This window comes from Streptomyces sp. NPDC033180, from assembly GCF_055577645.1.
Genome location: NZ_JBVIPU010000007.1, coordinates 171,803 through 229,473 on the forward strand (window position 1 = coordinate 171,803; position 57,671 = coordinate 229,473).

Sequence of the window (57,671 nt, forward strand, 5' to 3'; positions counted from 1 at the left end):
GTGAGCACGACATCACCGCCACCTTCGTGGACCTGGCCGAGCAGCCCGCCATCGAGGCCTGGGCGCCGATTCTGGGAGCCTCGGCATGAGGCTCACCGCTGCCCAGTCGGGCATGTGGTTCGCGCAGGCGCTCGACCCCGGCAGCCCGGCCCAGAACACGGCCGAGTGCCTGGAGATCCACGGTCCCATCGATCCGTCCGTCTTCGCGCGGACACTGCGTCAGGTGGTGTCCGAGGCCGACGCGTTGCGCGTGAGGATCATCGAAGGAGCCGAAGGACCCGCTCAGTTGGAGGTCGCCGACCCGGCGCTACCGCTGAAGGTGCGCGATCTGCGCGCCGCGTCCGACCCGGACGCCGAGGCACAGGCGTGGATGCGCGAGGACCTGGCCACGCCGTTCGACCTGGCGGCGGGTCCGCTGTTCGCGCACGCGCTGTTCCGCGTCGGCGACGAGCGCTGGCTGTGGTACCAGCGGGTGCACCACATCGTGATGGACGGCTTCGGGTACTCGCTGCTCGCCCGTCGCACCGCCGAGATCTACACCGCGCTCGCCGCGGGCGAGGAGCCGGGCGAGAGCCCCTTCGGTCGCCTTGAGGACCTGGTCGCCGAGGACACCGCGTACCGCTCCTCGGAGACGTTCGAGGCGGACCGCCGCTACTGGGACGGGGCCTTCGCCGACCGCCCCGACGCCCCCAACCTGGCCGGGCGCACCGCGCTGCCGTCCCGCACCTTCCACCGCCGCAGCGCCCGCCTCTCCCCCGAGGCCACGGCCCGGCTGCGTGAGTCGGCTTCCTCGATGCGGGCGACCTGGCCGGAGGTGCTCGTCGCCGCGCAGGCCCTGTACGTGTCCCGGGCGACCGGCTCCGCCGAGGTGGTGCTCGGCCTGCCGATGATGGGCCGTATGGGGTCGGTGGCCCTTCGCGTGCCCGGCATGGTGATGAACGTGCTGCCGCTGCGGCTCACCGTCACCCCGCAGGCCACCTTCGCCGAGCTGACCCGGCAGGTGGTGCTCGGCATCCGCGCCGCCCGCCGCCACCAGCGCTACCGCTACGAGGACATCCGCCGCGACCTGGGTCTGCTCGGCGATGGCCGATCCCTGGTCGGACCGCTGGTCAACGTCATGCCGTTCGACTACGGACTGACCTTCGCGGGCGCCCGCACGGACGCCCACAACCTGTCGGCGGGCCCGGTCGACGATCTCACGGTCAACGTCTACGACCGCACCGACGGCAGCGGCCTGCGCATCGACTACGACGGCAATCCCGCCCTGTACGAGCCGGACGAACTCGGCGTCCACCAGGCGCGCTTCATGGAGCTCCTGGAGCGCATCGCCGACGCGGGCCCGCACACGCCGCTGGCCGAGCACACGATCGCCCGCCGGGTGGAACTCTCCCTGGTGACCGACGAGTTCAACACCACCGCGCACCCGGTGCCGCCCACCACGCTGATCGGCCCGATCGAGGGCCAGGCCGTCCGCACCCCGCACGCCACCGCACTGGTCTTCGGCGACCAGGAGCTCACCTACGCCGAGCTGAACGCCCGCGCCAACCGGCTCGCCCACCATCTCATCGAGGTCGGGGTACGTCCGGGCGCGCTCGCGGCGGTCGCCGTGCCCCGCTCGCTCGACCTGGTGATCACACTCCTGGCCGTGCTCAAGGCGGGCGGCGCCTATCTCCCGCTGGACCCGGACTACCCGGCGGACCGTCTCGCGTACATGCTGGAGGACGCCGGACCTGCCTGCGTGATCGCCGACCGTGCCGACCGGGTGCCCGCAGCTTCGGGTGTGCCGATCGTCGCCCTGGACCGGCTGGACACGGCGCCGTACGGCACGTACGACCCACCGCGCGCGCTCACCCCGCACCACCCCGCCTACGTCATCTACACGTCCGGGTCGACCGGCCGCCCCAAGGGCGTGGTCGTGCCGCACTCGGCGATCGACAACCGGCTGCGCTGGATGCAGGCGACATACGAACTCGTTGCCGGTGACCGTGTGTTGCAGAAGACGCCGTCCGGCTTCGACGTGTCGGTCTGGGAGTTCTTCTGGGCGCTGCGGGTGGGCGCGACCCTCGTCGTCGCCGAGCCCGGCGGCCACAAGGACCCGGCGTATCTGGCGCGCGTCATCCGCGAACAGGGCGTCACCGTCTGCCACTTCGTGCCGTCGATGCTGCAGGTGTTCCTGTCCGAGCCGGCCGCGGCCGACTGCACGGGCCTGCGGCACGTCTTCTGCAGCGGCGAGGCGTTGGCGCGCGAGACGGTGCGGGAGTTCGGGCGCGTGCTGGACGGCGCACCGCTGCACAATCTGTACGGTCCGACCGAGGCGGCCGTCGACGTGACGTACCACCCGTGCGCCACCGACGCGACGGGCCCGGTGCCGATCGGAAGGCCCGTCTGGAACACCCGTCTGTACGTCCTGGACGCCGCGCTCCAGCCGTGCCCGCCCGGCATCCAGGGTGAGTTGTACCTCGCGGGTACTCAGCTGGCAACCGAGTACCTGGGGCGGCCCGAACTGACCGCGTCGCGTTTCGTCGCCGATCCCTACGGCCCGCCCGGCACCCGTATGTACCGCACGGGTGACCTGGCGCGCTGGAGCGAGCACGGCGAGATCGAGTACCTGGGCCGCACCGACCACCAGGTGAAGCTGCGGGGGCTGCGCATCGAACTGGGCGAGATCGAGGCCGAGTTGGCCGCCGACCCGGCGGTGGGCGCGGCCAGCGTCCTGGTCCGCGAGGACCGGCCCGGCGATCAGCGGCTCGTGGGGTACGTGACGCCCTCCGACGCCGGAGCCGTCGCCGACCCCGAGGAGCTGCGTACCCGTCTCGCGCGCACGCTGCCCGACTACATGGTGCCGGGCGCGATCCTCGTCCTGGACGGCTTCCCGCTCAGCCCGAACGGCAAGCTGGACCGGCGTGCCCTGCCCGCCCCCTCCTTCGAGGGCTCCGCCGACGGCGGCCGGGTGCCGAGCGGCCACCGCGAGGAGACGCTCACCCGGCTCTTCGCCGAGGTCCTCGGAGTGCCCCAACTCGGCGTGGACGACGCCTTCTTCGACCTGGGCGGCACCTCGCTCCTGGCGGCCCGCCTGGTCGCCAGGGTCCGCGACGCGCTGGGCGCCGAGCTCACCATCGGCACGCTCTTCCAGGCGCAGACCCCGGCGGCGCTCGCCGCCCACCTGGACGCGGACCACAGCGAGGCCGACCACGCCCTGGACGTACTGCTTCCGCTGCGCGCGGGCGGCGACCGCACCCCGCTGTTCGCCTTCCACCCGGCGGGCGGCATGAGCTGGTGCTACTCGGGGCTGCTCTCGCGGCTCGACCCGGGGCAGCCGGTGTACGGACTCCAGGCGCGCGGACTGCACGGCGAGGGTGGACTCCCGGCCACGATGGAGGAGATGGCGTCGGAGTACGTGGAAGCGCTGCGGGCGGTGCGCCCGCACGGCCCCTACCGACTGGTCGGCTGGTCGGTGGGCGGTGTGCTCGCCCACACGGTCGCGGTGCTGCTCCAAGAGGCGGGCGAGGAGGTCGAGTTGCTCGCACTGCTCGACGCCTACCCTTCCGACCAGTGGCGTGACGCGGCGGTCCCGGCGGAGGCGGACGCCCTGAAGGCGCTTTTGCGGATGGCCGGTTATGACCTGACGGACGAGCTGACCCGCGAGGACGTCCTGGCCACACTCCAGCGTGAGGGCAGCGCCCTGGCCGGCCTGCCGGACAGGACACTGTCAGCGGTCCTCGACATCGTCATCAACAACGCCCGTCTGATGCGCGAGCACGACCACCGCCCCTTCGACGGCGACGCCCTGTTCTTCACGGCCGCCGCGCCGCGCGCCGAGGACTGGCTGACGAGGGACGCCTGGGCGCCGTACATCAGCGGCTCGATCAGCAACCACGACGTGGACTGCCTGCACCCGGAGCTGACGCAGCCGCGCCGCCTCGACGAGGTCTGCGCCGCACTCGCCGCCCGCCTCAAGGAGCTGGACCACGCATGACGACGACACCCGACCCCTTCGACCCGGTCGACACCGGGGCCGAGGCCGAGCCGACCCACCTGATCCTGGAGAACGCGCTCGGGGAGTACTCCCTGTGGCCCCTCTTCCGCGCCGCGCCCGAGGGATGGACCACGGTGTACGGACCGGAGACGTACGGCCGTTGTCTGGCCCGCCTCCAGGACGCGCCCGCGTGACGGAGATCCACTTCGTCCGCCCGGCCCCGCTCGACGTGTCGCTCCTCGACGCGCAGGAGCGGCGCCGGGCGGCGGCGTTGCGGCGTCCGGCGGACCGGGAGATGTACGCGGCGGCGCACACCGCGCTGCGCCTGCGGCTCGGCGCTTGTCTCTCCGTCGATCCGGCGGCGGTGGAGCTGGTGCGGCTGCCGTGCCCGCTGTGCGGTGAGCCGCACGGCCGCCCCGCCGTCGCCGGAGGGGCGGGCCCGCACTTCTCGCTCTCCCACACGAACGGCCTGGCCCTGCTCGCCTTCGCGGACCGGCCGGTCGGCGCCGATGTCGAGAGGCTGCCGTCCGCGAGCGTGGTGGCGGACGCGGCAGCTTCCCTGCATCCCCAGGAGCAGGCCGAACTGATCGAACTCCCCGCAGCGGAACGCCCCTTGGCGTTCGCCCGCTGCTGGACCCGCAAGGAGGCATGCCTCAAGGCGACGGGGGAGGGCCTCGCCGGAGGCAGGATGACGTCACTGCTGGTGGGCACGGGCACAGCGCCGCGCACGGTCCAGGGCTGGACGGTGCAGGACGTGCCGACCCCCGAGGGCTACGCGGCAGCGGTCTCCATCGCGGACTCCTCCGCCGACTCCGCCCGGAGCAACTGGAGGAGCCCATCCACGATCCCGACGCTCCGGCACAGGTAATCGCACAGGCGCGTCAACGCACCCCACTCCCACTCACTGGAACACCCCCTCACCCATGGCAGGAACGGTGAAAGCCGGTGGCCGCCCCCCGAGGGCTACGCGGCAGCGGTCTCCATCGCGGACTCCTCCGCCGACTCCGCCCGGAGCAACTGGAGGAGCCCATCCGCGACCCCGACGCTCCGGCACAGGTAATCGCACAGGCGCGTGAACGCACCCCACTCCCACTCACTGGAACACCCCCTCACCCATGGCAGGAACGGCGAAAGCCGGCGGCCGCCCCCCGAGGGCTACGCGGCAGCGGTCTCCACCGCGGACTCCCCGCCGAGCAGCCCCACGAGGCCGTCCGCCAGCTCGGTGCGCCAGCACAGGTAGTCGTGTCCGCCGTTGAACTCGCGGTACACGGCGTCCTCGTAACCCTTCTCCCGCAACGTGGCGCGCAGCCTGCGCATGGCAGGTAGTGCGACCCACTCCTGCTCTCCGGCCGAGAGCCAGAACCGGACCGGCAGCTTCTCGCTCTCGGCGATGCGGGCGGTCAGCCACTCGGAGCGTTCGAGGTCGGGGCCGTCGGGCCACCAGAAGGAGCCCGACTGCGCGAGGACGCGGCCGAACCGCCCCGGTGCGACGACGGCGGCGTACGCGGCGGTGAGGCCGCCGAGGCTCTGGCCCGCGACGACCGTCCGTGCCGGATCGCCGGTCAGGGACAGCAGATCGCCCGCCCAGGGCAGCAGCTCCGTCTCCAGGAAGCCGACGAACCGCTCGTTGCAGGCGAGCTCGGCCCAGCGCTGGTCGGCGCTCAGGGATTCGGGGAGCAGGGCGGCAAGCGGCGGGATGCGGCCGTCGGCGATGAGGTTGTCCAGGAGGGCCGCGACATCCAGGCCCGGCTGCCACATCTCACCGTCCATCAGGACCAGGACGGGCAGGTCGTGTCCGCCGCCCGGCGGCTCGTAGAGGTGCACCTGTCGCTCGTTGCCGAGCAGTTCGCTGCGGACCGTGTGCGTCCTGACGGTGCCGCGCGCGACGCCCTCGCGGCGCTGCCAGTCGTCACCGGCCGGCGCCTGCGGCAGCTCGACGTACGAGACCGGGTCACCGCCCCAACGTCGGGTGAGGGTGCGCGTGTTGAGCGGGTCGGCCCGCTGCTGCCGTCGCAGCCACGGCCAGTACTCGCCGTCCGCGCGCGGCCCTTCCCCTTCGTCCACGCACAGGCTGTACGTCGCCCGCCAGTCCGCGCGCATCCGGATCGACCAGTGCCAGATGTCCGTGCCCGGGACCCGCTCCATCAGGTTGGGGGCCATGTCGCGCGGGTCGACGATCTTGTTCGGCATGACGAGGACGGCTCGGGTCGCGTCCGTGCCGCGCCACAGGAAGGTGACCACCCGGTACTCGTCGTCGCCCCGCGGGTCGGGCTCGACGAGGGGCGCCCCGCCCGAGTTCCGCACGGCGCTCCAGAAGTCGCCCCGCTCCACGGCCCGGTGCACCCACGCGCTCTCCGCGCGCTCGACGGGCCGCGGCCGCGGGATGCGGGGCGGCCGACGGGTGGCCCCGTCGGGAGGAGCGGTGAGCGGCATGAGGGAGCCTCCAGGGGTTCACTGCGTACACATAGCTAAGGGTGACCTTACTTGAGTCGGCCACCCCCGGGGCGACCAGGGCCGGGCCACCTCCGCCCGCCCGGAGGCCGGCGGTACATTGCCGCCTATGTCGATACCGAACCCCCAGCCCAACCAGCCCAACCAGCCCAACCCGTACCAACAGACCCCGAATCCATACCAGCAGCCCCCGGGCGCGGTGCCGCCTCAGGCCTCCCCTCAGCCCTTCGGCCAGCCACCGGGCCCCTATGGACAGCAGCCGGGCCCTTATGGCCAGCCACCCGCACCGCCGGCGCCCCCGGCAGGCCCCCGCGGGTCCACGCCCGGCTGGGTGTGGGGAATCGGCGGCGTCGTGGTCGCGTCGGCCCTGTGGGCGGGGGCGCTCTTCGCCACCGGCAACCTCGGCTCCGACGGCGGCGACGACGCGAAGGCGGACCTCGCCGGGTACCAGTACGCGAAGAACCTCTGCGACGTCTCCCCGCTCGACGCCTTCAAGAAGAAGTACGAGCTCGACACGGACTCCACGTCGACCACCAACTACGGCACACGGCAGAAGGGGTTCGACCAGAGCTACTGCAGCCGCAAGCTCAAGGACCCCGAGGCGGACGCCGACGCCTATTCGAGCATCTACGTCTACTCCACCGCCCGGTGGCACAAGGCCACCGACCCCGAGGGCGAGTTCGCCTCGGAGCAGAAGGCCTACGAGGACCAGTCGCAGAAGACGTACGGCTACAAGACCAAGGCCGTGAGCGGCATCGGCGACGAGGCGTACCTGATCACCGACACGAGCGGCACGGACAAGGACTCCCTCACCGGCATGACGCTCGCCGTGCGCGAGGGCTGGTTCACCATCGAGACGCGCTGGAGCTACTACGGCGGCGCGGACGACAAGACCGAGCCGCCGACCGCTTCGGAGGTCGAGGAGATGCTCAAGTCCGACACGCGTGCGGCGATGGACGGGCTCAAGAAGTGAGGAACGAGCCGCCCGGGGAGTCCTGAACTCAGCACAGGGGCGGCGTGGGGCGGACGAGGCCCGACTGGTAGGCGATGACGACCAGTTGGGCGCGGTCACGGGCGTCGAGCTTGGTCATGGCGCGCTGCACGTGGGTGCGCACGGTCAATGGGCTGACGAAGAGCACTTCGGCGATCTCCGCGTTGGACTTGCCCTCGGCGACCAGGACCATCACCTCCCGCTCGCGTGCGGTGAGCGCGGCGAGGCTCTCGGGCGGCGCCAGGTGGTCGCCGGCCTCGGGGGTGGCGAGGAAGCGGGTGATGAGGGCGCGCGTGGCCGACGGGGAGAGCAGCGCATCGCCCGCGACCACGGTGCGGATCGCGCCGAGGAGCGCGTCCACACCCACGTCCTTGCCGAGGAATCCGCTCGCCCCCGCGCGCAGGGCCTGGGCGACGTACTCGTCGGTCTCGAAGGTCGTCAGGATGAGGACACGGGTGGCGGCGAGCTGCGGGTCGGCGCAGATCCGGGCGGTCGCGGCCAGGCCGTCCGTGCCGGGCATGCGGATGTCCATGAGGGCGAGGTCGGGGAGGTGGGTGCGGGTGAGGTCGAGGGCTTCCTCGCCGTCGGTGGCCTCGGCGATCACCTCCATGTCGTCGCAGGAGTCGATCAGGATGCGGAAGGTCGCCCTCAGGAGGGCCTGGTCGTCGGCAAGCAGGACGCGGAGGGTCATGTGGCGCGTTTCTCTTCCGTGTTCTCGGGGTGCGGCGGCAGGTGGGCGGTGACTTCGAAGCCGCCCTCGGGGCGGTGGTCCGCATGCAGGTGACCGCCGACGGAGTGGGCGCGTTCCCGCATGGCTATGAGTCCGAAGCCGTGACCGGTGGCGGGCGTGGCGGGTCCCGTGCGGCGTCCGCCGCCGGTGACCTTGAGGACGGGGTCCGCGAACAGGGCCGTGGCCCCGTCCAGTACGGCGACGGTGAGGGGGTAACCGCGGGTGGCCCTTCGGTCGGTGCCGGCTGCCGGCCAGTAGAGCGCCACCATGACCGGTGCGAGGAGCAGGGGCGTGAGCAGGAAGCCCATCGCGCTCGCGCCCACCGCGCTCGCGCCCATGGCGCAGACCGTGGTCACCGCGACGACGGTGCGCGGGCGCCCGCGTTGCCACAGCAGGGCCGTGCAGCCGACGGCCGAGATCAGCACGCCGGCCCACCACGCGGGCCGGTCGGACGGCTCGGTGGTGCTGAGCATGCTGCCGGAGAAGGAGACGCCGAACAGCAACAGCACCACGGCCGCGTCGACGGTGCGGGGGTGGGCCTCCGCGTGACGCTGCCATCTGGTGAGCATCGAGTTCTCCGATCAGAGTGCTGGGATCATCGTCGGCCACGCGGCGTCCCGACGGGCGCAGGGCCGCCCGTGTCCCGCCCGGGCGGCCCTGCGTCGCGCCGGTCCAGCGGGCGCGGCAGCCACCAGGCCGCCTTGCCGAGCAGGGCGTGAGCGGCGGGGACGAGGGCCATCCGGACGACGAACGCGTCGAACAGGACGGCTGCGGCAAGCCCGAGCCTCATCGTCTCGATCATGGATTCGCCGGCGCCGATGCATCCGGAGAACACCGCCACCGACGGCCTCGCGATGCTCGGCGGCGCGCGCCGCCGGAAAGGCCGGACGGCCAAGGCGACAGAGAAGAGCAGCCAATTCGCTGAGGTTGCGTCCTCCACGGGCCGGGGTGGTTCACGGGCGCGGCCAGGGGTGCCCCTCCAGGCGCTCGATGTCGCTGTTGAAGCGCTGGAGGAAACCGGCGAACGTCGCCACGTCCTGCGGCGACCAGCTGTCCATGACCTTCTCCAGGCCCTGGGTGTACTCGGCCCGGTCGGCGTCGAGTTGCCGCGTGCCCTCGGCGGAGATGCGGAACTTGCGGGCCATGCCGCCGTCGGGGTCCGGGATGCGCTCGACCAGTCCCCCGCGCAGCATGGCCGCGGTCTGCCGGTTCAGGGTGGAGGCGTCGAGGCCGAACGCGTCGGTGAGCTGGCCGATGGACATGGGCCCGTCCATCTGGATACGGCTGAGCAGGATGTACGCGCTGCGGTCGAGGCGCCCGCCCGATGAGCGAGTGCGCGGGTTGAACAGGTGCGAGTGCCGTCCGAGCAGCATCGTCTCGAATTCGACATGCCGCACGGGCTTCTCCGTGCGGCCAGTGGGCTTGTCCATGCGACGACCGGGCTTTTCCATGGAGGCATTCTACTCGGCATATGCATCATGCACTTGATGTGTATAGTGCATATCGCGATGCCCTTTCGGGTCACGCGATCGTCCGGAAGCCGCCCGGAAGTCGTCCGGGGCTGCCGGAAAGCCGAAGGAGAAGCCAGTGGTCAGCTCGAAACCCGACGTCCGCCCGGGGCGCGTCGTCGGGGTACTCGCCCTCGCGGGCATCGTGGCCGCGGTCATGCAGACACTGGTGGTGCCCCTGATCGGCGACCTCCCCCGCATGCTCGGCACCAGCCCGTCGAACGCCTCATGGGTGGTCACGGCCACGCTGCTCTCGGCGGCGGTGGCGACGCCCGTGGCCGGGCGGCTCGGTGACATGTACGGCAAGCGGCGCATGCTGCTCGTCTCCGTGGTGCCGCTCGTCGCGGGCTCGGTGGTCTGCGCTCTTTCCTCCTCCGTGGTGCCGATGATCGTCGGCCGGGGCCTCCAGGGCCTCGGCATGGGCGTGGTCCCGCTGGGCGTCAGCCTCCTGCGTGATGTGCTGCCGCCGGAGAAGCTCGGCTCCTCCATCGCCCTGATGAGCGCGTCCATGGGCGTGGGCGGCGCGCTCGGCCTGCCCTTCTCCGCGGCCGTCGCCGAGAACGCAAGCTGGCGCGTGCTGTTCTGGGTCGCCGCCGCCCTGAGTCTTCTGGTCGCCGTCCTGGCCTGGCGGTTCGTACCCGCGGGGCGGATGGCGACCGGCTCGGCCCGCTTCGACGCCCTGGGCGCGGTCGGCCTGGGCGTCGGCCTCGTCTGCCTGCTGCTCGCCGTGTCCAAGGGGTCGGACTGGGGCTGGACGAGCGGCGCCACGCTCGGCCTGTTCGCCGCCTCGGTCGTCGTCCTGCTGGCCTGGGGCCACTGGGAGCTGCGCAGCGACGAGCCGCTGGTCGACCTGCGCGTCACCGCCCGACCGCAGGTCCTGATGACCAACGCGGCCTCGGTGCTCGTCGGTTTCGCGATGTACGCGCAGTCGCTGGTCGTTCCCCAGCTGCTCCAGCTTCCCGAGGCCACCGGCTACGGCCTGGGCCAGTCGATGATGGCCATGGGTCTGTGGATGGCCCCGGCGGGCCTGATGATGATGGCCCTCGCACCGCTCGGCGCCAAGCTCTCGGCCGCCCGCGGCCCCAAGGTGACGCTGTCGGTCGGAGCCCTGGTCATCGCTGTCGGCTACGGCTCCTCCCTGCTCCTGATGGGTTCGACGTGGGGCCTGCTGGTCGTGACGCTCATCTGCAACACGGGCGTGGGACTCGCGTACGGCGCCATGCCCGCCCTGATCATGAGCGCGGTGCCCCAGTCGGCCACCGCGTCGGCCAACAGCTTCAACACCCTGATGCGTTCGATCGGCAGCTCCGCAGCCGCAGCCGTGATCGGTGTGGTCCTGGCCCAGATGACGACGGACTTCGGCGGCCACTTGCTGCCGTCGGAGAACGGCTTCCGGGCCGCCATGCTGATGGGTTGCGGAGTGGGCCTCGCGGCAGCGGTGGTCGCCTCGCTCATTCCCGTCCGCCCGGCGGATGCCGGGGCCGACGACCAGACGGCCGCCGATCCGCGCCCGGCGTCCGAAGCCACCGCCTGACCCGTTGAAGGACCGCGGCCGCGGCTCTAGCATTTCCGCGGCCGCCATTCCGAACGGAGTCGCCCATGACCGTGCCGGTGCATCAGGGAACAGCGCGCGAAGGCGAGTCAGGACTTTCCGTCTACCACTGGTTTGCCACGCGGGCTGAACAGCGGCCCGGCGCGACGGCCGTCATCCAAGGCGACGTCCGGATGACTTATGGAGAATTGCACTCCGGAGTCATCCAGTTGTCCGAGGAACTCCTGGAGCACGGAGTCGGTCCGGAACAGGCGGTCGGGCTACTGGCAAAACGTTCGCCCGGACTCGTCATAGGGCTGCTTGCCATCCTCCGGGCGGGCGGTGCGTACGTTCCGCTCGGGACCGATCTCCCCCCGGAGCGGCTGGCATTCATGGTGCGCGACACATCCATGGAATGCCTCGTCACCGATACCGAGCCGCCGAACCTGCCGACGGACGTCCCACTACGGCTTGTTCATCTCCGCACATATGCAAGGCAGTTGACGCCCAGGCCAGCTCAGCCGGAGGTTCCGGAGCCCGCGCGTCTCGCCTATGTGCTGTACACCTCCGGCTCCACCGGACGCCCCAAAGGCGTGGCGGTGGAACACTCCGGCCTGTCGAACTACGTGCGTTGGACGGTGGCCGAATTCGCGGGCGGGCGCCCCGTCGACTCGCTTCTGCACACGCCGCTCAGCTTCGACTTCTCCCTGACGAGCTTCTTCCTGCCACTCGTCACCGGCGGCACCCTCCACCTCGCCCCGCAGCACCAGGAGGGCGAGGATCTCGCGACGGCCATCCAGAACACCGCCTTCGACCTGGTACGCCTGACCCCCTCGCACATCGAGATGCTCGCGGCCCGCCTTGCCGGGCGACAGGGACTGCGCGGGCCGCGGCAGTTCGTCGTCGGCGGTGAGGTCCTGCGCGCCCGCCATCTCACGGCGCTGCGGCGGCTCTTCCCCGACTCGGTCGTCTACAACCACTACGGACCGACGGAGACCGTGGTGGGCCGATGCTTTCTCCGCCTCGACAGGGCCGCCGGATTCCACGCCGAGGAGTACGCGCCGGACGACCCGCTGCCGATCGGCCATCCCCTGCCCCGCACGCACCTGACCGTCGACTACGCGGACGCGGAACAGGCAGCTGAAGGCATCGGCGAGCTGGTCATCGGCGGGGCGGGAATCGCCCGCGGCTATCTCAACCTTCCGGGCGCCACGGACAAGGCGTTCAGCGCGCTGCCCGACGGCGAGGGCCGCGCCTACCGCACGGGAGATCTCGTGCGGCTGGACGCGCGGGGCCGGCCGGTGGTCGTGGGCCGGGCCGACGGACAGGTGAAGATCCGCGGCCATCGAGTGGAAACCGCTGAGATCGAGGCCCTGCTGTGCGCGATGGAGGGCGTACGCGCGGCGGCGGTGGTGAAGGCCAAGGAGCCACGGAACGCCCTTGCCGCCTTCATCGTCCCTGACCGCTTGGCCCCCGACCCGGGGCGGCTTCGGACCGAACTCGCGGCCTCGCTCCCGTCGTACATGATCCCCCAGCACTTCTCGGCGCTCGACGCACTGCCGCTCACCCGGCACGGCAAGCTCGACCGGCGGTTCCTTCAGGACCTGGTCGAGAAGGAGGCCCACTCTGTTCGTGCGGCGGAGCCGGAGCCCGACGGCAGCGCGCCCGACGCGGCGATGCGCAGGGCGCTCGCCCTGTGCGAGCGCATCCTCGGCGTGCGCGATGTCCGGGCCGGTGACAACTTCGTCGACCTGGGCGGGGATTCGATCACGGCGATGAAGCTGGCCACCGCTTGCCGACGCGAGGGAATCACCGTACGCAGCATCCGGTTCCTCACGGCGGACACCCTCGCGGACGCGTTCCGCGGGACGGAGGTCAACGCCGCGCGCTGAGCAGGAACATCTGGCCGGGGGCCGCCGGATCGTGTGCCGCGCGATCCCGGTCGAGGCCCGCGATGCGGGCCAGGTGGTCGGCGCCCGTCCCCGCTCCCGCCCCCGTCACCAGCCAGTCGGGGAACATGCAGAACGGCGTGGTGCGCACCTCGCTGAAGCCGGCCGCGGCGCACTGCGCGCGCAGCGGCTCGCGCTCGGTCAACTGCCCCCGCAGCTGTGACATTTCCGCCGGTGAGTAGAAGGACAGGAACGTCTGGAAGCGGCACTCGGGATCCCACGCGCTCACCACCAGGAGCCCGCCGGGCCGCAGCGTCCGGAACGACTCGGCGAGGAAGCGCGCGCGCTGCGCCGCGGACAGGTGGTTGACCGTGCCCATCATGCAGGTGACGAGGTCGAAGCTGCCGTCGCGGAAGGGCATCGCCGTGCCGTCCGCCACGGCGAACCGGCCGGCCCACCGTTCGTCCACGCAGGAGCGGATCCCCGCGTCGCTGAGGTCGATCCCGTACGACCGCACGCCGAACCGGTCGAGCACCTGCGGGTAGCGCAGGGTGCCGCTGCCGACGTCGAGCGAGGTGGCCACGGCGGAGACATCCCCGACGGCCGTGAGCAGCTGGACCAGTTCCAGCCGTTTCTTGGCGCTGTCGTGCACGCCGGTGTGGTCGAACTGGACGTAGAACAACGCGTCGTACGCGGCGAGCCGGGAGTCGGAGCTGCCGAGCAGACCGCGCGCCTCCAGGTCCCGGACGAGCACCTCGGAGGGCGAGGAGGCCGCGGAGGGCAACGGCCGGGCCTCACTCGGCGTGGCCGATGCGATGCCCGTCCGGCAGGCCTCGAGATGCTTCCACGCGTCCTCGTACGTGGCGTCCCAGGCGAGCAGCGTCTCGAAGCGCTCGGCCGCCTCGGCGTGCCTGCCGCCCTGCTGCAGAGCCCGCGCACCGTCGTACAGAAGGCCTTTGTCGTCCTCGCCGGGGCCGCTCAGCGCCGCCTGCTCGTAGGCGATGGCCGCCGCCGACTCCGCCCCGGTGCGCTGGAAGCACTCGCCGGTCAAGTACAGGGCGTGCGCCCGAAGTTGTGCGTCCTCGGCAGCCCGCTGGAGCAGGCCGATGGCCGCCCGGTACTCCCCCGACGCGGCCAGCGCCCGGCCCGCCTCGAACGCGGACCGGGCGTCTCGGGGGCGCGAGAGGGCCTCGTCCTCGGTCGGCCGGGGGCGCAGCCCGTACACCGTGCCCCGCTCCGTGCCCGCCACGATGACCGAGCCGTCCGGTGTGGTGACGATCGCGGTGACCGGGCCGTCAAGCTCGGCCTCGTCCAGGCCGATGCCGTCCGGCGTGAGCGTCAGCCGCACGCCGTCGGACGTGACGCGGCGCCCGCTCTCCGTCTTGACCAGGTCCGCGAGGTCCGCCGCCGGGGGAAGGCCTGAGCCGACAACCGGTCTTCCGGTGAGGTCGAGGAGGAGGGCTCCTCCGTCGGGATCGTCCAGGACGACGTGATGGCCGTCCGCGCCGATGCGCAGCCTGCGGACAGGTGCCCCGTGGAGGTACGTCCAGAGCGTCTTCATCAGGCGGCACCTGATCCCGGGTCGTCGGTCATGGCCTTGAGGGCATGGAGGAAGTCGTCGAGCAGCGCGGTGACGGTCGGCTCCTCGAACAGCTCGGTGCTGTACTCCAGGAAGCCGGTGATCTCCCCGTCCGTGTCCGACAGGCTGTTGCCGTCCCGCACCTCCTGACTTTCCTGCAGTACGAGCGCCAGGTCGGACCTGGTGGTGTCGAGGCCGACCGGGACGGGCGTGATCCGCAGCCCGGGGATTTCGAGTCCGGACCGTCCCGGCGTGTTGTTCAGCACGAGCTTGGTCTGGAACAGCGGGCTGTGGCGACGGCTGCGGGGCGGGTTGAGCGCGTGGACGACCCGTTCGTAGGGCACGTCCTGGTGGCTGAGCGCTTCGAGCACCGTGCCGTGGACGCGTGCCAGGAGCTCCCGCCAGGTCGGCCCGCCGTCCAGGTCGACCCGCAGCGCCAACTGGTTGACGAAGAAGCCGAGCATCTCCTGCGTCTCCGCGGCGGTGCGTCCCGCGACATCGGTGCCGACAGTGACCTCCCGCTCACCCGAGCGGGCGCACAGGGCCGTGCCGAACGCGGTGAGCAGGACGGCGAACGGAGTGGCCCCGGACTTGCGGCACAGCCGCCGGATCTCCCCCACGGTCTGTGCCGGGATCGAGACCGGCAGCAGTCGTCCTCTGCCGGTGGAACGGACGGGCCGGGGGTGGTCCGTGGGCAGCGGGGGCAGGTCGGTGACACCGGCCAGCCTGCCCTTCCAGTAGTCCAGTTGGGCATCGAGATGACCCTCGTCGAGCAACCGCCGTTGCCATACGGCGTAGTCGGCGTACTGGACAGGTGGTGGGACCGGGTCGGGCTCGCGCCCCTCGGTGACGGCTGCGTAGAACGCGGCGAGATCGGCGTTGAAGAGCCCCAACGACCAGCCGTCGTGCACGATGTGATGCAGCGACAGCAGCAGGGCGTGGTCGTCCGGTGCCATGCGCACCAGGTGGGTCCGGAGGATCGGCCCCTCGGCCAGGTCGAAGGGGCGGTGGTACTCCGCCCGCACGAGCCGTGTCAGTTCCGCTTCCCGTGTGCTCGGGGACAGGGCGGTGAGGTCGATCAGCGGGAGGCGCAGCGGCTCGGGCGGCCTGATCTCCTGCCGGGGTGCGCCGTCGGGCGCGGTGATCAACGTCCGCAGGACCTCGTGCCGGGCGACGAGCGCGTCAAGGGCCCCGGACAGGGCTCCGGTGTCGAGCGGGCCGAGGATCCGGTCGAAGACCGGCACGTTGTAGCGGGGGTCGCCCGGGTTCAACTGGTCCATGAACCACAGCCGTTCCTGGGCGCACGAGGCGGGCAGCGCCGCGGCGCGGGGCACGGCGGCCAGCGGCGGCGCCGCGCCTGCCTCGGGCTCCCGCAGCGCGTCGACGCGGGCGGCCAGCTCGGCGAGGGTGCGGTGGTCGAACGGCGCGCGCGCCGGCAGGGCCACGCCCAGGCGCTTGCGCACCCGGAAGACGACCTGGAGGGTGAGCAGGGAGTGTCCGCCGAGGCCGAAGAAGTCGTCGTCGGGGGTGACGTCACCGCAGTCGAGCAGCTCGCGCCAGACATCGGCGACCACCTGCTCGGTGCCGGTGAGCTCCCGGGCGGCCGCCCCCCAGACCGCCCGCTCGACGACCGCCGGATCCTCGGCGAGACGGCGCAGTTGGGTGCGGTCGGCCTTCCCGTTCGCGGTGAGGGGGAGCTCGGGCAGCGGGACGTAGTGGGCCGGCAACAGCGGTTCGGGCAGCCAGTGCCGTACGTGCGCGTCGATGGCCGGAAGGGTCACCGCGCAGGCCCGGCGCCAGTGCGGATCGCTGGTGAACCGCCGTGCGTCGAACGGCTCGGCGGGTGCCTCGGCACGGCGGCCCGTGGAGGCTTCCGCAAGGTCGGCGCAGTCCGCGTCGCGGAGCACCAGGGCGACGTCGTAGGCGCCGTCGGACCGCCCTTCCAGCCAGCTCAGCTCCACCTCGTACGCGCACTGGTCCGCGAGGCCCCACCAGTCCTCCGGCGCGCAGCCGTGCGGCGTCAAGGCGCTGGCCCGGGCGCGGAGTTCGCCTACGGAGGAGGAGGGTGCACGCTCCTCGATGAGGTCGCGCAGGGAGAGCGCCGCGCTCAGGCGGGCGTTGGGTACGCCGGTGAGCAGCAGACGGTCGGGGCGCTCCCGCTCCAGGCGGCGAAGGAGCTCGCCCGGTGTGAGAGGTGAGGCGGCCCAGTCGAGCACCGTGCCGACGCGTTCCGGATCGGCCGGCTCGGGAGGTTCGGACCCGACGGTGAGGACGACGTCGTACCGGTAGAGGCTGAGCTCGTTGTCGTGGCGGCCGCGCTTGGGCAGGACCCGGACCCGCGCGACCCGGGGCCAGCGGTCCGCGAGTTCCCCGAACAGCTGCGGGTCGACGCAGAGTTCCGGGTCCTGGGCGCTCTGGCGGCGGATTCTCGACCGCAGTTCGGCGATGCGCATGTTCGCCGGGGCGCGGTGCACCTGGACGGACGTGTGGAACAGGTCGAGCAGAGGCAGGCTGCGCAGATCGCCGAGGAAGACGTGGCCGCCGTCGGGCACCGCGTCGACGGCCTGCCGGAGCACGTCGAGGAGGTAGTCGGCCGAGGGGAAGTACTGGACCACGGAGTTGAGCACCACCGTGTCGGGCGCCGGACCCGAGTCCCGCGGGGTGATGCTCCGGTGCGCGGGAGCCGTGCGGAGTTCGACCCGGCCGGGCGGGAGGCCCATGGCGCTCACCGCGTCCTGTACGTAGGCGACGGCGGGGGCGGAGATGTCGGTGGCCCGGTAACTCCGGCATCGCGAGGCCGTGTTGAGCAGGATCATGCCCGTGCCGCTGCCGATCTCCAGGACGTCGTGCGGCCGCAGGTCGCTGATGCGGCCGAGCGTGTCGTCCAGCCAGGCTCGCATCTGATCCGGATCCAGGGGCCGGTCGGTGTAACTGCTGAGCCAGCCCGCGAGGTTGAAGGAGGCGTCGCCGGCCGCGGGCCGATGGCCGTTGCCTCCGGGCAGGTCTCCGTAGGTGGTCTCGTACAGCCTGCGCCACTCCTCGACGCGGTCGCCGTCCCAGTCCCGGTCGCTCCTCGAACCGTCCCGCAGGCGGACGAAGGCGACGACCCGCTCGTCGCCCGGGGCGCGGCGCACCACCTCCACAGCGCACTGGCGCACCTCCGGGTGGCTGCGGACCGCGGCCTCGACCTCGGCGGGTTCGAGCCGGTGGCCGCGCACCTTGACCTGTTCGTCCCGGCGGCCCAGGTACTCGAGATCACCGCTGGGCAGCAGCCGGACCAGATCGCCCGTGCGGTACAGCCTGCCGCCCGGTTCCGCGGCGAAGGGGTCGGGCACGAAGCGATCGGCGGTGAGCGCGGGCCGCCGCCAGTACCCCTGGCCCACTCCGGCGCCCCCGACGCAGGCCTCCCCCGGCACGCCGACCGGCACCGGACGCAGCGCCTCGTCCAGGACGTGGACGCGGACATGGGGGATCGGCCGGCCGATCGGCACCCGGCCCCCGCTCCCCTGCGGCGCTCCGTCCTCGGCCTCGAAGGCGGTGCAGGCCACGGCGGTCTCGGTGGGCCCGTACTCGTTGATGATCCGGACGCCAGGGGTGCCCGCGCGCAGCGCCGCCAGGGCGTCCTCGTGCAGGGCTTCCCCGCCGAGGACGACCGTACGGGCGGGCAGGGCGAGCGGTGCGCCGTCGGCGGACTGCTCCAGGAGCCTCAAGTGCGAGGGTGTCAGTTTGACGAAGCTCAGGTCGGCGGCGTCGGTGAGCAGGTCAGGCAGGGCGCCGTCGGGGGTGTCGGCGGCGGGCGCGGGGAGCAGCAGGCGCTGCCCGGCGAGCAGGGGCGCGAAGATGCTCGTCACGGTCAGGTCGAAGGCGAGCGGTGAGTGCACGGGTACGCCCGTTCCCGCGACCGCGGAGTAGTGGTCCTTGGCCCACAGCAGATAGTTGACGACGTTGCGGTGGGTGAGCAGGGCCGCCTTGGGGCGGCCCGTGGAGCCCGAGGTGAACATGAGGTAGATCAGGTCGTCCGCCGAGACCCGGACGTCCGGGGATTCCGAGGGCTGCCGTGCGATGGCGTCGGCTTCGGCGGCCGGCCGGACGACCCGTGCGCCCGCGGGGTCCACCTCCGCGGGCAGGTCGCCGGAGACCACCAGGACGGCGGCTCCGCTGTCGGCGAGCATGGCGTTCGTCCGGGACGGGGGATGCGTGCGGTCGAGCGGCACGTAGGCGGCGCCGGTCTTGAGGATCGCGAGCAGCGCGGTCACGGTCAACGGTCCGCGGTCCATCAGCACGGCCACCACGGCGCCTGGCCGGGCCCCGGCGTCCCGCAGATGGTGGGCGAGCCGGTTCGCCGCACTGTCCAACTCCGCGTACGTCAGGGTCTGGTCCGCCCGGCGCACCGCGACCGCGTCGGGTGTGCGGGAGGCCTGGGCCGCCACCAGTTCGTGCAGGGGGACCGCACAGGAGTCGGTGCCGGTGTCGTTCCACTCGCTCACGATCCGCCGCAGTTCGCGTGCGGACAGCACCGGCAGGGCGGAAAGGTGCCGGCCGGGGTCGGCGGCGACGGCTCGGAGCAGCTCGCCGAGCGACTCGGAGATGCGGCCGACGGTGGCGGCGTCGAAGAGGTCGGTGGCGTAGTCGACCAGGCAGTCCAGGCCCTCGTCGGTCTCAAGGATGTTGAAGTCGAGGTCGAAGCGGGAGGACTCGGTTGCCGTGTCGAGCATCGTGACCCTCAGGCCGGAGGGGTGGCCGGTCACGGCAGGCGTGTTGTGCAGCGTGAAATTCACCTGGTACAGCGGGTTGCGCGCGAGGTCGCGCTCGGGGAAAAGACGCTGGGCGATCAGGTCCACCGGCACGTCCTGGTGGTCGTGCGCCTCCAGGCAGGTCCTGCGCACCCGGGCCAGGTGTTCCGCGAAACTGGGGTCGTCGTCGAGGCGTACCCGGAAGAGCACCGAGTTGGCGAAGAAACCGACCAGGTCGTGGAGCTCGCTCTGCCGCCGGTTCGCGACGGCGCCGCCGATGAGCATGTCTCCCTGACCGCTGTAGCGGTACAGCACGGTGGCGAGTGCTGCGAGCAGCGTCATGTGGAGGGTTGCTCCGTGCCGTGTGCCCAACCCGCCTAAAGCGGCGGTCAGTTCGGCGTCGACCACGAACCGGTGCGTGGCGCCCCGGTGGCTCTGCATGGGCGGCCGGGGCCGGTCGGTGGGCAGGTCGAGCCGGTCGGGGGCGCCACTGAGGTGCGCTTCCCAGTAGGCCAGTTGCCGCCGGGCCTCGTCGTCGTCCTCGCGGAGCGCCTGCCAGCGGGCGAAGCCGCCGTACTGCACCGGCAAGGGCGGCAGCGGACTGGGCAGGCCCAGCGAGAACGCCTCGTACAAGGCCGTCAGTTCGCGGCCCAGGACGGCGAGGGACCAGCCGTCGACGGCGACGTGGTGGAACACGGACAGGAGCACCGAATCGTCGGCGGACAGACGCAGCAGCCGCAGCCGCACGGGAGGCGCGTCCGCCAGGTCGAAGGGGATGCCGCGCTCGGCCGCGATGAGCCGGTCGGCCTCCGCCGCGCGCCGCGCGGGCGGGAGAGCGCGCAGGTCGATGACCGCCAGCGGGACGGGTGTTGCGTCTCGGACCCGTTGCACGGGTACGCCGTCGACCGTGGGGAAGACGGTGCGCAGGATTTCGTGCCGGGCGGTGATCTCGTTCAGGCAGCGGTGCAGCAGGGCCGGGTCGAGCCGCCCGGTGAGCCGGAAGGGGTTCACGCTGGTGTAGGCGGTGCTTTCCGGCTCCAGCGCACCCAGGAAAAGGATGCGCCGCTGGGCCGACGACACCGGAGCGTCGCCCTCTGCCGGTCCGGCGAACAGGCTCAGTGGCGGGGTGATGCCGCGTGCGCGCAGTTGCCGGAGCAGGTCCGCGCGCTGTCGCGCGGTGAGGTTCTGGATCCGCTCGGCGAGGCCGACTTCAGGCATGGCCCTCCTGTCGCTCCAGGGCGTTCTGCTCCAGGGCGCCCGGTTCCAGGGCGCCTTGCTCCAAGGCGTCCACGAGCGCGGTCAGTTCATCCGCTCCCCCGCCACCGGGTCCGTCGGTGCCGTCCGTCGCGGCGGCGATGACCTCGGCGAGGCCCGCGGGAGTGGGCAGGCGGAAGAACGCCTCCAGGGTCACATCGGCGCCGTAGCGCTCCTGGACACGCGTGATGAGCACCGTGGCGAGGAGCGAATGGCCGCCGTGCCGGAAGAAGTTGTCGTGCCGTCCGATACCGACACGCCCGAGGAACTCCTCCCAGAGCGCGGCCAGTTCACACTCCACGGGGCCGACCGGAGCACAGTGGGTGTCCGGCTCCGGGGCGGGGACAGCGTCCCGGGAGGACGCGGCCGGCAGGCACCCCTCCCCGCCGGGCCGCGCCGCGACGCCGGTCGGCTTCGCGAGAGCGCGAGCGTCAAGGCCGTCCCGGCGGAAGATCTCACCAACAGCTCCGCGCGGCGCGGGGTGGCCGAAGGAGTCGCGGACAGTCAGCACGGCATCGGCGGGCAGGTCCGCGAGGCCCGGCGCCCGGAGCAGGTCCGCCGGCAACGCGTCGGGGGCGTACGGGTGTTCCTCGGCCAGAGGAATGTCCCGCAGGGCGCGGTCGGGCCGGGCGGCAAGCTCGCGCAGCGCCCGCTGCCAGGCGTGCCCCAGGGCGGCGACGGTGTCCGCGTCCCACAGCTCGGTCGCGTACTCCAAGGTCGCCGACAGTCGGCCGTCCGCGTTCGTGACGGTGCACACCAGGTCGAAGGTGGAGACGGCGGTGACCGGCTCTCGCATCCGGATGCGCAGCCCCGGCACGGACAGGTCGTCCTCCGGCTGGACGATCATCTGGAACACGATCTGGAAGAGCGGGTGGAGGTTGGCCCGTCTGGCCCCGCCGTGTGCGGCCACCAACCGCTCGAAGGGCAGTTCCTGGTGGTCGTAGGCGTCGTGGCAGGTCTCCGCGGTGGCGCGCAGCACGTCACGCAGCGTGTGGTCGTCGCGCACCTCGGTCCGCAGGACCACCATGTTCACGAAGGAACCGACGACGTTCTGGGTCTCGGGACGGGCCCGGCCGGAGGTGGTGCCGCCCACGGCGAGGTCGGTCCGGCCGCTGTAGCGGTGCAGCACGACGTGGAAACCGGCGAGCAGCGCCATGAACAGGCTCGCTCCCTCCTCACGGCACAGGGCACCCAGTTGCTCCGCGAGGCCGTCGTCGAGCGGGACGGCGTACTCACCGCCGCGATGGGAGAGCTGTTCGGGGCGCGGATGGTCGGTGGGCAGGGTCAGCTCGGGCAGGTCGCGTACGCGTTCGCGCCAGTGGGCGAGGAGCCGGTCGTGGCCGCCACTCTCCGCGACACGCCGTTGCCATGCGGCGAAATCCGCGTACTGCAGCGGAAGTTCGGGCAGCGCGGGCGAGGCGCCGGTGACGCCGGCTCGGTACAGCTCCGAGAGCTCACGCAGCAGAATGTCCAACGACCATGCGTCAGCGATGATGTGATGCAACGTCAGTAACAGGACCGACCGCTGGTCGGAAAGCCGGATCAGCGTGGTCCGCAGCAGGGGAACGCGCCGCAGGTCGAAGGGCTCGGCGGCCTCCTGCCGGGCCAGGTCGGCGACCAGTCCCCGCTCGTCCACCACGCTGTCACGCCCGAGGAGGGAGCGCAGATCGACGATGCGCAGCGCCGGCTCGCGGTCGGTGACGATCTGGCGCAGCTGTCCGTCGATCACGCGGAAGCAGGTGCGCAGGCTCTCATGGCGGCGCACACATCCGCGCACCGCCGCGTCCAGGGCCGCGGGGTCGAGGTCGCCGGTCAGGTCCAAGGTGCGGGCGACCGTGAACACCCCGGCCCGCTGGGCGAGTTCGTCGAGGAAGTACATCCTCGCCTGGGCGTACGACGCGTCGCTCACCAGGGCGGACACGGCCTGTTCCGTCATGCCGTTCCTCTCCGCCCGTTCGCCGCGACCGCCTCGGCCATGGCGACGGCGATCGTGCGAGGACGGGTGAAGGGCTCCCTGCCGTGCGCGGTGAGCATGTTGTCGACGACCAGGACGTCGTCGCGGGAGTAGTCGAACCGGGTGGCCGCCGACCGGTAGCACTCGCGCACATGCGCCATGACGTCGTCGGGGATGTCCGCGCCGTCGCCGAAGTAGCTCTGGTTGGGCAGGTCCTCCTCGCCGAACAGTTCGAGCATGCCCTCGCGGTTCTCCGGCGACAGGGTCGAGAGGTGGAAGATCGCTGCGTGGTTGAACCACACCTCCTCCCCCGTCTCCGGGTGCAGGTGGACGGCCTCGCGCACCGAGGAGGTGCGCAGTCTGCCGTCCGGGCGCCACTCGGCGGTGACGCCGTTGGCCGCGCAGAACCGCTCCACCTGGGCCCGGTCCTCGGTGGCGTAGACCTCCTGCCAGCTCAGTCCGAACTCGGGGCCGAGGTTGCGCACCACCTTCCAGCCGCGCCGTTCGAACTCCTCGCGCACGGCGGGGTCCAGGAGGCTCAGCACGCGGCGGGTGTCCGAGAGCGGGGTCGCTCCCCTGCCGCCCGGGGGCTCGACACAGTAGAAGTACAGGCTCATCGGCCAGGACAGGCGGTAGGAGTTCTCGTTATGGAAGAAGATCTCCTCGTGCGGCGGGTAGTCGGTCGAGGTGTAGACCCGGCCCTTGATGGTGCTGCGCGGCGATGAGCGTTCCTCGTAGGCCAGCGGTGCCTCACCGGACAGCTCACCGACCGCGGACTCGAAGCCGTCCACCCCGCCGACCGTGAAGCCGCGCAGCAGGACGGCGCCGTTCGTGCGCAGCCGCTTCCGTATCGCGGCGCGGTCCCCGCTGATCCGGTCGAGGAGTGCCTCGCCCTCGTACGCCTCGATGACGTGGGGCAGCTCCACGGCCCTCACGCCCGTCCGGCAGGCGGCTCGAACCGCAGCTCGTCGGCGCAGAAGGCACGCCACCGCGGGGTCGCCGCGTCCCACAGCACCCCTTGGTCCGCCTGCACCGGGTGCCGTACGACGGCCAGGTCGTCACGCAGGTACACCACGGTGTCGTCGGGCAGGTCGTGCTGCTGCCGCGCCGCCGATTCGGCCCAGCCCGCGAAGCCGCGCACGTCACCGAGGAGGCATCCCTGGTAGTACGGCCGGTGGTACGACGTCATCCCGCGGCCTCCCGCTCGATCCGGCGGCGCAGGCTCAGCGGCCGCATGTCGGTCCAGACGGTCTCGATGTGCGCGAGGCACTCCTCGCGCGTTCCGCCGTGTCCGGCGTCCTCCCAGCCGTCCGGTCGCGGCTGCCGCGCGGGCCAGACCGAGTACTGCTCCTCGTGATTGACGACGACCCGGTATCCGGCCGGGTCGCCGTCGTGCGGTCCAGTCGTCACTTACCCCTCCTCGTACGCGATGCGCCGGCGGGCGACCGGGACGATCCGGTCGAGCGCGCCGGGGCTTTGAGCCGTCCCGCCCTGTGCGGCGGCCTCGGCGAGCAACTGCTCGACCAAGGGGGCGAGGCGGGCCACGGTGGGAGCCCGGAAGAAGGCCCGCACGGTGATGTCCACGCCCCAGGTGTCATGGGCGGCCGCGATGACCCGCATCACCATGAGCGAGTCACCGCCGTGGCTGAAGAAGTCGTCGTGCACGCCGATGTCCGTCCGCCGCAGCGCGGTGTGCCACAGGCCGAGCAGGGTCTGCTCCACGGGGGTGCGGGCCGGGCGGGCCGAGCCGGGCGGAGCGACCTCGGTGCCGCGGGCCCGCGCCAGCGCTGAACGGTCCAGCTTGCCGTTCGGGGTGAGCGGAAGCTCGGCCAGGAGCACCAGGCGGTCGGGCAGCATGTACAGCGGCAGATGCTCGCGCACCACGGCGTGCCAGTCCACGCCTTCCTGTCCGGCGCTGGGCACGAGGTAGGCGTGGACGCGGGTCGTGTCCTGCTCCCTCTCGGTGAGGACCACGGCGTCACGAACAAGCGGGGAGCGGCGGAACGCGGCCTCGATCTCGCCGAGTTCGACGCGGTAGCCGCGCACCTTGAGCTGCTGGTCGCGGCGGCCGAGGAACTCGATGCGCAGGCCCCCCGGCCCGTGCCGGTAGCGGCCGCGGTCGCCGGTCCGGTACATCCGCGCGCCTGGCCGGGTGGCGAAGGGGTGCGGCACGAAGGCGTCCGCGGTGCGGCCCGGGGCGCCCAGGTAGCCGCGGCTGAGGGTGGGGCCCGCGATGTGGAGGGTGCCGGGCACGCCCGGGGGCACGAGGCGCATCCGGTCGTCGAGGAGATACGCCTCGGTGCCGGGCAAGGGGGTGCCGATCAGCACGGACCGCGTGTCCTGGTCCGCGGCGCCGACGGTGAAGTAGGTGCTGTCGATGGTGCCTTCGGTCAGCCCGTAGCAGTTGACGACGTCCGTGTCCGGTCCGCACAGCCGGCGGATCCGCTCGAGCTCGTCGGCGGGGAAGGTGTCGGAGCCGACGATGAGCAGCTTGAGGAAGGCCAGGTCCTCATGGCTCCCGGCGACGTGCGCGGCCAGGGTGCGCAGCACCGTCGGCACGAAGTCGGCCACATCCACGCCCTCCTCGCGCATCAGGCGCAGCAGCCGGGCCGGGAGGAGGAGCGTTTCGCGGGGGCAGACCACGAGGGTCGCGCCGGAGCCGATGCAGCGCACGAGCTCGCCGAGGTAACCGTCGAAGCTGAAGTTGGCCATTTGCAGATGGCTGCGGATCCGCCCGCGCAACGCGAAGGCGTGCTCCCACGCGAGCTGGATGCGCCGGAGCGATCCGTGCGTGGCCATGACGCCTTTCGGGCGGCCTGTCGAGCCAGACGTGTACATGACATAGCAGAGACTGTCGGGGCTGAGACGCCGCTCGGGGCGGGCGCCGGGGAAGTGCGCGGGGTCGGCACCGTCCGGGCCGGCGACCAGGCTGCGCACGGGATCGCCGGCGAGGTCGGTGACGAGCCCCCGCTGGGTCATCACCACCTCCACCCCGGCGTCGGCGACGATCATCGCGCGGCGCGGGGCGGGGCTGTCGAGGTCGAGCGGCACATGGGCGGCGCCCGCCTTCCACACGGCGAGGACGGCGACGACGCTCTCGGCGGAGCGCTCCATGTAGATGCCGACGCGGGACCCGGGCGTGACGCCCTCGCCGCGCAGCCGGTGGGCAAGCCGGTTGGCGGCGCGGTCCAGTTCGCCGTAGGTGAGCCGGGTGTCGCCGTGCACCAGGGCGGGAGCGTCGGGGCTGCTCTGCGCCCACCCTTCGAACACGTCGAGTACGCAGTCGTCGACCGGCTCGACCGCGGCCCCCGTCGCGGCGTCGAGCAGCAGCGCGCGATCCTCGTCGGCGAGACCACCGGTGAGGTCGACGGGCTGCTCAGGGTCCCGGGTCATGTCGTCGAGCACGGACTGCCACAGGCGCAGCAGCCCCTCGACGGTCTCGGGCCTGTAGCGCTCACTGTCGTACTGGGCGAGTACGTCAGTGTGCCCCTCCTCGGCGACCACGTCGACGGTCAGGTCGAACTTGGCGACGCCGATGTCCACCTCCTCGGCGCTCGCGGTCAGGCCGCCGGGACCGGTACGGGTGGAGGGCGTGCCGATGTACTGGAAGGAGACGCCGAAGAACTGGCCCTCGCCGTCGACGCGTTCGGTGTCGAGGGCGGAGACGATGTCCTGGAAGGCGACGGCCTGGTGTTCGTACGCTCCCAGGCAGGTCTGCCGCACCCGGGCCAGGGCCTGCCGCACGGTCGGGTCGCCGGACAGGTCGGTGCGCAGGGCGAGCATGTTGAGGAAAGGGCCGATCAGCAGGTCGGCGTCGATGTCCTCCCGCAGGGCGCTCGGCGTGCCGACCACGACGTCGTCCTGGTCCAGGTGGCGCGAGAGCGCGATCACGAAGCCGGTGAGGAGCACCATGAACGGGGTGACGCGCTCGGAGCGGGCCAACTCCCGCACGCGCTTCATCAGTTCGGGGTCGAGCGGGCGGCGCGAGCGGGCCCCGGGAGGGGTGGACCGTTCGGGAGGCGTGCGGTCAGGGGGCAGCCGCCGTGCATCGGGGAGGTCGGCCAACTGCTGGCGCCAGTAAGCCAGTTCTGCCTCGTATGCGGGGTTGCCCGCGCTCAGGTGCCGACGCCGGGCGACGACATCGGCGTACTGGGCGGGCAGCGGGGGCAGATCGGGTTCGCGGCCCTCGGTCCGGGCGGCGAGGAGTTCGAGGAACTCCTCGACGAAGATCTGCCGGGACCAGCCGTCGCAGATGATGTGATGCCAGTTGAGCAGCAGAGTGTGGTCGTCGTCGGCCGAGCGCAGCAGCGCCGTGCGTATCAGCGGGCCGCTTTCCAGGTCGAAGGGGCGTCGGGCGTGCTCCTCGGCGATGCGGTGGGCTTCGGCGGCACGCGCCCGAGGGCTCAGCCCTGCCAGGTCGATCAGCGCGGTGGCCGCCCGGAGTTCGGGCTCGACGCGCATGCGCGGTACGCCGCCGTCGGCAGGGAAGCGGGCGCGCAGGACGTCGTGCCTGCGGATGATCTCGCCCACCGCGTGCGCTGCCGACTCGGGGTCGAGCGGTCCGGTCAGCCGAATCGCCGAACACGCGTTGTACAGCGGAGTGCCGGGATGCATCCGGTCCAGGAACCAGAAGCTTTCCTGGGCCGGGGACAGGGCGTGTGCCACGGGCGACACGTACCCGGGCAAGGGCGGAGTTCCGGAGGTGCCGGAGGTGCCGGAGGTGCCGGAGGTGCCGAAGCTCATGCGACCTCTCCCGTCCTGCGTTCCACGGCATGCGGCCGGGCGATTCCGGTCAGCGTGCCCGTCAGTGCCACGGCCAGGACGACGACACCCATGACGAGACAGACCGTGGTCACGCCCGCTCCGGCGGCGGCCGCGGTGGTGATGGCCGCACCGATCGGCCCCAGCGCGGTGTGGATGGTCCAGAAGGAGGACGTGACCCGGCCCAGCAGATGGCTGGGGGTCACCTCCTGACGCAGTGACATGGAACAGATACCGGCGATGCCCGTGCACATGAGGGTGATCATCATCAGCACGGCGATCACCGGGACACTCCCGGCCAGGCCGATCCCGGCGACGGACAGACCCGCGAGCGAGAACGCACTGATCCAGGTCACGCCGAACCCGAGCCGCTTGCGCACCCGGGCCACCGCGGCGGAGGCGATGAACGAGCCGACGGTCCCGGCCGTCAGGACATAGCCGACCGTGGTGTCCGGGTGGCCGAGTTCGTGCTTGACCAGGTAGATGACGAGGTCGGTCAGGCCGTAGATGAGGAAGGTGATCAGCGAGAGCAGCAGTGTCAGCGGACGCAGCACGGGGTGCACCCACAGGAACTTCGCCCCGGCCAGGAACTCCTGGCTGATCCTGCCGCGTTGGGCGGCGGCGGACGGCGAGGGCTTGCCGTTGAACTTGACGAGCAGGACGCCGAGTGCGGAGACCGCGAAGGTCGCGGAGTCGATGCCGATCGCGGCGGCGGGGCCCGCACGCGAGGCCACGAAACCCGCGAGCGCGGGCCCGGCGACGCTGGCGACCGCGTACGTCGCGTACATGTGGCCGTTGGCCTTGGTGATCTGGTCCGGCTGGACGATGGCCGGCACCACGGTCACGTAGGTGACCTGGAAGAGCATCGAGAAGCAGCCCGCGATGGGGACGACGGTGTAGATCAGCCAGACGGGGGTCGAGGAGATCCACGCCAGCGGGATCAGAAGGTAGAGCAGGCAGCGCGCTCCGTCGGCCAGCATGAGGAGCCGTCTGCGGTCGAAGCGGTCGGCGACGACGCCCGCGACCAGGCCGGTCAGGATCGACGCGACACCGGTGAGTCCGGTGACCAGGCCCATCTGGAGGACCGAGCCGGTGCTGTGCAGCACCAGCAGCGGCAATGCGACATAGGAGAAGGAGTCGCCGAGTGCGGAAAGGGTCTGAACACCTAAGAAAATGCGATACGCGGGGTTGCTCCATAAAGAGGGCGAATCGCCCTCCGTACCCGTCGGCCGTACCTGATCCTGATCCTCGGACAGTTCCCCAGACGGCACGGGTTCCCCCAATCCAGATCTGCCGACGGGCAGTAGATCACACGCCCCTGAGGGCGTCAAGGTCATCTCGGTCAAGATGTCTTGATGTGCCTTCTTGACGGTGCTCTGCCATACGTGCTAGAAATTCGATTTCGATTGGTTCCCTTGGATCGTCTGTGCGCAGCCCCAACCCCCTCTTGCCTGGAGAGAAATTGCGGGTCGCATTTGTACATACGCCCATGTCTACCGTCCCCATTGCGCAGCGCAAAGAATTCTGGCGCAACTTCGACATCCAATACCATGCCGCACATCCGGGGCTCGACCACATGCGGAAGAACATGTGGGAGCTGCCGCACTGGATGCACTGGCTGGGCGGAGTGCTCGTCGCGCACGGCTACACCGACATCGATGTCGTCGACCTCTACACCGACCCGAACACGTTCACGCGGCCGGGGCACATGGCCGTGGACGCCGTGGAGGCGTCCGTGCGCGGGCACCCCGCGGACGTGTACCTGTTCTCGCCGATGACGGTCAACCTCTGCTACGCGTACGAGATCGCGGACGCCGTGAAGCGGATCGACCCGGCGGCCACCGTCGTCTTCGGCGGGGTCGTCGCCACACCGCTGGCCCACGAGGTGGCCGGCCACCCGAGCGTCGACTACGTCGTGGCCGACCGCGGCGAGCAGGCCCTGCCCGCGCTCCTGGACGCGCTGGCCGTCGGCGGCGACGTGGCGGGCGTGGGCAACCTGGTCCACCGCCGGGCCGACGGCACCACCGCGCGGACGACGCACCGCTACCCCCACCTGCACCCGGCCGACATCCCCTTTCCCAAGGTGGATCTTTTCCCGTCACGTACCGGCGAGGACATCCGCTATTTACGCCAGGTCTATGCGCTCGGCTGCCCCTACCAGTGCACGTTCTGCACCATCCAGACCATTGGCAGGCGCCCCGACTATTTCCCCCTCGACCGCGTAATCGAAGAGATCCGCGCCTATCGGGCCCGTTACGGCGGCCGGCACAACATCTACTGGGGCGACGAAACCTTCACCCTGCACCCGGACCGCACCCTTGAACTCCTCGAACTCCTGGAAAAAGAAGGCGACATCAATTACGACTGCCAGACCCGACTGAATTGTCTGACCGATGACAATATCTTGCGCAAGCTGAAGAGCAGTGGCTGCCAATGGGTGGAAATCGGCTTGGAGACCGCATCCCAGGAAAGTCATGAGACGCACAAGCATCACATGAAGCTGAGCGCGACCAGGGAAACCCTCAAGAAGGTCCGGGACGCCGGGCTCGCCGCCTGCTCCTTCACCGTGAACGGCTTTCCCGACCAGAGCACCGACGACATGCGCCGCAGCATCGACTGGGTGTGCCGACTGCTCGACGAGGACCTGCTGCAGGCGACCTATCTCTTCGGGCTCGTGCCCTATCCGGGAAGTGCCATGTTCAACCACCCGGAGCGTTTCGGGATGAAACTGCTCCACCGCGATTTCCAGCTCTACCACGAGGATCTGCCGCCCGTCTTCGCCACCGACAAGGCCACCCCGGACCAGGTGTACGACGTGTTCCTGGAGGGTCTGGACCTGTTCGCGCGGGCCATGGACAAGACCCCGTACTTCGGTTCCGCGCCGGACCCCGCCGCTGCCGACGAGTACGGCACCTTCTGGGCCGATGCCCACGTATAGCCTTCCGCGGCCTCGGACAGACGGGAGCACCATGACTTCTTCTCGATGGCACGTACTACGGGACGGCGAGGCCGGCCTCATCCTCACGGTGGCCTTCGACGCCGGACGCGGAGATGCCCGGTTCGCCGACCTGGCGTCCTTCCTGGGCGGGTGGCAGGTCCTGGAGGGTGTGCCACCGCGCGGCACGGCCGCCGCGCTCCGGCAGCACGGGGCCGACGCGTACGTGACGCCCTGGCTGGAGGAGATCAAGGAGCGCGGGCAACCGGTGCGAGCCGTGCTCGGGCACTGCGCTGGAAGTGGTCTCGCCCGCGAACTGGCCGACGGGTTACGGGGGTTGGGGCTCGGCGAGCCCGCCCTTGTCACGTTCGACCCGGTCCTGGTGGACAGTCACACCCTGGGCGAGGACTACCGCACCGCGGTGAACACCCTCACCGCCCAGCTCTCCCCGCAGGACCTGGAGGCCGCCCTCGCGGCGGCGCGGCCGTGCGACGCCGAACCCACGGCAACCGGAGCCGATGTGCTGCCGCTCGCCGAGGAGTTGGAGACGGCCTACGGCACGGCGGTGGCCGCCGCCTGCCGAAGCCTCGGCGTCGCCCCCGCCGTGCAACAGCAGCTCTGCGACCGCTTCTCCCACTACCTCGCCTACCTCGCCGCATCGGCCTGGACGGACGCGGCCCCGCCGCGGGACACACCGCCCGCCACGACCGTCCTGTCCGCCACCGGTGGCGTCGGCACCAGCGCCGCCGACCCGCGCGGCACGATCACCCGTTTCACCGCGGACCGGGCCCGCCTCCTCGCGGACGCCGAAGTCGCGTCGTACGTCACCCGGTTGATGGGCGGATGACGCCCATGGATCCCACACCGCTGGCCGTCCCGGAGGCCCTCGCGCACAGCGTGCGCAGGGCGCGGTCCGACCGAATAGACCGTGAGCTGTACGAGGAGGAGAAACGCTGGCGGTGGTGCCCCGGCGACGGCGAGGACCCCCGCACCGTCTCGCAGGAGGCCCTGCGCCGCGAGGCCACGGTGGAGCACGAGATCACCGCCCGCCTCGGCCCGCCCACGGCCGGACCCGATGACCCTCGCCGGGACGCGGAGCGACGGCGCGTCAAGTACTTCCCTGTCCTCTTCGTCAGCGCCCCGCACATCGAGGAGGGCGCGACCGGAGCGTTCCCCGGCATGCCCACCCCGCTGCTCTACGCGACCTGCGTCCTGGACCGGATGCTGCGCATCGACGAGTTCCCCGGCCCGCGGGTCCCCGACGTCGTGGCCGTCCTCAACCCCCCTGCCTACTCCGCCGCCTTCGAGGCGGAGCTCGTCGCCTGTCTGCGCGAGCACCGTCCGGTGGTGGTCGGCATCAGCAACCTCTCCGAGGGCCATCACTTCGCTCTGCGCATCGCGGCCACGGTCAAGAAGGAATGCCCGCAAGCCATCGTCCTGCTCGGCGGCCAGCACGAGGACGCCGTGAACCCGGACGCCTACCGGGCGGCCTCGCGCCGCGTGGCCGACATGACCGGCCGCAGGCAGGAGAACCACAACGACTTCCGGATCGGCGCGGAGGAACTCGGCAGACTGACCGCGCTGCAGACGTTCGCCCGCCCCGACGAACGTGAGCTCATGGACATCGTGTTCGCGGGCGACTCCGCGTTCGCGCTGCCCGAGGTGCTCAAGGTGGTGGCGGAGTGCCTGCCCGCCGACGCCGAGACGGTCAAGAAGCGCATCATCGCCGAGCAGGACCGGTTCGCGGAACTGCCGGGCGTGGGCAGCCTGTTCACGTACGACTGGCATGCGCGGCGCATCGAGTCGATGCCGCTCAGCGGCGTACCGATCGACGGCGACCGGCTCCCGTACATCGACGTGACCCGGCTGACGCACGAGAACCGCTTCCCCGTCTTCGACAATCGCCGGACCGCACAGATCATGGCCTGTCTGGGGTGCAAGTACGCGTGCTCGTTCTGCCACGAGTCCGCTGACGCGTTCCTCTACGAGCAGCCGAAGATCCGCCAGCGGACTCCGCAGCACGTCATCGGGGAGATCCGGCTGCGGATCGACCAGGGCTTCGACGCGGTGTTCTTCGACGACAGCACCTTCACCCAGAACCCCCGCTGGCTGACCGAGTTCCTGACCCTCCTCGAGGATCTCGCGGCCGAGCACGGCACCTTCGAATGGGGCTGCCAGACCACCGTCAACGACGTCGACCGCGACCTCCTGCTGCGCATGTCGGGGGCCGGCTGCAGCTACGTCTACTTCGGCGTCGAATCGGCCGAACCCGACGCCGAACGCGTCCAGAAGGTCCGCCAGCTCCTCCTGGTGGCCGAGACCGACTGGACCGAACGCTTCCGGAACGTGGCCCACTGGTGCCGCGATGCCGGCATCCGGGTCGGCACGTCCCTGCAGTTCGGCCTCGGGGAAACCACCGAACAACGGCTGCTGACGCTCGACCTCATCGCCGAACTGCACCGGGAGGGCTGCATCCCCGACGGCTGCGTCGCCCTCAACGTCAACAGCCCCTACCCCGGCACCCGCCAGTGGCTCCAGATGCTCCAGTCGGGCGCCGCGCTGCCCGACTACCGCGAGAAGCTGGTGCGCCACCCGGCCTTCGAAACCGCCCACCAGTTCTCCGCGATCACCGGCCAGGACGTCGAAGCCCTGTATCTGCTGGCCGCGGACCGCCTCGGCCGGGCACTGCACCAGGAGGAACCGGCGTGACGCAGCCACCGCGCGGGGGCATGCCCGGCCCCGAGGGACTCAGGCAGGTCGTACCCGCCCCGGTCACCTACACCTCCGACTCCCTCGTCAGCCACGCACCGCTCGCCGCCGCGGGCGAACCGCCGCTGCTCATCCGGCCGAGCGCCACCGGCGTCGACATCGCGGCCTGGGCCACGCGGGCGAGGACGTGGCTCGACGAGGCCCTCCACGAGCACGGCGCCGTGTTGTTCCGGGGCTTCTCGGTCACCACCACCCACGGCCTGGAACGCCTCGCCGACGCGATCGTCGACCAGCTGTACCGCGACAACGGCGAGCATCCGCGTGCCTCACTGAGCGGCAGCATCTCCTCCCCGGTGTTCTTCCCACCGGAGGAGAAGCTGCTGTGGCACACCGAGAACTCCTTCAACGACACCGGGCCCTCGCGCATCATGTTCTGCTGCGCGCGGCCCGCCGCCTCCGGCGGCGAGACCCCGATCGTCGACAGCCGACAGGTCTTCCAGCGGCTCGACGCGGACCTGCGAGCCGAGTTTCTGGCCAAGGGCGTGATGTACGTACGGAATTACGGGACGGGGCTCGGCCTCGACTGGCGTGACGTACTGCGCACCGATGACCGACGAGAGGCCGAAGCGCGCTGCGACCGGCAGGGTCTGCGCTCCACCTGGCACGGTGACCGCCTGCGCACCGAGGCGGTACGGCCGGCCGCCGTCCAGCATCCGAGAACCGGCGTGTGGTCCTGGATCAACCAGGCCCAGCACTGGCACCCGGCCTGCCTGGCCCCCGCGACCCGAGCCGCCCTGGAAGCCACCCACACACCGGACACGCTGCCGCGGCACTGCCATTTCGGCGACGGAACCGCGATCCCCGACGAGGCCATGGCCGAGATCTGCCGGGTCTACGCCGAACTCGAAGTCTGCTTCCCCTGGGAGAGGGGCGATGTGCTGGTGCTCGACAACATCCTGGTCGCGCATGCCCGCAACCCCTTCCGTGGGCCGCGCGAACTACTGGTGGCCATGGGCGACTTGGTGCGGTTCGCGTGAAGGGATGAAGGGATCGGCATGAGGGGGCTCGCATGAAGGGGTTCGTATGAGGGGGCAGGACGCTGACCGGAGCGGCACGTCCGACCGGGTCGAGGGCTACCGGCTCTCGTTCCAGCAGCAGCGCATCTGGCAGGCGTACCGCGCCGGCTCCCCCGGCTGGGCCCAAGCGCTGTTCCACGTCGACGGTGCCGTCGACCCGGGTCGGCTGGCCGACGCGCTGCGTGCGGTCACCGACCTCCATGGTGCGCTGCGGGCTCGGTATCGCCGCGTGCCGGGGGCGAACACCGCGGTCGCGGACATCGACGGGGAGGGCGGCGGAAACGCCGGAGGCGTCGAGTGGACGGCGCAGGACCTGCGGACACTCTCCGCGACCGAGACCCTCGGGCGGCTGGAGTCCGCCGCGCAGGACGAGCGTCCGCGACCGGCGGGCGTCGACGGCGCCGCGCCCTTGCGCGCACGGCTGTTCAGGCTCTCCGAGCAGCGTCACGCGCTCCTGATCACGACCTCGGGGCTGTCCGCCGACAGCCTGACCCTGCGCCGCCTCCCGGCCGAGCTCGCCCTCGCGTACGACGGGTGTTCACCGAGCACCGCTCCCGTGCAGTACATCCAGTACGCGCACTGGCAGCGCCAGCTCGATGCGGACCGGCCGGCGGCCGACGCCCACGCCGACGCCCACACCCATGACATCGACGCATCCCACTCCGCCCAGCTGGACCTGCCCCTTCATCGCCCTCTCCAGCCCGGCGCACCAACCGCTCCAGCCGTCATACGCGTCGACAACAGCGTGCCGCCTCTGCTGGCACAGGCCGTCCGGGCATGCGCGAAGCAGCATGCCACCACCGCCGAAGTCGTGCTGATCACCTGCCTGTTGGCGCTCCTGCGGACAATCACGGAGCGGTCCCGCGCCACCGTCGCGACCGCCCTGCCGGGGCGTCCGTACGACGAACTCCGTGACTGCTTCGGTCACTTCACCCACTGGTTGCCGATACACGCCGGGCCGGATGGTGCCACCACGTTCTCCGGCCTTCTGGCCCAGGTCCGGGACGAGTGGTCGGACTCCGAGGGTGCGGGCGAGCGCATACCGGCTTCGTATGCCGCCGATCCGCCCGACTGGGCAGCCTCGTTCGAGGCGAAGGAGGAGGTACCCGCCGAGCACGCCGACGGCGTCACCTTCACCGTGGCCTGGGACGACGTCGAGGCGGAGCCGTGTGCGGTGAGACTCGAGAGCGTCGCGGGCGACGACTCACTGCGGCTGGTGTGGCGCTACCGCCGGGGCGAGTTCACCGCCGCGTACGTACGGAGCCTCGCGGGGCAGTATCTGACACTGCTGGAAGGTGTCGTCGCCGACCCGTCGGCCCCCCTCGACACCGTCAGCGCGCTCGACGCGCACAGCCGCGACATCGTGCGGGCCACCACAGAACGCGGCCGTGCCACCCGGCAGACGCCCTCCTGCCTGCACCAGATCTTCGAGCGTCGGGCCGAGCGGTCGCCGGACAGCATCGCGGTCGTGGATCCCATGGCTCGGCTGACCTACCGTCAGCTGAACGCACAGGCCGACCGAGTGGCGCAGGTGCTGCGGCAGCACGGCGTCGGACCGGACCAACCGGTGGCGATCTCCATCGGGCACACCCGTCATCTCCTGGTGGCGATGCTGGGCGTGCTCAAGGCGGGCGGCGCGTATCTGCCGCTCGATCCGGAGCTGCCCGACGCGCGGACCACGGACATGCTGTCGCGCGCGGGCTGCTCCCTGGTCCTCACCGGACCGGACACCTCGCGGAATCGGTTCGGCACGATCCGCTGTCTGAATGTCGACGGGTGCCTGAGTGCCGACAAGCTGCCGGCGACGGAGCAACCGGCCGCCCCACCGGCCGCGGTGACTCCGGAGAACCTTGCCTACATCCTGTTCACCAGCGGCTCCACCGGTGTCCCCAAGGGTGTGATGCTGCCGCACCGGGCCCTGGCCAACTACGTGCTCTGGGCGGCCCGGACGTACGCGCACGAGGGCGGCACGGGGGCCATGGTGCACTCCTCCGTGGCGTTCGACCTGACGGTGACCAGCCTGTTCGTGCCCCTGGTCAGCGGGCACACGGTGCACCTCGATCCGGTGTGGCGCAATGTCTTCGCCCTCACCGACGAGCTGGGCCGACGATCCGGACTCGACGTGCTCAAAATGACACCCTCGCATCTGAGCGTGATCAACCAAGCGCTTCATCCCGACGCCTCCGCCGAGGTCGCTCACTCACTCGTACTGGGCGGCGAGAACCTGTCGTGGGAGCACATCGCACCGTGGCGCGGGCACACGACCACGCGGATCTTCAACGAGTACGGCCCCACGGAGACCGCGGTGGGATGCACCGTCCACGAGATCACGGCCGACGATCCCCCGGTCGGCGACGTGCCCATCGGCCGGCCTGTGGACGGCAGCGACGTCCACGTCCTGGACAGCCACCTGGCACCGGTGCCGGCCGGAGCACTCGGCGAGATCTGCGTGGGCGGCATCGGCCTGGCACGCGGCTACGTCGGGGATCCGGCCGGGACAGCGGAACGTTTCGTACCGCACCCCTTCTCCGAGGTACCCGGCCAACGCCTCTACCGGACCGGTGACATCGGCTACTACGCCCCCGACGGCACGCTGCACTGCCTCGGCCGCCGGGACGACCAGATCAAGGTGCGCGGCGTCCGCGTGGAGCCGGCCGAGGTGGAACGGGCGCTGCTCGGACATCCGGCCGTCCGCGAGGCGGCGGTGGTGCTCGGGCCGGACGGCACGGAGAGCACTGACGGGACTGACGGCACTGACGGCACTGACGGCAAGGACGCCACGGACGCGACTGACGGCAGTGGTGGCGGTCGGCTCACCGCGTATGTCGCGGCCTCCGTCCAAGGCCCGGTCGCGCCGTCCGAACTGCGCGGCCATCTCACCGAGCGCCTGCCTGCCTCCATGGTCCCGGCCTCGTACGTCTGGCTCGACCGGCTGCCCCTCACTGCGAACGGCAAGATCGACCGCGACGCACTGCTCACGGCCGACGCTCCGCGAGACGCCGACGCGCGGAGGTGTGCCCCCTCGTCACCGCCCGCCGACGCTCTGGAGGAGAGAGTCGCGGCCGTCTTCGGCGACCTGCTCAAGATCCCTTCCGTCGGTGTGGACGACGTCTTCTTCGACCTCGGCGGCCACTCGATCCTGGCCGTGCGGCTGATCGCGCGGATCAACGCCGCGTTCTCCGCCGAGCTGCCGGTATCGGTGCTGTTCGAGGAGACAGCGACCGCCGACGACGGACCACCGGTCGACCCCGCCACCCCGAGGGCGCTGGCCGCGTTGCTCCGGTCCGCGGACGGAGCGCAGCGTTCCGCCGCTCTCGTCACGCTGCAGAGCCAGGGTGAGGGAACCCCGCTGTTCTGCGTCCCCGGCGCCGGGGACGCCATCGGCTTCCGGAATCTCGCCGCGGGCGGGACCGTACTTCGACGTCCGCTGTACGCCTTGGACGACGCCACCCCGGGGTCGGGAGCCGATCCGGAGGTCGATGTCGAGGCTCTGGCCGAGCGCCACCTCGCGGAGGTCCGACGCGTGAGGCCGCACGGCCCGTACCTACTGATGGGCTGGTCGATGGGCGGTCTCGTCGCCTTCGAGATGGCCCGGCGACTGACCCGGCTCGGGGAGCGGGTCGACATGCTGGTCCTCGTGGACAGTTACCTGGCCGAGCAGCTCCCGGCCACCACCGGTTCAGCTCCGGGCGATGTCCACACCCGCGCGGCTCAGCGGTACCGGCCGGCGCCGTACGCGGGACCGACGGCCCTGTTGCAGGCACAGGAGAGCGACCCGCAGATGCGGGCGGCGGCAGGCGCGGCCTGGGCCGAGCTGTGCCCGGCCCTCTCCCCGCCACGCGTGATCGCCGGTGACCACTACTCCATGCTGGACGAGCCGTTCGTGGCCGGACTGGCAGCGGAAATGGAGAAGACACTTCAGGAGACGGACGTTCCCCATGCCTGACGAAGCCCGCATGCCTGACGAAGCCCGCGCCACACCGCCGGGGTCCGTGCTGCAGTACTTCGACGACACGCGGCGCACGTCGCCCGACCTGCCCGCGGTGGAATACCGGGGGCGCCGACTCTCGTACGAGGAACTCGGGTGCGCGGCGGACGCGTTGGCCGCGCGGCTGCACGGCCTCTCCGTCGCCGGCACGGTCGTCGGGGTCCGCACCGACCGGTCGTTCCGGCTCCCGATCGCCATCCTGGCCGCGCTGCGGGCGGGCGCCGCGTACATGCCGCTGGACCACGCCTACCCGCAGGCGCGGCTCGACTTCATGATGCGGGACAGCGGAATGCGCGTACTGCTCACGCAGCGCACCCCCACGGGAGTGCCGCCCGCTCCCTCCGGGACGCGGGTCGTCCTGCTCGACGACGACATCTCCACGGCTCCGGCCCAGCCCAAGACCCCCACGCCCGCATCCAGCGCCGACGACCTCGCGTACGTCATCTACACGTCGGGATCCACGGGGACGCCCAAGGGCGTCGCCATGCCGCACGGTCCGCTGCGCAACCTGATCACCTGGGAGCGCGAGGCTTTCACGTGCGGGGTCGGCTCCCGGACCCTCCAGTTCGCGGCGGCGAGCTTCGACGTCCACTTCGAGGAGATGTTCAGCACCTGGGGCACCGGCGGCTGCCTCGTACTGATCGACGAGGAGGTACGCCGGGACTCCCACCGGCTCCTGCGCTTCCTCGACGAGCAGCGGGTGCACCGGGTGTTCATGCCGTTCGTGGCCCTGCAGTCCCTCGCCCACACGGCCCAGGAGGTGGGGCAGCTGCCGTGTTCGCTCCGAGAGGTCGTCTGCGGGGGCGAGCAGCTCTACGTCACGCCCGCTGTCCGGCGGTTCTTCAGTGCCCTGCCGGGCGTCGCGCTGCACAACCAGTACGGCCCGTCGGAGACGCACAACGTGACCTCGCTGCGCCTGTCCGGCGATCCCGCCACGTGGCCCGAGCGCGCCCCCGTCGGCCGGTCCATCGACGCGGCGCGCGTGCGGGTTCTGGACGAACACGGCAGCGCGGTCATGGCCGGGGACACCGGTGAGATCGTCATCGGCGGGCCGGTTCTGGCCCGTGGTTACCTCAACCGGCCCGGCCTCTCCGCGGAGCGCTTCACGCCCGATCCGCTGGGGCCGCCGGGATCGCGGGTGTACCGGACCGGGGACATCGGCCGCGTGGACACGCAGGGGCTGATCCACTTCCTCGGCCGCGAGGACGGACAGGTGAAGATCCGCGGCTACCGCGTGGAGCTCGGTGAGATCGAGTCGGCGGTCAGGGCGCTGCCGGAAGCAGCCGACGCGGCGGTCGTGGTGAACGAGAGCCGCACGGTGGGCAAGCGCCTGGTCGCCTACGTGGTGGCGGAGCCGCCGCTGCCCGACGACCTCCGGACCCGGCTCGCCGAGACCCTGCCCGAGTACATGCTGCCGGTGGCGTTCGTCCCGGTGGACCGCCTGCCCTTGACGCCCAGCGGCAAGCTCGATCGCCAGGCTCTTGCTGCCCGCGAGCTGACGGTCACGGGCAGCGGTGCCGGCCCGGCCGAGGACGGGGACGGGGACGGGGTGCGGCACGATCTCGTCCTGCTGTGGGAGCAGGTACTGGACGCGAAGGACATCGCGGTCGGCGACAACTTCTTCCGGCTGGGAGGCACTTCCCTGCTGGCCGCGGTGCTGATCACCCGGATCAACGAGCGCTTCGGGGCGTACGCGGACCTGGAGACGTTCATCGCGCGGCCGACGATCTGCGCGATGGCCGAGTGGATCGGAGAGCAGGCGAACCGGTCCCAACAACCGGACCTGTCCCAACAATCGGTGAGGCTGGATTCGTGATCGAGATCGACACTGACGACGGACATCTCGCGGAGCTGATCGCGGAGTACGAGGAGAACGGCTGGTGCCTTTCTCCGTTCCGGTTCACCGCCTCCGCGGTGGAGCTGCTCCGCGAGAGCCTGGACGCCGTCTGCCGCCGCGGAGGGCCGGAGGTGGTCCACGAGAGGGACAGCACGGCTGTCCGCGCGGTGCACGGCTGCCATGAATTCGACGAGGTGTACGGGGCGCTCGTACGCCACCCCTATCTGCTGGCGCTGGCCGAGGCACTGACCGGGACGCCGGTGTACGTCTACCAGTTCAAGGTGAATCTGAAGCAGGCCAGGGAGGGCCAGGCCTGGCCGTGGCACCAGGACTTCGCGTTCTGGAACGCGGAGGACGGCCTGCCGCGGCCCGCGGCGGTCACGCTGGCCGTTCCGCTGGACGATGTCCACGAGAGCAACGGTCCGCTGGTCCTCATACCCGGGTCGCATCGTCTGGGGTACCTCGGCCCCGGCAGGATCACGCCGGGCGGCAAGGACGACTGGCGCAGGAACTTCGCGGCGGACCCTGAGCACACCATGGAAGCCGACCGTGCCCGGGAGCTGGTGGATTCCTTCGGCAGTACGCGGGCAACCGGCCGGGCGGGCGCGATCCAGGCCTTCCATCCGAACATCGTGCACTCGTCGTCGGACAACGCCTCCCCGGACCGGCGGGCGCTGCTGATGGTGTCGTACAACTCCGTCGACAACGCTCCACCCCACCCGACCCGCCCCGAGTTCCTGGTGGGCCGGAACACGGACCAGCTGAAGCCGCGCTGGGACGACCGTTTCCCCCTGGAGGCGGGCTGAGACGGGCCGAGGCGGCATGACAGAACCCCACGGTCTCAGGGAGACCGTGGGGTTCTGGCTGGTGTCCGAGGGGGGACTTGAACCCCCACGCCCGATAAAGGGCACTAGCACCTCAAGCTAGCGCGTCTGCCATTCCGCCACCCGGACTAGGTGTCTGCCGTTCGCGGTGTTCCCCGCGGCGACATGGACAACAATACCAAGCTTTCGGAGTGCCTTTCACCTGCGTATCCGTCCGCCGCAGGGCGGCTGCCCGGAGGTCCCCACCGGCACATCTACAGTCTCACCATGAGTGACGGGTTGATTACGCGAGAGCTCGGTGAGGTGAAGGTGCGGCGGCCTCGACTGCTGTCCCCGTTGCGCGAGCATCTGCGGGACACCATGTGGTTCGCGCCGACCGCCGGACTCGTGGGGGCCATGGCGCTGTGGTGGGTCACGTCGGAGCTGGACAGCCAGATCGTGACGGCGGTGCAGGACGCCGGGGAGTACGAACTTCTCGAAAACATGATGGGGATCGCCGAGGACGGCAAGGAGGTGATCAAGACCATCGGCTCGGCCATGATGACCTTCATCGGTGTCGTCTTCAGCATCTCCCTGGTGGCCGTGCAGATGGCCAGCGGGCAGTTCAGCCCGCGGGTGGTGCGGCTGTACATCAGGTCGCGGATCACCAAGATCACGCTCACCGTCTTTCTGGCGACGTTCCTCTTCTCGCTGATGACGCTGACGTCCTTCGAAAGCGAGAGCGATCCGCGGCTCCTGACGCGCATCCCGCTGGTCGAGTCGCTCCTGGCGATGGCCATGGTGTTCCTGAGCCTGCTGCTCTTCGTGGCGTATGTGAACGGCACGCTCCGCATGATGCGGATCAGCTTCGTCATCGACCGGATCGCCCGGGAGGCGCTGCGGGTGGCGGTGAAGTACCCGACCGAAGGCGCGGTGGACGACGAACACCTCGGCCCCACGACCGCCCGGATCACTCACCACGGGCGGGCCGGCGTGCTGCGGGACGTGAACATCGCCCGCGTCGTGCGGGCAGCCGGGCGCCACGGTGTGGTGCTGCGGCTGCTGCCGCGCATCGGGGACTTCGTGGTGCCGGGGACTCCGGTGTTCACCGTCCACGGCGGGGCGGCGCCACCGCGGCGCGCGCTGCGGTACACGGTGTCGGTGGGCGTGGAGCGCACCTTCCACCAGGACCTCGGGTTCGGTCTTCGCCAGCTCGCCGACATCGCGCTGCGCGCCCTCTCCCCCGCGGTGAACGACCCGACCACCGCCGTGCAGGCCCTGGACCGCATCATCCAGTTCCTGGCGTCGGTGGCCGGGTATCCACTGGGCGCCCTGCGCCACCGTGACCGGCGCGGGGCCGTGCGGATGATGCAGCCCGTGCCGGACTGGACCGCGCTCGTGGACCTCGGGTTCGCCGAGATCCGGGGGTGCGCGGTCGGCCATCCGCAGGTCACCCGGCGCATGCTGGCCGGCCTCGACGACCTGCTGCGGCTCGCGCCCGAGGAGCGCAGGGAGCCGCTCCTGCGCCACCGCGAGCTGCTCGCGCAGGCGGTGGAACGCACGGTCCCGGAAACCGCGGACCGCGCGTTCGCCCTGCTGCCCGACCGGCAGGGCATCGGCTAGTACGGGGCGGGGCGACTCGGCCCTCCGCGGACGCGCGGGCGCTCACGTGCGGCGCGGCGTTCACGTGCGGCGCGGGCGCTCACGTGCGGCGCGGCGTTCACGTGCGGCGCGGGCGCTCACGTGCGGCGCAGGTGCTCCCGCTCGGCGCAGGTGCTCCCGTGCGGCGCAGGTGCTCCCGTGCGGCGCAGGTGCTCCCGTGCGGCGCAGGTGCCCGGCGGTGGCAACCGCACCGCACGGCGCGCGCTCACGCCATGAGGTGGTAGCTGGGGAAGTTCCCCGGCGGCCGCTCCGGCGCCGGGCCTTGAGTGACGGCCCGCACCAGCAGCTCACCGCCCACGAACGCCCCGCGCCAGGACGCGCCGAACCCGCCGAACAGCTCGTCCCTATCACCGCGCGAGCGAGGCTTCCCGCGGCCCGTCTTGAAGGCACGGATCTGCGGCGCGAGACGTTCGTACGTCGCGGCGTCGTCGGTCGACAGCGTGGCGACCAGTGCCCCGTTCGAAGCGTTCATGGCGGCGAGCAGCTCCGCCTCCGTGTCGACCAGGACGATGGTGTCGACCGGGCCGAACGGCTCCGCGTGGTGCAGCGGAGACGACGGGGGCGGGTTGAGGAGCGTGACGGGATGAACGTACGCGTCGGTGTCCTGCCCCGGCAGGAAGCGGTCCGCCGCCGGAGCGCCGCGGAACAGCGGCACAGCACCGCGGTCGATCGCTTCCGTCACCTGATCGCCCAGCTCCTTGGCCTTGGCCGCGTTGATCAGCGGGCCGAAGTCCAGCTGCGGGAACGGGTCCCCGGCATGCTCCACCGCCAGGGGGTGGCCGACGCGGACGGTGCGGACGGCCGGGAGGTAGGTGGCGAGGAACTCGTCGAAGAGGCTCCGCTGGACGACGAATCGCGGATACGCCGTGCAGCGCTGCTTGCCGTAGTCGAAGAGCTTGGGGATGACGGCGCCGAGCGCGTCCCAGTCGCTGTAGTTCCAGATGCCCCAGGTGTTCAGTCCTTCCTGTTCGAGGATGTGCCGCTTGCCGAGGTCGGCGACGGCGGTGGCGACGTCGGCGCCCGTGTCACGCCCGCCGACGAAGGAGACGCAACCGATCTCCGGTGCGCGGACCAGCGCTACCGACAGCTCTCCACCGCTGCCGCTCACGAGGGTGACGGGGATCCCTTCGCGGGCGGCCAGGGCGCAGGCCAGGGTCAGACAGGCGACGCCGCCATCGGTCGGGGTCTTGGCGATGACCGCGTTGCCCGCGAGTGCCTGTACCAACACTGCGTGAACGAGCACGCTCATCGGGTAGTTCCAGCTCGCGATGTTGGATATGGGCCCCTCCAGCGGGGTCCGGCCCTCGACCATCGGCTCGATGCCGTCGACGTACCAGCGCACGCCGTCGATGGCCCGGTCGACATCGGCCTGGGCGAGCCGCCAGGGCTTGCCGATCTCCCAGACGAGGAGGAGCGCGAGCAGTTCACGGTGTTCGGTGAGGGCGTCGAGGGTGGCGGCGACGCGGGAGCGCCGTTCGTCCAACGGGACGTGGCGCCAGGCCCGGTGCTGGTCGAGTGAGGCGCGTACGGCCTGCTGGGCGGTGGTGGCGTCGAGACGCGGCGGACCCGCGATGGGGCTGCCGTCGACTGGGGAGGTGGCGGGCAGGGTCCGGCCGTCCGCCTGCCAGGTTCCGTTCCAGAGATTGAGGACGCGGTCGTCGCGGAAGGCCTCGGGCGCGACGGCCAGGCAGCGTTGCCAGGCGTCGGCCCAGGCCGTACCGGCTTTGAGGACACGGGGGTTGGTGAGGGTGGGTGCCATTCGGGTGTCTCCGCTCACGGTGCACGGTCGGGGCGGGGCGTACATGGCTCGCACGGCTCCGCTTGGTTCGCGGTCCGGGCGTGTGTGCTGGGGGGGCGTCAGTGCGGTCAGGTCCTGCCACCGATGAGTGACATCACGCCCCGAGTTGGTGGAGAACGAGGCGGGCCGTTTCCGTCGGTGTGGCGCCGACGCGCACTCCGGCCGCCTCCAGCGCCTCCTGTTTCGCGCGCGCGGTTCCGGTCGAGCCCGAGACGATGGCTCCCGCGTGGCCCATGGTCTTGCCTTCGGGTGCGGTGAAGCCGGCGATGTAGGCGACGACGGGTTTGGTGACGGACTGCTTGATGTAGGCGGCCGCGCGTTCCTCCGCGTCGCCGCCGATCTCGCCGATGAGGACGATCAGTTCGGTGTCGGGGTCGTCCTCGAAGGCGGCGAGGCAGTCGATGTGCGTGGTGCCGACGACGGGGTCGCCGCCGATGCCGACACAGGTGGAGAACCCGATGTCGCGCAACTCGTACATGAGTTGGTAGGTGAGCGTGCCGGACTTCGACACCAGGCCCACGCGTCCGGGTTTGGTGATGTCGGCGGGGATGATGCCCGCGTTGGCCTGCCCGGGAGTGATGAGGCCTGGGCAGTTGGGGCCGATGACGCGCGTGCCGCGTTCCTTGGCGTACGCGTGGAGGACGACGGAATCGTGCACGGGGATGCCCTCCGTGATGACCACGGCGAGGCCGATCCCGGCGTCGGCGGCCTCGATGACCGCCGTCTTGGAGAAGGCGGGTGGCACGAAGACCACGGTGACGTCGGCGCCCGTCGCCTCGATGCCGTCGCGGACGGAGCCGAAGACGGGGACGGCGCGGTCGTCGAAGTCGACGGTCCGGCCGGCCTTGCGGGGGTTGACGCCTCCGACGATGTCCGTGCCGGCCGCGAGCATGCGGCGGGTGTGCTTCATGCCCTCGGCGCCGGTCATGCCCTGGACGAGAACCTTGCTCTCCTTGGTGAGGTAGATCGCCATGCCCCGGCTCCTTAGGCTGCGTTGGTGTGACCGGCGAGTTCGGCGGCGCGGCGTGCGGCGCCGTCCATGGTGGTGACCTGCTGGACGAGGGGGTGGGAGCGCGCGTCGAGGATGGCGCGGCCTCGTACGGCGTTGTTGCCGTCGAGGCGGACGACGAGCGGCTTGGTCAACCGGACTGATTCCAGCGCCTGGACGATGCCGTCGGCGACAGCGTCGCATGCGGTGATACCGCCGAAGACATTGACGAAGACGGACTTGACGGCGGGGTCGGAGAGGATGACGGAGAGTCCGTCGGCCATGATCTGGGCGGAGGCGCCGCCTCCGATGTCGAGGAAGTTCGCGGGGCGCGCTCCGCAGCCCGCGACCACGTCCAGGGTGGACATGACGAGGCCCGCGCCGTTGCCGATGATGCCCACCTCGCCGTCGAGCTTGACGTAGTTGAGGCCCTTGGACGCGGCCGCCGCCTCCAGGGGGTCGTCGTGGGCGGAGTCGTCCGCGCCCCAGCGTGTCTGGCGGAAGCGGGCGTTGTCGTCCAGGGTGACCTTGCCGTCGAGGGCGAGGATCTCTCCCCGGGCGGTGCGGACGAGGGGGTTCACCTCGACGAGGAGCGCGTCCTCGCGGACCAGTACCTGCCACAGCTTGACCAGCACGTCGGCGGTGGCCTCGGGAAGTCCCGCCGCGGCGGCGATCTCGGCCGCCTTCGCCTCACTCACTCCCGTTGCCGGGTCGATCTCCACGCGCGCGACGGCCTCGGGCCTGCTCGCCGCCACCTCCTCGATCTCCATGCCGCCCTCGGCGGACGCGATCGCGAGGAAGCGCCCCGCCGCGCGGTCCAGTACGTACGAGACGTAGAACTCCCTGTCGATCTCGACGGGTTGGGCCACCATCACCTTGTGCACGGTGTGGCCCTTGATGTCCATGCCGAGGATCTGGCGTGCCGTGATCTCAGCGGCGGCCGGGCCCGCGGCGACCTTGACGCCGCCCGCCTTGCCGCGTCCGCCGGTCTTCACCTGGGCCTTGACGACGACGCGGCCGCCGAGGCGTTCGGCGCCCGCGCGCGCCTCCTTCGCCGTGCCGGCGACCTCCGCCCGCGGCACCAAGATGCCGTATTCCTCGAAGAGTTCCCTTGCCTGGTGCTCGAACAGGTCCATTCCGGCTCCTGACGCCGTGTCGTTCCGGGGAGCGAACCCCCCGCCTCCGAAAAGTGCCGCACGCCCCCTGGACACCACTGACCGGATGCGGGATAACAAGCTTCATACAGTATTCGTCGACTGTATGCAATCTACCGCGAGAGCACCTACGAGCAGCGTGTGAGCGCTCCAACTCCCCTACGAAGGGACAGGACTTCGCCATGCCCGACGGCAGCAGCGACACGAACCAAACCCACATCTCCGGTGGGCATCTGGTCGCCAAGGCACTCAAAGCAGAGGGTGTGGAGGTCATCTACACCCTCTGCGGCGGCCACATCATCGACATCTACGACGGCTGCGTCGACGAGGGGATCGATGTCGTCGACGTACGCCACGAACAGGTCGCCGCCCACGCGGCCGACGGCTACGCGCGCCTCACCGGTAAGCCGGGATGCGCGGTGGTGACAGCAGGACCGGGAACCACGGACGCCGTCACGGGCGTAGCGAACGCCTTCCGCGCCGAGTCCCCCATGCTGCTGATCGGCGGCCAGGGAGCGCACACCCAGCACAAGATGGGGTCACTGCAGGACCTTCCGCACGTCGACATGATGACGCCCATCACCAAGTTCGCCGCGACCGTGCCGGACACGGCGCGCGCCGCGGACATGGTGTCGATGGCGTTCCGCGAGTGCTATCACGGCGCTCCAGGACCGTCCTTCCTGGAGATCCCACGCGATGTGCTCGACGCCAAGGTGCCGGTGGACAAGGCCCGGGTGCCGCAGGCCGGGCAGTACCGCGCGTCCACTCGCTCGGCCGGCGACCCCGAGGCCGTCGAGAAGCTCGCCGACCTGCTCGTGCACGCCGAGAAGCCCGCGATCCTGCTCGGCAGCCAGGTGTGGACGACGCGGGGCACGGCGTCCGCCATCGAGCTCGTGCGGACCCTGAACGTGCCCGCCTACATGAACGGCGCGGGCCGCGGAACCCTGGCGCCCGGGGACCCGCACCACTTCCAGCTCTCGCGGCGGTACGCCTTCTCGAACGCCGATCTCATCGTCATCGTGGGGACGCCCTTCGACTTCCGTATGGGCTACGGGAAGCGGCTCTCCCCGGACGCCACGGTCGTGCAGATCGACCTCGACTACCGCACCGTCGGCAAGAACAGGGACATCGACCTGGGCATCGTCGGTGACGCCGGGCTGATCCTGAAGTCCGTCACCGAGGCCGCGTCCGGGCGCCTCAACGGAGGCGCTTCCAAGCGCAAGGAGTGGCTCGACGAACTGCGCGCCGCCGAACAGACGGCGATCGAGAAGCGACTGCCGAACCTGAAGTCCGACGCCTCGCCGATCCACCCCTACCGCCTCGTCAGCGAGATCAACGACTTCCTTACCGAAGACTCCATCTACATCGGCGACGGCGGCGACATCGTCACCTTCTCCGGGCAGGTCGTACAGCCCAAGTCCCCGGGCCACTGGATGGACCCAGGGCCGCTCGGCACGCTCGGCGTCGGCATCCCCTTCGTACTCGCCGCCAAGCAGGCGCGGCCCGACAAGGAGGTGGTGGCCCTCTTCGGAGACGGCGCCTTCTCGCTGACCGGGTGGGACTTCGAGACGCTCGTCCGCTACAACCTGCCGTTCGTCGGGATCGTCGGCAACAACTCCTCGATGAACCAGATCCGTTACGGCCAGAAGGCCAAGTACGGCGAGGAACGCCAGCGGATCGGCAACACCCTCGGCGACGTCCACTACGACAAGTTCGCCCAGATGCTGGGCGGTTACGGCGAAGAGGTCCGCGACCCCGCCGACATCGGCCCGGCTCTGCGGCGGGCGCGCGAGTCGGGCAAGCCCTCGCTGATCAACGTATGGGTCGATCCGGACGCGTACGCCCCCGGAACCATGAACCAGACCATGTACAAGTGAGGAGCCCGCGCGATGACGACCAAGGCTCTTGAGGGCGTACGCGTCCTCGACATGACACACGTCCAGTCCGGGCCCTCCGCCACCCAGCTGCTCGCCTGGCTCGGTGCGGACGTGGTGAAGCTGGAGGCGCCCTCCGGGGACATCACGCGCAAGCAGCTGCGTGATCTCCCGGACGTCGACTCGCTCTACTTCACGATGCTCAACTGCAACAAGCGGAGCATCACCCTCAACACCAAGACCGAGCGCGGCAAGGAGCTCCTCACGGAGCTGATCCGGCGCTCCGACGTGATGGTCGAGAACTTCGGTCCCGGCGCCGTGGACCGGATGGGCTTCACCTGGGAACGCATCCAGGAGATCAACCCGCGGATCGTCTACGCCTCGATCAAGGGCTTCGGAGACGGCCCGTACACCAACTTCAAGGCTTACGAAGTGGTGGCACAGGCCATGGGCGGCTCCATGTCGACCACGGGCTTCGAGGACGGTCCACCGCTCGCGACCGGTGCCCAGATCGGTGACTCCGGGACGGGCATCCACGCCGTCGCCGGCATTCTCGCCGCCCTCTTCCAGAGGGAGAACACCGGTCGCGGGCAGCGCGTGAACGTGGCCATGCAGCACGCGGTGCTCAACCTGTGCCGGGTCAAGCTGCGCGACCAGCAGCGCCTGGCGCACGGACCGCTCGCCGAGTACCCGAACGAGGACTTCGGGGACGAGGTGCCGCGCTCCGGCAACGCGTCCGGCGGCGGGCAGCCCGGCTGGGCGGTCAAGTGCGCTCCCGGCGGCCCGAACGACTACGTGTACGTCATCGTGCAGCCCGTGGGCTGGCGGCCGCTCACCGAGCTCATCGGTCGCCCCGAGCTCGCGGAGGATCCCGAGTGGGCCTCTCCGGAGGCCCGGCTTCCCAAGCTCGGCAAGATGTTCCAGCTGATCGAGGAGTGGTCCTCGACGCTCCCCAAGTGGGAGGTCCTGGAGCGGCTCAACGCCCACAACATCCCATGCGGCCCGATCCTCTCCACCAAGGAGATCATCGAGGACGCCTCGCTGGCCGCGAACGAGATGGTCGTCGAGGTCGCGCATCCCCGGCGCGGCTCCTTCACGACGGTCGGCTCCCCGCTGAAGCTGTCGGACTCCCCCGTCGACGTGGTCAGTTCGCCACTCCTGGGTGAGCACAACGGAGAGGTCTTCGTCGGTGAGCTCGGCCTCGGCGACGAGGAACTGCGCCTGCTCAAGTCGAACGGAGTGATCTGAGTGATGGCCGAAGACCGTGCACTGACGGTGCGGGCTCTCCTCGACGCCGTGCGTGCCGAGGGAAGGACCTCGCTGACGGCGCCGGAGGGCAAGATCCTCGCTGACGCGTACGGGATCGCCGTACCGGGCGAGGAGCTGGCGACGGACGTGGACGAGGCGGTCGCGCACGCGGCCCGCTTCGAAGGACCCGTCGTCATGAAGATCGTCTCCCCCGACATCCTGCACAAGACCGATGCGGGCGGCGTCATGGTCGGCGTGGAAGGCGCCACCGCCGTGCGGGCCGCCTTCTGCGAGATCATCGAGAACGCGCGCGCCTACGCGCCGGACGCGCGTATCGAGGGCGTGCAGGTGCAGGAGCTGCTGCCCTCCGGCCAGGAAGTGATCGTCGGGGCGGTGACCGACCCGACGTTCGGGAAGGTCGTCGCCTTCGGGCTCGGCGGCGTACTCGTCGAGGTCCTCAAGGACGTCACGTTCCGTCTCGCGCCGGTCGACGCGGACGAGGCCGCCTCCATGCTCGACTCGATCCGGGCCGCCGAGATCCTGCGGGGCGTACGGGGGGCGCCGGCGGTGGACCGGTGGGCCGTCGCCGAGCAGATACGCCGGGTGTCCCAACTGGTCACCGATTTCCCGGAGATCGCCGAGGTGGACCTCAACCCGGTGATCGCCACCCCGGAGGGCGCGATCGCCGCGGACATCCGCGTCATCCTCTCCGAAGGGGCCACGAAACGGCGCCGTACGTACACGCGCGAGGAGATACTCACGTCGATGCGGCGGCTGATGGAGCCCCGCTCCGTCGCCGTGATCGGCGCCTCCAACGAGCAGGGCAAGATCGGCAACTCGGTGATGCGCAACCTCATCGACGGCGGCTTCTCCGGCGAGATCCATCCGGTGAATCCCAAGGCCGATGACATCTTGGGCCGCAAGGCGTACAAGAGTGTCACGGACGTTCCCGGTGAGGTGGATGTGGCGGTCTTCGCGATACCCGCACAGTTCGTGGCGTCGGCCTTGGAGGAGGTGGGTCGCAAGGGCATCCCCAATGCGGTACTGATCCCCTCCGGGTTCGCCGAGACCGGTGAACAAGGCCTCCAGGACGAGATCGTGGAGATCGGCGAGCGGCACGGAGTGCGGCTGCTCGGACCGAACATCTACGGCTACTACTCGACGTGGCAGGACCTGTGCGCCACGTTCTGCACGCCGTACGACGTCAAGGGCGGGGTCGCCCTGACGAGTCAGTCCGGCGGCATCGGAATGGCCATCCTCGGCTTCGCGCGCACTACGAAGACGGGCGTCTCGGCGATCGTCGGACTCGGCAACAAGTCCGACCTGGACGAGGACGACCTCCTCACGTGGTTCGGCGAGGACCCCAACACCCAGTGCATCGCCATGCACTTGGAGGACCTCAAGGATGGTCGCGCCTTCGTGGAGGCCGCGCGGGCGACCGTCCCGAAGAAGCCGGTCGTGGTCCTGAAGGCCGGCCGTACGGCCGCCGGGGCGAAGGCCGCCGGATCTCACACGGGCGCGCTCGCGGGCGACGACGCGGTGTACGACGACATCCTCAGGCAGGCGGGCGTCATCAGGGCGCCGGGACTCAACGAAATGCTGGAGTACGCGCGCGCGTTGCCGGTGCTTCCCACCCCGCAGGGCGACAACATCGTGATCATCACGGGGGCCGGCGGCTCCGGTGTCCTGCTCTCCGATGCGGTGACCGACAACGGGCTGCGGCTGATGGAGATCCCCGACGACCTGGACGCGTCCTTCCGGGCGTTCATCCCGCCGTTCGGGGCGGCGGGAAACCCCGTCGACATCACCGGGGGCGAGCCCCCGTCGACATACGAGGCGACGATCAGGCTCGGCCTCGAGGACCCCCGCGTTCACGCGCTCGTCCTGGGCTACTGGCACACCATCGTCACCCCTCCCATGGTCTTCGCCGAACTGACGGCCCGGGTGATCGCGGAGTTCCGGGAGCGCGGCATCGAGAAGCCCGTCGTGGCATCCCTGGCGGGCGACGTCGAGGTGGAGGAGGCCTGCCAGTACCTCTTCGAGAGGGGCGTCGTGGCCTACCCGTACACGACGGAGAAGCCGGTGGCCGCGCTCGGCGCGAAGTACCGATGGGCCCGAGCGGCCGGTCTGTTGGGGGGCGGTCCATGAGGTGACCGGTGCGGGGGCCGGCCTGCGGTGCGCGTCGGCCGGCCCCGGGACCCGTGCGCACACGAAAGGAATTGGACAGGGGGCGCTGGCCAGGATCTTTTCGACGCAAGGGGTGCTGAGACAACATGACGACAACCGACATACCCACAGCCGTCCCGTACCGGGAGGTGACGGACGCCAACGGCCGGATGTACCGAGTCGGGGAGACCGACATCGACATCATGGGCCGCAAACGCAAGTGGATGGTCATCCTGCCGTGGATCGGCATGATGGGCATCAGCTCGGCCGAGTACGCGTTCGCATCGGCCGAGGACACCCTGCACACCGCGCACTCCTGGGGCGACACCCACATCTTCTGGATGCTGGGTGTCTGGGTCTTCTTCCAGGCCGCGGTCGCCTTCCCGGCGGGCAAGCTGCGTGAGAGCGGGAAGCTCCCGGCGCGCTGGGCAATGATGTGCGGCGCAGTCGGAACACTGCTGGGCTATCTGTCACTGGCGTTCGCGCCGCATGTCATCGTCGCCTATATCGGCTTCGGCATGTTCAGCGGTATGGGCGCCGGCATGGTGTACGCGACCTGCGTGAACATGGTCGGCAAGTGGTATCCCGAACGCAAGGGAGGCAAGACCGGATTCGTCAACGGCGGATTCGCCTACGGCTCAGTGCCGTTCGTGTTCATCTTCACCGGTTATATGGACCTCACGAACTTCCGCTGGGTCCTTGTGAGCGTCGGTCTCTTCCTGGCGGCGATGGTCGCCGTGGCCGGTTACTTCTTCCAGGACCCGCCGAAGAACTGGTGGCCGGCCGACGTGGACCCGCTGCGGCCACCGGACGACCCACGAGCCAGGCGCGCGCTGGCGATGAACCCGCCCGCCGTGCGGCAGTACACACCGCAGGAAGCGTGGCAGACCGGACGTGTCGCGCTGATGTGGTTCTGCCTGCTGTGCACATCCGGCGTGAACATCTTCGGAATCGCCTTCCAGGTGGACATCGGAAAGGAAGCCGGATTCGCCGGCGGAATCGTCGCCACGGCCATGTCCTTGAAGGCCATTGTCAACGGCACGGGCCGAGGCGTCATCGGCTGGCTCTCGGACCTCTACGGACGCAAGCGCTGCCTGATATTCGTCTGCATCGTCCTGGGCCTCTCCCAGTACGGCATCCTGTGGTCCGCGAACATCGAGAATCTCCCGCTGTTCCTGGTCTTCTCCAGCATCTCCGGATTCGGAGGAGGCGCCATCTTCCCGATGTTCGCGGCGATGACGGCGGACTACTTCGGCGAGAACAACAACGCATCCAACTACGGCCTGGTCTACAGCTCCAAGCTGGTATCCGGCCTTCTCGGCTCCGGAATGGGTGCCGTTGTGGTGAGCAACTGGGGACACGCCGGGGCGTTCACGCTGGCCGGCTCCATTTCCCTGTTCGCCGGGTTCATCGCACTCTTCCTCTCCCAGCCCGGAAGGCCCAAGGACAAAGGCATCAAACCCAATCCGCAACCCCTCGGTGAGGAGATGGCCTGATATGACGGCGGAGCCCATCGCCGCAAAGAACGCTCCGGGCACCCCCGGCAGCACTGACGCGTCGCACCAGTCGTACCAAGAGATCACGGACGAACGCGGACGTGTGTACCGCGTGGGCGAGAGCGACCGGGAAATCCTCGGCCGTCCTCGCTGGACCATGGTGGTGCTGCCCTGGGTGGCCATGCTCGCCATCAGCGTCTTCGAGTACGCCTACGGGGCGGCGGAGGACACCCTCTCCGCCGCCCACCACTGGACCTCGTCGAACACCTTCTGGGTGCTCAGTGTCTGGATCTTCTTCCAGGCCGCGGTCTCCTTCCCGGCCGGAAGACTGCGCGAGAAGGGCATCCTGACCAGCAGGGCGGCGATGCTGACGGGCTCCGTCCTCTCGCTCCTGGGTTTCGTCAGCCTCAGCCACGCACCGAACGTGGCGGCGGCGATGGCGGGCTTCGGGTTCCTCGGCGGTGTGGGCTCCGGGTTGATCTATTCGACCTGCGTGAACATGGTCGGCAAGTGGTACCCCGAGCGGCGCGGCGGCAAGACCGGCTTCGTCAACGGTGGATTCGCCTACGGAGCTGTGCCGTTCATCTTCCTGTTCTCGTACGGCTTCGACACATCGAACTATCGGACCGTGCTGGACCTGGTCGGCTTCTATGTGCTCGCCGTGACTCTGGTGGCCGGGCTCTTCTTCAAGGATCCGCCGAAGAACTGGTGGCCCGCGGAAGTCGACCCGCTGCGGCGGGGCGGCAACGCACGCTCGTCCCTGGCGCTGACCAGGAACCCGCCTGCTGTACGGCAGTTCACCCCGGGAGAGGCCCTGCGGACGGGCGTCGTCCCCCTGATGTGGGTGTGCATGCTGTGCTGCGCGGGTGTGTCGATCTTCGGGATCTCCTTCCAGGTACCGTTCGCGAAGGAGATGGGCTTCGGCCCACTCATCGCGGCGTCGTCGATGGGTGTGATGTCGGTGATCAACGGCACGGGCCGCGGCGTGGTGGGCTGGCTGTCGGACCGGCTCGGGCGGCAGCGAACCCTGACGTCCGTCTGCCTGGTCCTTGCGGTGGCGCAGTTCGGGGTGCTGTGGGCGGGCGAGATGGGCAGCCAGCCGCTGTTCCTCGTCTTCGCGTTCCTGTCCGGTTTCGCGGGCGGAGCGTTCTATCCCCTGTTCGCGGCTCTCGTGCCGGACTACTTCGGAGAGAACAACAACGCATCCAACTACGGCATGGTCTACAGCGCCAAGCTGGTCAGTGGTCTCTTCGGCGGCGGTGTGGGCGCGATGGTCGTGCACTCCTGGGGATACATCGGCGCCTATACGACAGCGGGTGTGGTGTCACTCGTCGCGGCGGGGCTCTCCTTGCTGCTGCGGCAGCCGGGGCACGCGCGCGTGGCGCCCGCTTAGCGTGTGCCGTACGTCCAGCGGCCGCCCCGTGCGCTCAGGTGCACGGGGCGGCCGCTTTTGTGTTTCCGCGCCTGGGAGGCCCGAGGTCAGTCCCCGCAGCGCTCGCGGAGCGAGTGCAGGTGCGCACTGGACTTGCGGGCGAAGGCGAGGGACTCGACCGGGTTGTCGTGCTCCGTCTGCCAGTGGTGGTAGCGGCGGCCGTTGTGGGTCCGCGCCGTCACCTTGGAGAGGAACTTCTTGTAGTCGATGTCGCCGTCCCCGACGTCCGACATGCGGTAGCCGTCCCGGGTGGTCTCATCGCGTATGCCGTCCTTGACGTGGAACAGCGGATAGCGGTGCGGCTGCTTGAGGACGTAGCTGAGCGGCTCGAAGGGTGCCGGGGTGCCGTCCGCCCGCTTGCCGAAGCGGAACTGGGCCGAGAACGCCCAGTAGATGTCCATCTCCAGATAGACGAAGTCGGGGTCGGTCTCCGCGAGCAGCACGTCGTAGAGACGGACCTTCGGCTTGTCGGTGGCGAAGGAGAATTCCTCGGCGTGGTTGTGCTGGTAGAACTTCATGCCGCGCTTGCGGGCAGCTTCTCCGTACGTGTTGAAGTCCTCGGCCGCGCGCTTCCAGCCGTCGACGGTTGATCCATAGCGGAAGGGCCCCGACGCGGTCCCGATGTGCTTCAGGCCGAGCGCCTCGGCGTCGTCGAGGACCTTCGTGAGGTTCTGCGCGAAGGTGTACGCGTTCGGGTTGTTGTCGTCGTAGTAGCCGACGTGACTTCCGATGGGGTTCAGCCCGTGATCACGGGCCAGCCGCTTGAGCTGGGCGAGGGTGATGGCGCCCGCCGAGCCCTGGGAGTATCCGGCGAACTCGATCTCGTCGTAACCGTACTTCTCCAGCTCGGCGAAGACCGGGGCGAATCCGATGGTGGAGACCTTGTCGCGGAGGCTGTAGAGCTGGATGCCGAGTCGGCCCGGAGGCAGGACGGCTCGGCCACGCCCCTTCTGTGCGGGGGCGGCGGGGGCCGCCGTAGCGGTGGTGGCGGTGGCGGCCGTGCCGATCAGGGCCGCGGCGGTGGCGCCCGCCGCGACGCCGAGCGCTCCGCGTCTGCTGAGTCTCTGGGCCAGTTCGGGGTCGGCGGGGGTGTGGTTGCGCGTCATGCGGTTCTCCCGGGATCGAGTCAGGGGCGGATCAGGGATGGGTTCGAACAGCGGATCAGGGGTGGATCAGGGGTGGACCCTGATGGCACGGCCCGAACCGTCTGGTTCAGTGGAGATCAAGCGGATTCAGCACTGCGGGCGCCGACAGTCGGCGCTCACTGCAGGCCCGCGAGGTGGAGCAACAGCGATTTCACATCGGTGGCCGCGACGCGGCCGCTGACAGCGCGGGGGGTGGAGCACAGAATGAGCGGTCCGGAATCGGGGTCCTCGCTCGTGGGGAGGCGGCCATGGCTGCCGCGAATAGGTGACGGGTCCAGGGGCACTACCGCCATGCGATAGCGCATGCCGAGCTTCTTGCGGGCCAGCGCGGACGCGGCCTTGACGCGGACGTAGGGGTCCTCGGGGTCCATGAAGAGCTCGACGGGGTCGTAGCCGGGTTTGCGGTGGATCTCGACGAGCTGCGCGAAGTCGGGCGCGCGGTCGTCGTCGAGCCAGTAGTAGTACGTGAACCAGGCGTCAGGCTCCGCGACGGCGACGAGTTCGCCGGAGCGCGGGTGGTCAAGGTGGTGGGCCTTCTTTCCCTCGTCGTCGAGGAGTTGCTCGATGCCGGGGAGATCGGCGAGTGCCTGGCGGGTGACTTCCAGGTCCTCGGGCCTGCGCACGTAGATGTGGGCGATCTGGTGGTCCGCGACGGCGAAGGCGCGGGAGGCCATGGGGTCGAGGTACTCCATGCCGTCCTGGGTGTGCACTTCGAGCAGGCCGGCACGGCGCAGGGCGCGGTTGATGTCGACGGGGCGGTCCACCCGGGTGATGCCGTACTCGGACAGGGCGACGACGGTGCGACCCGCTGCCTTCGCCTCGTCGAGGAGGGGGGCGACGGTCGCGTCGAGTTCGGCTGCGGCCTGGTGGGAGCGCGGGTCGTCGGGGCCGAAGCGCTGCAGGTCGTAGTCGAGGTGCGGGAGGTAGCAGAGAGCCAGGTCGGGGTGGCGGGTGCTGATGATGTGGCGCGTGGCGTTCACGATCCAGCGGCTGGAGACGATGTCGGCGCCGGGGCCCCAGAAGTGGAAGAGGGGGAACGTGCCGAATTTCTCGGTGAGTTCGTCGTGCAGGGCCGGGGGCCGGGTGTAGCAGTCGGGCTCCTTGCGGCCGTCGGCGTAGTAGACGGGACGGGGGGTGATGGTGATGTCGGTGTCGGCGCCCATGGCGTACCACCAGCAGATATTGGCGACGGTGTAGCCGGGGTGCGCGCGACGGGCGGCGTCCCACAGCTTGTCGCCGGCGACGAGGCCGTTGTGCTGCCGCCACAGGAGTACGTCGCCGAGCTCGCGGAAGTACCAGCCGTTGCCGACGATGCCGTGCTCGGCGGGGGTGGTGCCGGTGAGGAAGGTGGACTGGGCTGCGCAGGTGACGGCGGGCAGGACCGTGCCCAGCGGCGCCCGGGAGCCGGACTGGCCAAGGGACTTGAGGTGCGGCATGTGGTCCAGGAGACGGGGGGTGAGGCCGACGACGTCCAGGACGAGGAGGGGTGTGGGGCTCATGGGAGTTCCTTCAGGCCGAGGTCCGTCAGGAGATCGCGGGCGAGGGTGAGCTCGGCGGCGATGCCGTCGGCGAGCTGGGGACGGGAGCGGGGGCGCAGCTCGGGTGGCAGCGCCTGCCAGGTGTAGGTCTCGACCTCGAGGTGACGGGTGCGGGGGTCGGGCCCGCCGACCAGGTGGGCGAGGGTGTCCTTGAGTACGGGGAGCGTGGAGGTGAGGGGCGGCGCGGGAGCGGCGTGCAGGGGGACGTGGAAGTGGGCACGCCAGGGTGCCGTCTCGGGCAGGGCGTCGCCGGCGAGAGATTCGCCGAGGTCGTCGGTGCCGTGCAGTCCGGCTGCGGTGCGGGTGCGGGTCTGGTGCAGGAAGCGGGGTTCGTCGAAGGCTGCGAGGGCCTCGCGGACGCCGGGGAGATGGGGGTGTTCGGCATGCAGGGCGGCGGAGAGCTGGGATTTGACGACGGGGATGCCCGCGGCGTCGAGAGCGTCGAGCGCGGCCTGCGGCTCCTCG

The 57,671-nt window shown here is 70.6% G+C and carries 38 protein-coding genes, 1 tRNA gene and 1 pseudogene (2 of these 40 running past the window's edge); 20 read left to right on the plus strand and 20 right to left on the minus strand.

Annotation, left to right across the window (positions count from 1 at the left end; genetic code table 11):
• The 4 genes in view from ACZ5WE_RS21065 to ACZ5WE_RS21080 are tightly spaced (each overlapping or abutting the next) and all read left to right on the plus strand, a layout consistent with a single transcriptional unit that may run on beyond the window.
• On the plus strand, positions 1 to 89 hold the end of the coding sequence (locus tag ACZ5WE_RS21065) for a phosphopantetheine-binding protein (protein WP_453443839.1). Its footprint begins 142 nt before the window's first position; only the last 89 of its 231 coding nucleotides appear in the window; its start codon lies beyond the left edge, outside the window; it ends in the stop codon at positions 87 to 89.
• The gene (locus tag ACZ5WE_RS21070) at positions 86 to 3,976 is read left to right on the plus strand and encodes an amino acid adenylation domain-containing protein (protein ID WP_467691161.1); all 3,891 of its coding nucleotides are present in this window, start codon (positions 86 to 88) and stop codon (positions 3,974 to 3,976) included. The genes ACZ5WE_RS21065 and ACZ5WE_RS21070 overlap by 4 nt, the downstream gene beginning before the upstream one ends.
• Positions 3,973 to 4,170: an MbtH family NRPS accessory protein gene (locus ACZ5WE_RS21075; RefSeq protein ID WP_467691163.1), complete on the plus strand. Its 198-nt coding sequence runs from the start codon at positions 3,973 to 3,975 to the stop codon at positions 4,168 to 4,170. The genes ACZ5WE_RS21070 and ACZ5WE_RS21075 overlap by 4 nt, the downstream gene beginning before the upstream one ends.
• On the plus strand, positions 4,167 to 4,844 hold the full coding sequence (locus ACZ5WE_RS21080) for a 4'-phosphopantetheinyl transferase family protein (RefSeq protein ID WP_467691165.1): 678 nt from the start codon (positions 4,167 to 4,169) through the stop codon (positions 4,842 to 4,844). Before ACZ5WE_RS21075 ends, ACZ5WE_RS21080 begins: the two co-directional genes overlap by 4 nt.
• Positions 4,845 to 5,131: 287 nt before the next feature.
• On the opposite strand, the gene fes is transcribed toward ACZ5WE_RS21080, so the two are convergent.
• Positions 5,132 to 6,409 carry an enterochelin esterase gene (gene fes, locus ACZ5WE_RS21085; RefSeq protein ID WP_467691167.1) on the minus strand — a complete coding sequence of 426 codons (1,278 nt, stop codon included), beginning with the start codon at positions 6,407 to 6,409 and terminating at the stop codon, positions 5,132 to 5,134.
• Between the two features lie 127 nt (positions 6,410 to 6,536).
• On the opposite strand from fes, the gene ACZ5WE_RS21090 reads away from it, so the two are divergent.
• Positions 6,537 to 7,400 carry a hypothetical protein gene (locus ACZ5WE_RS21090; protein ID WP_467691168.1) on the plus strand — a complete coding sequence of 288 codons (864 nt, stop codon included), beginning with the start codon at positions 6,537 to 6,539 and terminating at the stop codon, positions 7,398 to 7,400.
• 28 nt (positions 7,401 to 7,428) lie between these two features.
• Here ACZ5WE_RS21090 and ACZ5WE_RS21095 read toward each other — a convergent pair whose 3' ends face one another.
• From ACZ5WE_RS21095 to ACZ5WE_RS21110, 4 genes and pseudogenes are all read right to left on the minus strand, one after another.
• Positions 7,429 to 8,109 (minus strand): response regulator transcription factor, encoded by a 681-nt coding sequence (locus tag ACZ5WE_RS21095; protein ID WP_467691170.1) that lies wholly within the window; start codon positions 8,107 to 8,109, stop codon positions 7,429 to 7,431.
• Positions 8,106 to 8,717, minus strand: a complete 612-nt coding sequence (locus ACZ5WE_RS21100) for a DUF7134 domain-containing protein (RefSeq protein ID WP_467691172.1) — start codon at positions 8,715 to 8,717, stop codon at positions 8,106 to 8,108. Before ACZ5WE_RS21100 ends, ACZ5WE_RS21095 begins: the two co-directional genes overlap by 4 nt.
• Before the next feature lie 26 nt (positions 8,718 to 8,743).
• Positions 8,744 to 8,989: pseudogene (locus tag ACZ5WE_RS21105) on the minus strand (hypothetical protein); the annotation flags it as partial.
• A 112-nt stretch (positions 8,990 to 9,101) separates the two neighbouring features.
• Entirely contained in the window at positions 9,102 to 9,578 is a 477-nt protein-coding gene (locus tag ACZ5WE_RS21110; RefSeq protein WP_467691383.1) for a MarR family winged helix-turn-helix transcriptional regulator, read from the minus strand.
• A gap of 157 nt (positions 9,579 to 9,735) precedes the next feature.
• On the opposite strand from ACZ5WE_RS21110, the gene ACZ5WE_RS21115 reads away from it, so the two are divergent.
• Both ACZ5WE_RS21115 and ACZ5WE_RS21120 read left to right on the plus strand, forming a co-directional pair.
• On the plus strand, positions 9,736 to 11,190 hold the full coding sequence (locus ACZ5WE_RS21115; protein WP_467691174.1) for an MFS transporter: 1,455 nt from the start codon (positions 9,736 to 9,738) through the stop codon (positions 11,188 to 11,190).
• A gap of 191 nt (positions 11,191 to 11,381) precedes the next feature.
• The gene (locus ACZ5WE_RS21120) at positions 11,382 to 13,079 is read left to right on the plus strand and encodes a non-ribosomal peptide synthetase (RefSeq protein ID WP_467691175.1); all 1,698 of its coding nucleotides are present in this window, start codon (positions 11,382 to 11,384) and stop codon (positions 13,077 to 13,079) included.
• On the opposite strand, the gene ACZ5WE_RS21125 is transcribed toward ACZ5WE_RS21120, so the two are convergent.
• Genes ACZ5WE_RS21125 through ACZ5WE_RS21160 form a run of 8 tightly spaced genes read right to left on the minus strand, consistent with a single transcriptional unit; the run spans position 13,063 to position 28,628 of the window.
• Positions 13,063 to 14,637, minus strand: a complete 1,575-nt coding sequence (locus ACZ5WE_RS21125) for a methyltransferase domain-containing protein (protein WP_467691177.1) — start codon at positions 14,635 to 14,637, stop codon at positions 13,063 to 13,065. The genes ACZ5WE_RS21120 and ACZ5WE_RS21125 overlap by 17 nt on opposite strands.
• Positions 14,637 to 20,606, minus strand: coding sequence for an amino acid adenylation domain-containing protein (locus ACZ5WE_RS21130; protein ID WP_467691178.1), 5,970 nt, complete (start codon positions 20,604 to 20,606; stop codon positions 14,637 to 14,639). Before ACZ5WE_RS21130 ends, ACZ5WE_RS21125 begins: the two co-directional genes overlap by 1 nt.
• Positions 20,599 to 22,578 (minus strand): condensation domain-containing protein, encoded by a 1,980-nt coding sequence (locus tag ACZ5WE_RS21135; protein ID WP_467691179.1) that lies wholly within the window; start codon positions 22,576 to 22,578, stop codon positions 20,599 to 20,601. Before ACZ5WE_RS21135 ends, ACZ5WE_RS21130 begins: the two co-directional genes overlap by 8 nt.
• The gene (locus ACZ5WE_RS21140; protein ID WP_467691181.1) at positions 22,575 to 23,522 is read right to left on the minus strand and encodes a TauD/TfdA family dioxygenase; all 948 of its coding nucleotides are present in this window, start codon (positions 23,520 to 23,522) and stop codon (positions 22,575 to 22,577) included. The genes ACZ5WE_RS21135 and ACZ5WE_RS21140 overlap by 4 nt, the downstream gene beginning before the upstream one ends.
• 5 nt (positions 23,523 to 23,527) lie before the next feature.
• A complete protein-coding gene (locus tag ACZ5WE_RS21145) occupies positions 23,528 to 23,785 on the minus strand; it encodes a hypothetical protein (RefSeq protein WP_467691183.1) in 258 nt (85 codons plus the stop codon).
• On the minus strand, positions 23,782 to 24,006 hold the full coding sequence (locus tag ACZ5WE_RS21150; protein ID WP_467691184.1) for an MbtH family protein: 225 nt from the start codon (positions 24,004 to 24,006) through the stop codon (positions 23,782 to 23,784). The genes ACZ5WE_RS21145 and ACZ5WE_RS21150 overlap by 4 nt, the downstream gene beginning before the upstream one ends.
• Positions 24,007 to 27,339, minus strand: coding sequence for a non-ribosomal peptide synthetase (locus ACZ5WE_RS21155; protein WP_467691186.1), 3,333 nt, complete (start codon positions 27,337 to 27,339; stop codon positions 24,007 to 24,009).
• Complete coding sequence (locus tag ACZ5WE_RS21160) at positions 27,336 to 28,628, minus strand: MFS transporter (protein WP_467691188.1); 1,293 nt, start codon at positions 28,626 to 28,628, stop codon at positions 27,336 to 27,338. Before ACZ5WE_RS21160 ends, ACZ5WE_RS21155 begins: the two co-directional genes overlap by 4 nt.
• 218 nt (positions 28,629 to 28,846) lie before the next feature.
• On the opposite strand from ACZ5WE_RS21160, the gene ACZ5WE_RS21165 reads away from it, so the two are divergent.
• From ACZ5WE_RS21165 to ACZ5WE_RS21195, 7 genes are read left to right on the plus strand one after another with little or no spacing between them, the layout of a single operon-like run.
• The gene (locus ACZ5WE_RS21165) at positions 28,847 to 30,295 is read left to right on the plus strand and encodes a B12-binding domain-containing radical SAM protein (protein ID WP_467691190.1); all 1,449 of its coding nucleotides are present in this window, start codon (positions 28,847 to 28,849) and stop codon (positions 30,293 to 30,295) included.
• Positions 30,296 to 30,326: 31 nt separating this feature from the next.
• The gene (locus ACZ5WE_RS21170; protein ID WP_467691192.1) at positions 30,327 to 31,139 is read left to right on the plus strand and encodes a hypothetical protein; all 813 of its coding nucleotides are present in this window, start codon (positions 30,327 to 30,329) and stop codon (positions 31,137 to 31,139) included.
• Positions 31,140 to 31,144: 5 nt separating this feature from the next.
• Positions 31,145 to 33,001 (plus strand): B12-binding domain-containing radical SAM protein, encoded by a 1,857-nt coding sequence (locus tag ACZ5WE_RS21175; RefSeq protein WP_467691194.1) that lies wholly within the window; start codon positions 31,145 to 31,147, stop codon positions 32,999 to 33,001.
• Positions 32,998 to 34,038 (plus strand): TauD/TfdA family dioxygenase, encoded by a 1,041-nt coding sequence (locus ACZ5WE_RS21180; RefSeq protein ID WP_467691195.1) that lies wholly within the window; start codon positions 32,998 to 33,000, stop codon positions 34,036 to 34,038. Before ACZ5WE_RS21175 ends, ACZ5WE_RS21180 begins: the two co-directional genes overlap by 4 nt.
• Before the next feature lie 46 nt (positions 34,039 to 34,084).
• Positions 34,085 to 38,023 carry a non-ribosomal peptide synthetase gene (locus tag ACZ5WE_RS21185; protein ID WP_467691196.1) on the plus strand — a complete coding sequence of 1,313 codons (3,939 nt, stop codon included), beginning with the start codon at positions 34,085 to 34,087 and terminating at the stop codon, positions 38,021 to 38,023.
• Between the two features lie 10 nt (positions 38,024 to 38,033).
• A complete protein-coding gene (locus ACZ5WE_RS21190; RefSeq protein ID WP_467691198.1) occupies positions 38,034 to 39,881 on the plus strand; it encodes a non-ribosomal peptide synthetase in 1,848 nt (615 codons plus the stop codon).
• Complete coding sequence (locus tag ACZ5WE_RS21195; protein WP_467691200.1) at positions 39,878 to 40,708, plus strand: phytanoyl-CoA dioxygenase family protein; 831 nt, start codon at positions 39,878 to 39,880, stop codon at positions 40,706 to 40,708. Before ACZ5WE_RS21190 ends, ACZ5WE_RS21195 begins: the two co-directional genes overlap by 4 nt.
• Before the next feature lie 59 nt (positions 40,709 to 40,767).
• Here the strand turns inward: ACZ5WE_RS21195 and ACZ5WE_RS21200 are convergent.
• A tRNA-Leu gene (locus ACZ5WE_RS21200) sits at positions 40,768 to 40,855 on the minus strand.
• A gap of 138 nt (positions 40,856 to 40,993) precedes the next feature.
• On the opposite strand from ACZ5WE_RS21200, the gene ACZ5WE_RS21205 reads away from it, so the two are divergent.
• Positions 40,994 to 42,328: a DUF2254 domain-containing protein gene (locus ACZ5WE_RS21205; RefSeq protein ID WP_467691201.1), complete on the plus strand. Its 1,335-nt coding sequence runs from the start codon at positions 40,994 to 40,996 to the stop codon at positions 42,326 to 42,328.
• Between the two features lie 244 nt (positions 42,329 to 42,572).
• Here ACZ5WE_RS21205 and ACZ5WE_RS21210 read toward each other — a convergent pair whose 3' ends face one another.
• The 3 genes from ACZ5WE_RS21210 to sucC form a co-directional block, all read right to left on the minus strand.
• Positions 42,573 to 44,126, minus strand: a complete 1,554-nt coding sequence (locus tag ACZ5WE_RS21210; protein ID WP_467691203.1) for an aldehyde dehydrogenase family protein — start codon at positions 44,124 to 44,126, stop codon at positions 42,573 to 42,575.
• Positions 44,127 to 44,259: 133 nt separating this feature from the next.
• Positions 44,260 to 45,138, minus strand: a complete 879-nt coding sequence (gene sucD / locus ACZ5WE_RS21215; protein WP_467691205.1) for a succinate--CoA ligase subunit alpha — start codon at positions 45,136 to 45,138, stop codon at positions 44,260 to 44,262.
• Between the two features lie 11 nt (positions 45,139 to 45,149).
• A complete protein-coding gene (sucC, locus tag ACZ5WE_RS21220) occupies positions 45,150 to 46,289 on the minus strand; it encodes an ADP-forming succinate--CoA ligase subunit beta (RefSeq protein WP_467691206.1) in 1,140 nt (379 codons plus the stop codon).
• Between the two features lie 200 nt (positions 46,290 to 46,489).
• Between sucC and ACZ5WE_RS21225 the strand changes: the two genes are divergently transcribed.
• The 5 genes from ACZ5WE_RS21225 (at position 46,490) to ACZ5WE_RS21245 (ending at position 54,484) form a co-directional block, all read left to right on the plus strand.
• Entirely contained in the window at positions 46,490 to 48,184 is a 1,695-nt protein-coding gene (locus ACZ5WE_RS21225; RefSeq protein ID WP_467691208.1) for a thiamine pyrophosphate-binding protein, read from the plus strand.
• 12 nt (positions 48,185 to 48,196) lie between these two features.
• Positions 48,197 to 49,429 (plus strand): formyl-CoA transferase, encoded by a 1,233-nt coding sequence (frc, locus tag ACZ5WE_RS21230; protein WP_467691209.1) that lies wholly within the window; start codon positions 48,197 to 48,199, stop codon positions 49,427 to 49,429.
• A gap of 3 nt (positions 49,430 to 49,432) precedes the next feature.
• Positions 49,433 to 51,577: an acetate--CoA ligase family protein gene (locus ACZ5WE_RS21235; protein WP_467691211.1), complete on the plus strand. Its 2,145-nt coding sequence runs from the start codon at positions 49,433 to 49,435 to the stop codon at positions 51,575 to 51,577.
• Positions 51,578 to 51,702: 125 nt separating this feature from the next.
• Positions 51,703 to 53,091, plus strand: coding sequence for an OFA family MFS transporter (locus ACZ5WE_RS21240; RefSeq protein WP_467691212.1), 1,389 nt, complete (start codon positions 51,703 to 51,705; stop codon positions 53,089 to 53,091).
• A gap of 1 nt (position 53,092) precedes the next feature.
• Complete coding sequence (locus ACZ5WE_RS21245; protein ID WP_467691213.1) at positions 53,093 to 54,484, plus strand: OFA family MFS transporter; 1,392 nt, start codon at positions 53,093 to 53,095, stop codon at positions 54,482 to 54,484.
• Between the two features lie 86 nt (positions 54,485 to 54,570).
• Here the strand turns inward: ACZ5WE_RS21245 and ACZ5WE_RS21250 are convergent, their stop codons facing one another.
• The 3 genes from ACZ5WE_RS21250 to eboE all read right to left on the minus strand — a co-directional run.
• On the minus strand, positions 54,571 to 55,629 hold the full coding sequence (locus ACZ5WE_RS21250; protein ID WP_467691215.1) for a sugar phosphate isomerase/epimerase family protein: 1,059 nt from the start codon (positions 55,627 to 55,629) through the stop codon (positions 54,571 to 54,573).
• Positions 55,630 to 55,784: 155 nt separating this feature from the next.
• The gene (locus ACZ5WE_RS21255) at positions 55,785 to 57,167 is read right to left on the minus strand and encodes a nucleotide pyrophosphatase/phosphodiesterase family protein (protein ID WP_467691216.1); all 1,383 of its coding nucleotides are present in this window, start codon (positions 57,165 to 57,167) and stop codon (positions 55,785 to 55,787) included.
• Positions 57,164 to 57,671, minus strand: partial view of a metabolite traffic protein EboE gene (eboE, locus tag ACZ5WE_RS21260; protein ID WP_467691217.1) — the 3' portion only. The gene runs 662 nt beyond the window's last position; the window shows 508 of its 1,170 coding nt (coding positions 663-1,170); the start codon falls outside the window, past its right edge; it ends in the stop codon at positions 57,164 to 57,166. The genes ACZ5WE_RS21255 and eboE overlap by 4 nt, the downstream gene beginning before the upstream one ends.

Excerpts from the sequence above, each read along its gene's own strand:
- ACZ5WE_RS21070 (WP_467691161.1), top strand. The coding sequence starts at position 86 with ATGAGGCTCACCGCTGCCCAGTCGGGCATGTGGTTCGCGCAGGCGCTC.
- ACZ5WE_RS21075 (WP_467691163.1), top strand. The coding sequence starts at position 3,973 with ATGACGACGACACCCGACCCCTTCGACCCGGTCGACACCGGGGCCGAG.
- fes (WP_467691167.1), bottom strand. The coding sequence starts at position 6,409 with ATGCCGCTCACCGCTCCTCCCGACGGGGCCACCCGTCGGCCGCCCCGC.
- ACZ5WE_RS21090 (WP_467691168.1), top strand. The coding sequence starts at position 6,537 with ATGTCGATACCGAACCCCCAGCCCAACCAGCCCAACCAGCCCAACCCG.
- ACZ5WE_RS21095 (WP_467691170.1), bottom strand. The coding sequence starts at position 8,109 with ATGACCCTCCGCGTCCTGCTTGCCGACGACCAGGCCCTCCTGAGGGCG.
- ACZ5WE_RS21100 (WP_467691172.1), bottom strand. The coding sequence starts at position 8,717 with ATGCTCACCAGATGGCAGCGTCACGCGGAGGCCCACCCCCGCACCGTC.
- ACZ5WE_RS21110 (WP_467691383.1), bottom strand. The coding sequence starts at position 9,578 with ATGGACAAGCCCACTGGCCGCACGGAGAAGCCCGTGCGGCATGTCGAA.
- ACZ5WE_RS21120 (WP_467691175.1), top strand. The coding sequence starts at position 11,382 with ATGACTTATGGAGAATTGCACTCCGGAGTCATCCAGTTGTCCGAGGAA.
- ACZ5WE_RS21125 (WP_467691177.1), bottom strand. The coding sequence starts at position 14,637 with ATGAAGACGCTCTGGACGTACCTCCACGGGGCACCTGTCCGCAGGCTG.
- ACZ5WE_RS21130 (WP_467691178.1), bottom strand. The coding sequence starts at position 20,606 with ATGCCTGAAGTCGGCCTCGCCGAGCGGATCCAGAACCTCACCGCGCGA.
- ACZ5WE_RS21135 (WP_467691179.1), bottom strand. The coding sequence starts at position 22,578 with ATGACGGAACAGGCCGTGTCCGCCCTGGTGAGCGACGCGTCGTACGCC.
- ACZ5WE_RS21145 (WP_467691183.1), bottom strand. The coding sequence starts at position 23,785 with ATGACGTCGTACCACCGGCCGTACTACCAGGGATGCCTCCTCGGTGAC.
- ACZ5WE_RS21155 (WP_467691186.1), bottom strand. The coding sequence starts at position 27,339 with ATGAGCTTCGGCACCTCCGGCACCTCCGGCACCTCCGGCACCTCCGGA.
- ACZ5WE_RS21165 (WP_467691190.1), top strand. The coding sequence starts at position 28,847 with ATGTCTACCGTCCCCATTGCGCAGCGCAAAGAATTCTGGCGCAACTTC.
- ACZ5WE_RS21170 (WP_467691192.1), top strand. The coding sequence starts at position 30,327 with ATGACTTCTTCTCGATGGCACGTACTACGGGACGGCGAGGCCGGCCTC.
- ACZ5WE_RS21175 (WP_467691194.1), top strand. The coding sequence starts at position 31,145 with ATGGATCCCACACCGCTGGCCGTCCCGGAGGCCCTCGCGCACAGCGTG.
- ACZ5WE_RS21185 (WP_467691196.1), top strand. The coding sequence starts at position 34,085 with ATGAGGGGGCAGGACGCTGACCGGAGCGGCACGTCCGACCGGGTCGAG.
- ACZ5WE_RS21190 (WP_467691198.1), top strand. The coding sequence starts at position 38,034 with ATGCCTGACGAAGCCCGCGCCACACCGCCGGGGTCCGTGCTGCAGTAC.
- ACZ5WE_RS21205 (WP_467691201.1), top strand. The coding sequence starts at position 40,994 with ATGAGTGACGGGTTGATTACGCGAGAGCTCGGTGAGGTGAAGGTGCGG.
- ACZ5WE_RS21210 (WP_467691203.1), bottom strand. The coding sequence starts at position 44,126 with ATGGCACCCACCCTCACCAACCCCCGTGTCCTCAAAGCCGGTACGGCC.
- sucD (WP_467691205.1), bottom strand. The coding sequence starts at position 45,138 with ATGGCGATCTACCTCACCAAGGAGAGCAAGGTTCTCGTCCAGGGCATG.
- sucC (WP_467691206.1), bottom strand. The coding sequence starts at position 46,289 with ATGGACCTGTTCGAGCACCAGGCAAGGGAACTCTTCGAGGAATACGGC.
- ACZ5WE_RS21225 (WP_467691208.1), top strand. The coding sequence starts at position 46,490 with ATGCCCGACGGCAGCAGCGACACGAACCAAACCCACATCTCCGGTGGG.
- frc (WP_467691209.1), top strand. The coding sequence starts at position 48,197 with ATGACGACCAAGGCTCTTGAGGGCGTACGCGTCCTCGACATGACACAC.
- ACZ5WE_RS21235 (WP_467691211.1), top strand. The coding sequence starts at position 49,433 with ATGGCCGAAGACCGTGCACTGACGGTGCGGGCTCTCCTCGACGCCGTG.
- ACZ5WE_RS21240 (WP_467691212.1), top strand. The coding sequence starts at position 51,703 with ATGACGACAACCGACATACCCACAGCCGTCCCGTACCGGGAGGTGACG.
- ACZ5WE_RS21245 (WP_467691213.1), top strand. The coding sequence starts at position 53,093 with ATGACGGCGGAGCCCATCGCCGCAAAGAACGCTCCGGGCACCCCCGGC.
- ACZ5WE_RS21250 (WP_467691215.1), bottom strand. The coding sequence starts at position 55,629 with ATGACGCGCAACCACACCCCCGCCGACCCCGAACTGGCCCAGAGACTC.
- ACZ5WE_RS21255 (WP_467691216.1), bottom strand. The coding sequence starts at position 57,167 with ATGAGCCCCACACCCCTCCTCGTCCTGGACGTCGTCGGCCTCACCCCC.